Below are 57,671 nucleotides of genomic sequence, written 5' to 3' on the forward strand. Positions count from 1 at the left end.
ATGGTGTCTGATCTGAAATTCTTTACCGTTTCTACGGCAATTTTTCCTGCCGCTTCTTTCGGAAAACGATAGACGCCAGTGCTGATGTTGGGGAAAGCTATGGTTTTCACGCCCAGGCTTTCAGCCAGTTTGAGTGAATTTTTATAGCAGTTCTCTAGCAAGGAGAAGCACTTCTCTTCGTCTCCGTTCCAGACCGGCCCAACGGTATGAATGACATATTGCGCCGGAAGATTACCGGCTGTCGTTACCACCGCTTCTCCGGTATTGCATTTCCCCTGCCTGTTCCTGATTTCGATACATTCTTCCAGTATCTGCTTTCCGCCGGCCCGGTGAATCGCTCCGTCTACCCCGCCGCCGCCCAGCAAGGAAGAATTGGCCGCATTCACGATGGCATCTGCCTGTATTTTGGTGATGTCACCTTTAATAAATTCAATGTTCATAAAATCTGCTTTTTTTCCAGTTTTCAATAGTGACTATCCATTCCGGGATTGTGTTTTCCTCACAGCACAGAATGCTTACGCCTCCGGCCATGGCGCAGGTCGTATCCCGGTCGCCTAATGCAGAAACGGTATTCCAAAGACATTCTTCAAAATTGCTTCTGTACCGGGAAAGCATCCAGATAACCAGCGGCACCGTATCCTGGGCCGTCATCCCGGTTCCGTTTCCTAATGTTTTCACCAACAATTTTATACTGGGATTTCCGTCTAAATATAAGCATTTGTTCAGTTTGCTTTTCAGGTCGGAATCACTTAGTTCGTTTCGAATGTTTCGGATGAAATCCTGCTGATCCAATATTTCGATTCCCATTTTTTCCCTGACAGCAAAGGCGGCAGCCAGGGCAATGGCTTTTGTCCCTTCTATGGCTTCCCGGTTAGCGTGAGTCACTTCGCACGACCGCTCCGCATTTTCTTTGAGCCTGGCAAAATCATCATAAAAATAAGCCCCGATTACAGCAGCTCTCATGGCTCCGCCGTTTCCCATAGAACCCTGTCCTTCAAATTTGGCATAAGAAACTTCTTTCCAGTGCTCACCGCTTTTTACTTCTCTGAAATACCGGTGTATGGAAGGTCCGTATCCGCGGTTGGTGTCTAAATAATAATTTTTAGTAAACTCTCCCGCCAGAAAATCCTGGTCGATTTCCCCGAATTTCTCTAATGATCTGAACACGGCAATGGCCATGATCGTATCATCGGTGAAATCCAGATTACCTTCAGGAATAATCCTTTGATGAATATGGCTTTTCACAAAACTTTCCTTGCCAAAAAAACTTTCACCGAAAGCATCGCCGATGGATATTCCCGTCAGCGATTTCGAAGCAAGCGAGTGTTTATCTTCCATTATTTTAGCCTTAATTTATTATTCAGAACCTCATCATCAAATAACAGCGGTTTTTCTTCAGGCAACATCAGCTGATCCAAATCACCATTCAAAACAAACTGATGCTGTTCTTTCACAAATTCTGAAATATTTTCAATTAAAATGAGATCTTCTTTGGCAAACGATCGGATCAGTTCATTTTTCAAACCGATCTGGATCGCTCTTCTTTCCTGCTTTGCCCCAAAAGGATCATGATCCGGATCCCACTGCAGCCTGGCAGAAGATTCTTTAACCTTATCCTGCCATTCTTCCCTGGAAATGCCCAACTGGTCATTGTAGGAAGAATAGACGGCGTTTTCCAGATATTTTCTGAAAGCATCCATTTTCAGGTGAATGGCCAGCACGTATTCCTGTCCTTCTTTTGTCCCCCAGCCGTTCCGGTACATCATCCAGAGGAAGTTCGGCTTGATCCAGGTCATCCTTTCCAGGCTAAAAGGCCCTCCGAAATACTGATTCTTTACGGCAAATTCCCCGATGGCTTTTCGGTAAGACTGGTACACGATAATCTTTTCATCATCATATTGCGCCATAAGATGATGTCCTTCCTGCGGCCAGTCCTGTATTTGTTCTTTATAGTTTTTTAATTTGAGTTTCATGATATTTCTTCAAATGGCCTGATCATTTCCTCTTTTTTCGAGAGAATTGCGAAGACCACTCTTTTAAATTTATTTTTATATTTTCCCTGAAGGTGCTTTTTAAACAGCTCCGCTATCTCTTTTGGATCATTTTTAAACACACCGCATCCCCAGGCTCCTAAAATCAGGGTTTCATTTCCCTGATGTAATGCCAACGCCAGCATTTTCTCCGTTCTGACATCCATGGCTCCGAAAATTTCACCGGCTCTTTCCGGTTCCTGACGTTTTACCACTCCCGCGTTTACTGCCGGAGAGGTGATGAAATTGCACAAAACCGGCTTCCGCAACAACTCCCCTTTGTCCTTACGAAAGACCGGGACTTTCGGGCTGTAAATCATCATGTCGGTATAAAAACAGGATTCCATCTCCCGGTGGATTTTATAATAATCCCAGGCCTGGAGCAAACTTTCATGTAATCCCGAAGTTCTCGCCAGGCTCTCCTCCTGTGCTTCAGCTCCGTTGATGAAGCCGCCACCGGGGTTTTTAGCCGAGGCAAAATTCAGGCACATGATTTTTTCCTGGTCTTCCTCTTCCGCAAGCTGTAGAATGGCTTTCAGGGAACTGCATCTCCAGACTTCAAACCGGGTCTCAAAATATTTTTCAGGAACTTCTTTTTCAGTAAGTTCCGCAAGTGCTTCGGAAGAAAACAGAACGGTTCCTTTCGTAGAAGCTTCCAATTCGTTTTCGATGCTTATTTTTTCGTTGTTTCCGTTGATATAATATTTCCTGGCTAAGATTTCCAAGGTATCTTTTGCCATTCCTTTATTGGTCATGGTAAGTTTTTTAATGTTAATAATAAATTTTCAATGGCTGCATGCGCCGTTTCTTTGAAGTCTTTTCCGATAAAAACCTGAGTGACTTCAATTTTTCCGCTGATTGCCTGATTGAACGCTTCCAGCTCTTCCGCCGGAACCCAAAGCTCATTATGGTTTTTCGCCCCTACATTTCGGGAAGGGTATTTGTTAACCGTTTCTTCCAGCACTTCAAATCGGGTGACAAATCCCAAATAATTTCCGGCTTCATCGCGCGTATTCCATTTTTCTACAATTTCGGAAGCATAGTCTTCATTCAGCACAGGATAGAAAATCGGCTGCCATTCCAGTCTAGGAGGAAATGCCTTGTAATCGTTTTCAATGATTAAAAGCATTTCTTTTTCTCCGACCGGCCTGTATAAGGTTTGTGTTTTCATGGTTATTTTATATTAAATTTCGGCTCAAGCTATTGAATATTTTCTTTTTAAAATGGGCTAAAGCCCATTCCTATTGATAAAATGATTACAGTCTATTCAAGATCATAAACATACACTTCTATACCATTTTCCAGCAACGTACTTTGAATAATCGGTTCGACTTCTTTCCATTTTCCTCCTGCGAGACCACAGCCGATCCTTGGCATATGGATGCTTGCCTTTAATGACAAAGCTTCATCAACAAGTTTTTTCAGGCAGCTTTCAACTGCTTCATACCGGATCGGAGGTATTCCTTTTGAAGTGGTGACGGTTTTATGCTGACCGATCATATTGCATACCCAGAGATTTTCTTCTACCTGAACCATTTGGATTTCTCCCAGATTAAAATGAGTTCCTCTTTTATACCAGTCCCGGTAATTATCCTCAGGCTTCTTCCATCTTTTGGAAATAGCCAGAACAAATCCTTTTCCCCAGCCTCCAATATCGTTGCAGATATGGGCAATGATTTGAGTTCCTGCTGTTGACGGGTCTGTAGCGTCGCCTTTTATATATCTGATTTCTTTCATGATGTTATAATTTAATTCTTCCTAGGCTCACGCATTTTTCAATGTTTTTAAGCGTTCCGCTTTTTCTTGTTCGTCGGAGTTAAAATCAACAGCCAAAAAATGAGTGCAGTTTGAAATCCCGAAGTTATCTCTTTCAGCATCGGAAACAAATCCGCCTACCGTCTTCCATTTTGAAGCTTTATTCCTGAAAGTATTAACATAATATCTGGGCCGATCCTTCACATGAATAATGGCAACATTTTCAGTTTTATCCTTTAGATATTCCATCATCATGGTATCGGTTCCGGTAAAATCACCAATGATAAATTCGCATTCGGAAACTGGTGTTCCTGTCAGCGGATCAATATAAAACCGGTGAAAGTTTTCCCATGAGAGATTCCCATTTCCAAATACAAATATTTTTTTATTCATTATCGATTTACTTTATTCATTTATCTTTCTAAAATCCTTTGAATACGGAGAAAAAGATCGCCAAATTTCATCAAACTTGACGTTCAGTTTTCCGGGTTCAAAAGATTCGTCCAACTGATCGAGGCAGGTAACCACCAGATTTTTCCGGTGGGCAAGGCCGTAGCCTTCATCTACCTTTAAGGCATAATCCAGCAGCTGGTAATCCAGACCTCCGGTACGGAAGGCTCCCTGATAGTCATTGAACGTACAGGTTTCCTCTTCATTGTTCCGTAACGGAATCTCTTTTTCATTACTCATCCAGCCGTTTCCGTGACGGGTGCCATAGTTTCTTGTAACATAGAACATTTCGATATGATCGATTCCCAGTTGACTGCATACTTCGTAGGCATTTTTTGAAGTGGTATGGGCATAGGTCACATTCGGAAATATGCCGTGGTCCATATCCAGCAGGATTCCCTGGCTGCCTTCAAAAATCAGATGGTCAAAACTTTTCAGGTAGCCGTAGCCTTCGATATTCCATTCCATCTCATCGACAGCATGAAGAAAATCATCCAGTGCCTGCTGTATTTCTTCGCCTTCGGAAAAGCCGTAATACAAAGCGATGCCTTTCAGCTTTTCGATCAGCATCGGTCTCGGCGCGATCAGGTCGGCCGCAAACAGCCGGTAAGGGCTTTCATGCCTTTTCATCGTGGCACCGACTCCTTTTCCGCAGGTTCCGTGCTCCGTATTCCGTAGGTCTCTCCTGTTGTGAAGGACATCAAACGGCGTTGTTACTTTAGCCAGCGGATGGATATGAAGTCTGGTATTCCCGTTTTTGTCTTTCAGTTCCTTCCATTCATTATACATAAAAATAGGATGGATGGTGCAATGCTCGGTAAAATAGGACGGTAGTCCACGCAACGCCCCGCTGCAAAAGCTGGAATGGACATGCTTCCGGTCACCGATCATCACGGTGTGCGCCGCCTGCTGCCCTCCCGAAAAGCGGATGACCACGGCCTCCGGATCCCGGGCTGCGAGGAAATCGGTGGTGGTGCCTTTGCCTTCATCCCCGAATCCCAGTCCTATAACGATTTCTGCAGTTTTCATCTTAAAAATCTCTGAATCATTCCGCTCCATCCTTCCTGGTGTTCTTCTTCTGCATGCTGGCCGGCCTTACAGGTTTTGCAGACAATTTCCTTGATCACATACGGAACATCCCGGTAATCGGTAATCGATACACAATTTCTTCCCAGCAGGTCTTTCCATCCGCGGTCGGCCCGCATCGCATGGTCTGAGTGAAGGACATTGATGTGGTAGACTTCATATTTCTTTCTTGCCTCAGCCAGAAGTTCCTTATGGGTAAAAGTCTGCTGGCCGGCTCCCATAATCTCCCGGATCGCAGAGGCAGGAAGGGTTTTCAGGCAGGGCTCGTCACCCACGGTAAACAGCAATCCTCTCTGTCCTCTTTTTTCAAAAGCATCGGTGCGGGTATGGAAAGCGGCAAAATACCAGGCCAGCAGGTAACTTTCCCCGCCGTTTCCGCCGCCTCCGGATTCAATATAGGTTCTCGTAAGCCACATATCCAGCTCTTCGTCACCGGATTCAAATTGCCCCACCTGCAACGGATAATTGTCGCATTCGTGATCCCCGATTCCCATAAAGAGGAGTGCGGCATCCGGAACCCCACCCTGGATAATTCCGCCCATCAGCTTCGGAAGGCCTTCCTGGATCAGGTTATACGGAATATGGCCCATGCTTCCGGTAACATCCAGTCCTAAAATAATCGGAAATGATTCCGGGTGTACGGATGAATCCCGGGCTTCCCTGAAGAAGACGCCGTTCGGGTTCATTGATTCATGTGCTCTTCTTTCCGCGTTCTGAGTGAAAATTTCACCTGCACTTTTCGATGCATATCCCATCTTTCTTGCTCTGTCGAAACGAGCGTCCATGTCGTATCTTGTACTTCCCATAACGTAAATTTTAGTTAAAGACTGTTTTTATAGTTACCCGCTGCATTTCGGGCTTTAATGCAATACGGAAGTTAATTCTATCCGTTTATTGTTCTCTTGTGTACATAATGTCCGTCCTCAGCACATATTTCAGTCCGCTGATCAGCGTTTTCCCTTCGTGTCTTAACGGATGATGGAAAACCAGTGCGGAACCCTTTTTCGGAGCGACGGTGAACAACCCTTCAAATTCGGTTTCCCCACCTTCAAAATTATCATTCAGATAAATCAGGAAGGTGTAAAAACTTTTTTCGTTTTCATTCCTGATATAGCTTCCGTCGCGGTGCATTTTGAACCGTTGTCCGGCCGAATATTTGTAGATCCTGAACATTTCATTGAAGCCTGAAACTTTATAGGTTTCATGGATCTGAGGAAGAAATCGGGCGGCTCTTTGAAACAGGTTTTCAGCCAGTTCATTATCGAAAACCATCAGCCGGTCGTTGTTTCGGATGCCTTTGCTCATCACCTGCCTTCCCTGCATATTGATCTTTGCTTCTTCAAAAATTTTGTCTTTTGTCAGATCAATATAATGGTCGCATTCTTCATTCGTCAGGAAATTTTCGATCAGAAAGATTTCCGGATGCAGTATTGTCTTTTCCATAATATCAGGTGTTTGGTTTGTGTTTTTACTTTCTCAGTTCGTCCCGTACTTCCATCAAAGCAAATCCCAGGAGATTTTCACCGTTCCACTGCGATGGATTTAGGGCTTTGGAATTGGTTTCCGGCATTCCGATGCCCCAGATGGTATCGTAAGGGCTGGCTTCCACCAAAACTTTATCTTCCGTAGACAGCAAAAATTCTTTAAGTGCTTCATTTTGCGCAAACTTCAGCAGGTTTCCCTGTTTTACGATCTCATATTTATGCTCATCCCAAAACTGCAGATCAAAATTTTCGACTTTTCTTCCCAGTTTTTTAACCAGATTCGGAGTCTCAGACTGTATGATCTGTTCTAAAGTTTCGTCATCTTTAAACAAACTTGCCTTTCCGGCCATCATATAATGTTCAGCAGTCCTGTAGATGATGCCGTCTTCCTGAAACTCAGCAGGAAACCACTGGCTGAAACAGGCTTTGGTCACTTGCTCTTTTACCGTATGTCCCCAGAAAAACAGAAAATCCGGTTTTTCCTGATGATTAAATCTTTCAATGATATATTGTACGGTGTATTTCATTATTGCGTTATTTTTACACAAATTTAAAGGAATAGGGTTTTACTAACCAAATTAATTTGCGTTAATTTTACGCTAAAATAATTAATTGGTTGATTTTCAACGATAAAAATTTTCAATTTAAACACGAATGGCACAAATGTCTTTCACAAATGACGCGAATTATGATCTGTTTGATCAGGTTTAAATAAAATTCAAGCTTAATCTGGATTGTGCATCCGATAAGTTCCCGAGAGAATTAGAGTACTATTAAAAGATTACCTTCTTATTTGTTTACGCTGTATATAGCAGCAAACAAGAATTCATTGTGAAAATTCGTGTAAGTATTTGTGTTAAAAACTACTTCAGTTCAAAATAAAATCCCTGTTCTTCCAGTTCCCTGTATTTTTCCTGGTTGAAGGTAAACATCTTTCCGGGTCTGCCGCTGCCTTCTTTTTTGAAGTTGTCGGTTTCATTCAGCAGGCCGTAGCTCATGATTTTTTTCCGGAAGTTGCGTCGGTCGATTTCCTGCCCGACAATCGTTTTGTAGAGGTTTTCCAGTTCGGAGAAGGCAAATTCCTCATTCAGCAGATTGAAGCCGATGGGTTGGTACTGGATTTTGGTTCGGAGTCTTTTTAATGCCGTATCGATAATAGTCTGATGATCGAAAGCCAGTTCGGGAAGGCTGTTAATGCCGAACCATTGGGCATCGTCCGCATCGGAATCGGCAGCCAGCTCGTGGTAAGACGGGGTTTACCAGCCCCAGATAGGTTACGGAAACCACCCGGTTCCGCGGATCGCGGCCTACATTGCCGAAGGTATAAAGCTGTTCCAGAAAATCGGGCTTTATACCGGCTTCCTCGCAAAGTTCGCGCTTTACCGCATCATCCAGGTTTTCATCATCCAGAACGAGTCCGCCCGGAAGCGCCCATCCGCCCTTGAAAGGCTCGATATTCCGCTGGATCAGGAGCACCTGAAGGTCTTTTTTATCGAAATACCCAAAAACCACCGCATCCACAGCTACTTTGATATCCTGTAATTTCTTTGAACCTGCCATAAATTAAATTTGCGTTGTGAGTACACAAAGTTACGGTTTAGTTAACATAAAAAAAATAATCTGAGTCATAAACGAAAAAATCCGCAGAGATTACCTGCGGACTTCACTTTTATCTTCTGCCTTTTTATCGGCTCTTTTATTTAGTCATTCAGCTTCAATACAGCCATAAATGCCGATTGCGGTACTTCTACCCTTCCGATCTGCTTAACTCTAAATATTCATTCTTATCAATCTTTCCAAGTCTTCATCCTCATTAGCTTTAGAAGAAACTGGTCTAACTTGACAAGCATATTTTCTTTCAGAATTAAAATATTCAGTATTCTCAGAGATTCTAAAAAATCTTCCTTGTAAAAACCTAGTTCCTGTTAAAATATTTAGACTAGTATTTCCAGAATTAACAATTTCAACAGATAAACATCCACAATACCCTGGTTGAACTATTGTCGATATAGACAATCCCAATCTACTAAAAGAACTTCTCAGATTTAGAACAGCATATACATTTTTAGGTAGTTTTACATATTCTAGAGTTGAAAATAGTGTTGGCTGTGATGGATGGATTAAAAATTCCTCTCCTAATTTCCTTCTAGTTTCTGTATAACTACTTTTAATTGATCTAGTTATATTATTGTTTTTAGTTGTATCAATAAAGGCATTTCTTCCTTGATGTTGTGTTAAGAAATCGGTTCCAATTCTAAAATCAAAACTAATTTCACCAAATTGCTTTTCATCTAAAATTGGAGTAATAAATAATTCTCTATTTTTTAAAAGCTCTTTTAGTTCTTCTTTAACAATAAGACTCATAAATTAAAGATTTTTCCATTTTGACACTACTATGTAATTAGAAATCGACTTTTCAACTAGATTATTTATTATATTATATCTCTGTTTTTTTGGAACCTTATTAAGTGTATTTGTTTCAGAATTATTCCAGAAATCCCAACCAAGTTTAAAAACAGCATGTAATTCATTATCAGAATTAATTTGCTGCGGTATAAATTCATTAAAGTCAGAACTATCTGCGTCAAAAACTTTATGTCTAATTTCAATTTTTTGCTTTGACTGAGCAGCTAAAACTAAGTTAAACTCATCAATTAAACTTATTGTTTCCTCGTTCAGAAATTTGTCCACAAACTCTACTCTTTTTTTTGTTGCAGGATGTGTTTGAGAATCAGATGTACCTGCCGAAATATAGTTTAAAAATAAATTAGAAGCATCATTTATATATTGCGCAGCAAAAACATCAGCAAAATATTCCATAGTGTGATTATGTTCCTGAATTTCAATATTCGTATAATTAGGCTTAAAACCATTTTTTTTGAAAAATATATTTTGACTAATATTTAATTCAATATCAATAAAATGTCCTAGTTCATGATAGAGCACTACTATAGATAGATAATCTCGAGAAAGGACACGAGGTAAAACAATTTTTATTAATCTTTTTGAGATTTTTAGCTCATATAACTTTTCAATTGTATCATTCATTAATTTAAAAAATTCAACATTCTCACCCATAAAGTAAAAATCTAAATTTCTATTTGATAATGATGTTGCAATAATAAAATTATCATCCGAAATCCAATCATCTAAAACTTTCTCTAAACAAGATACGGTTTCAAAAGGAATTAGGTTTAAAGTACTATTATCTAAAAATTCTAATGCTCCAAATATATAATTTAAAATTTGATAATGGACTCCTTTTAAATTATCATCATAATTTTCTATATCAGCATTTTTAATTGCTTCAAACAAGAAATACAATTCTTCAAAATACTTTTCTTTTTTTTTATCAGAATAAATATTCGCTTTACTTTTCGAAAAAATACCTTCCAATTGCAACAATTGTAACTCAATTGCCTTAACAGTCATAACAGTAATTCTTATTTAGCAATTCTATTATCTCTCTGTAAACAGAATTACTAATTTCTTGGTTGATGCATGAAAGTTCATCCTGATAGTACATTAGCAATGATGTAATCAAAAAATAATGCTGTCTTTCGGCTGAATAAATGTCTTTTTTATTTGCTGAAATTAATGCAGCTTCTTTGATAGCAGTATCCACTTGCTCTTTATACTCAGTATCCCCATTAATGATGTCAGACAAGATATTTATATAAAAAGGAGCCTGGCTTTGTTTTGAGTCAATTTGTGCTAGATACATAATTCATTATTTTTATCAAAGTTAATAAAATAATTATACCAAAATTTATCTTGATTATCTTTTTTAGTCATTCAGCTTCAGTACAGCCATAAATGCCGACTGCGGGACTTCTACCCTTCCGATCTGCTTCATTTTCTTTTTTCCTTCTTTCTGCTTCTCCAAAAGCTTTCTTTTTCTGGAAATATCTCCACCGTAACATTTTGCGGTAACGTCTTTTCTCAGTGCTTTGATGGTTTCCCTGGCAATTACCTTGGTTCCCAAAGCGGCCTGAACAGCAATATCGAACTGCTGTCTCGGGATCAGCTCACGGAGCTTTTCACACATTTTCTTACCGATATGATAGGCATTGGAATCGTGAATCAAAGATGATAAGGCATCCACCATATCGCCGTTGATCAGGATATCCATTTTTACCAGCTTGGAAGCCCTGAATCCGATCGGATGGTAATCGAAGGAAGCATATCCTTTGGAAATTGATTTGAGACGGTCATAGAAATCAAAAACTACCTCAGCCAACGGCATATTGAATACCAGCTCCACTCTTTCAGAAGTCAGGTAACTTTGGTTTACAATTTCCCCTCTTTTTTCGATACATAAGGTCATTACCGGACCTACGAAATCGGATTTGGTGATGATGGAAGCTTTGATAAATGGTTCTTCTACCCTGTCCATGATCGACGGGTCCATCATTTCAGACGGGTTGTTGATCAGGATCGGCACTTCCGGTTCTTTTTTGGAGTACCCGAAATACGATACGTTCGGTACCGTAGTGATCACGTTCATGTTGAACTCACGGTCCAGACGTTCCTGAACGATTTCCATGTGAAGCATTCCCAGGAATCCGCAACGGAACCCGAAACCAAGTGCAGCTGAACTTTCCGGCTCAAAAACCAGGGAAGCATCATTCAGCCTTAATTTTTCAAGGGAGAATCTCAATTCTTCAAAATCCTCGGAATCGATCGGGTAAATCCCGGCAAATACCATCGGCTTAACTTCCTCAAACCCTTCAATCGGTCCGGCAGCCGGCTTATCGAATGAAGTGATGGTATCCCCTACTTTTACTTCACGGGCATCCTTGATTCCGGAAACCAGGTAACCTACGTCCCCGCACTCAACGGTTTTCTTAGGAACCTGCTTCAGCTTTAACGTTCCTACCTCATCAGCCCCGTATTCTTTTCCGGTTGCGAAAAATTTAATCTTTTCGTTTTTCGTAATGCTTCCGTTTACTACTTTGAAATACGCTTCAATTCCTCTGAAAGGGTTGTATACCGAGTCAAAGATCAAAGCCTGAAGCGGTGCATCCGGATCACCTACCGGTGCCGGAATTCTTTTTACGATCTGTTCCAGAAGGTCATGTACCCCTTCTCCGGTTTTTCCGGAAACCCTTAATACATCCTCATAATCACAACCGATTAGGTTCATGATCTCATCGGTTACCTCTTCAGGATTTGCTGAAGGAAGGTCAATCTTATTCAGGATTGGAATAATTGTCAGGTCATTTTCCAAAGCCAGATACAGGTTGCTGATGGTCTGTGCCTGGATGCTCTGGGCTGCGTCTACAATAAGAAGCGCTCCTTCACAGGCCGCAATGGAACGGGAAACTTCATAAGAAAAGTCCACGTGTCCCGGAGTGTCGATTAAGTTTAAGATATATTTTTCGCCGTTGAGCTCATAATCCATCTGGATGGCGTGGGATTTAATGGTAATCCCGCGTTCTTTCTCCAGATCCATGTCATCCAGCGTCTGGGACTGTAATTCTCTCTGGGAAACCGTATTGGTATATTCCAGAAGACGGTCTGCCAGAGTACTTTTACCATGGTCGATATGAGCGATTATGCAAAAATTTCGTATGTTTTTCATTTAAGAACTATGTAATTTGCAAAGATAATAAAATGCAGGATAATTTGTGATTCTTAATTTTATAAGCGAAAATTTAATCTTTGAAAACATATTCCCCTGTTAACGGATCTAAATAAATCTGAGTTTTAACCTTGCTCACAAATCCAATATTCTTTTTTCCGCTATCCGCCGCGGCGCCGATTAATGCACCGACCATCCCGCCCGTCATACCGCCAATCATCGCTCCATTCATACTCTGCTGAAATAAATCTGCCGGAATTGCTTCAAAATACCAGCCTTTTTCATTCTTGAAAACTTCTTTGTAACCGATCGGGATGGCTTTCAAAATTTTATTATCCTCAACTATACAGTAAATATCACTGATTTTTATATTGTAGGTCCCGTCATTTACTCCTTTAATATCGCCATCCTTATCTCTTCGATACGTTGCCGGCGTAGGTTTTTGCTGAACAAATGATTTGAAACTTAAATAAACTCCCGGTGTTAAACTTTCGGTTTTATAAACAGGGTATGTATTCTTTATGATGTTTTCATAATCTGCAAGCGACCCTTCATTGATGGGAATACCAACCGCAACGCTGTTGTAAGAAGTCAAAATTAATTGTTTAAAAAGCTGAGATATTTTATTGTTAATGGTATGCGCAACATTTACCCCTTCAACCGGGCTCGCTGAAATGATCCCATCCGTTCTGTTGATGAAAAAATACTTATCATTTCTTTTAAAAAATGTTGCAATACTTATTTTCGCTTTGGCAATTTCGGGAGATTTATTATCATTGAAAAAATACAGATCATTGATTAATAAAACAATATCATTCTTTCCTGAATCTTTATTGGATTCTGTAAATGCAGTTTCTATGGCATCTTTTGCAGTTTTTGGAAATGCAAACTGATAAGTGTCTCCTTTTGAGATAACGGTTCCCATCTCTTTTAAAGTTCTGCTATCAATAACTGTCAGCGATTTTGTCATTCCGCTTTTGTCTTTTATTTTGCCGATCTCGATTGTTTCGGTTGTTTGAGAAAAAGTAATTATCGACAAGGAAAGAAATACAAACTGCAATGCTTTTTTCATGGTTCTAAATTTTAGCAAAACTAATAATATCTTTAAAATTAAATGACTTTCACGAAAAAAACTATCAAACCCGCAGACATACTGAAGAAAATCTTATCTTTTCACATCATAAATCTACAGAAGCTCAAACTTATTTTAATTATGAAAAAAGTTCTTTTATTGCTTTTTATTATTCATTTTGCCTCATTTCACACTCAATGGATTGAAAAGGCACCGGAACATCCCGAAGAATTTGTCAATCCACTCATCGGGTCGCTGTCAAAGCCTTCACTTTCCAATGGGAACACCTATCCTGCGGTTGCCGTCCCTCACGGAATGAACCTGTGGACACCCCAGACCGGTAAAAACGGAAACGGCTGGCAATACACCTACGATGCCGACAAGATCCGCGGGATCAAGCAGACGCATCAGCCTTCACCCTGGATGAACGATTACGGAATGTTTTCCATTATGCCCGTAACCGGAAAAATGCGTTTCAATGAAGAGGAAAGAGCAAGCTGGTTCTCTCATAAATCAGAGGTTTCAAAACCTTATTATTACAGTGTTTACCTGGCTGATCATAATGTGACGGCGGAAATTACGCCTACGGAAAGGGCTGCACAGCTAAGGTTAACTTACCCTGATTCTGAAAATTCATGGATTGTGGTGGATGCCTTCGATAAAGGATCGAGCATCAAAATCATTCCTTCTGAGAAGAAAATCGTTGGTTATTCCACAAGATATTCGAGGGGAAAACTTGTCGGTTTCAAAAATTACTTTGTGATCTATGCCAATAAACCATTCGTAAAATATTCAGCCTGGAAGGACAAGGATTTTGTAAAAGATGTGCTTGAAATTACAGGCGACCACTGTGGAGCCATCATTGGTTTTGCCACGAAGAAGGGTGAAAAGGTAAATCTTAAAGTAGCTTCTTCGTTCATCAGTCCCGAACAGGCGGAACTGAATTTGCAGCGGGAACTGGATCAGGATTCGTTCGATGATACCTTCAGAAAAGCCAAGCAGGCCTGGAATGAAAAACTGAGAAAAGTAGAAGTTGCGGGAGGAACCATCGATCAGATGCGTACTTTCTACTCTTGCCTGTACAGGATGCTATGCTTTCCTCATAAGATGTACGAAATCAACAAAGAAGGAGAAATCGTTCATTACAGTCCGTATTCAGGGAAAACGGAAGCCGGCTACCGGTTTGCAGGGACCGGTTTCTGGGATACTTTCAGAGCCCTCTACCCTTTCCTGAACCTGGTCTATCCAAGTATAAACGTTGAAATGCAGAAAGGGTTGATTAACGATTACAAAGAAGGCGGCTGGCTTCCCGAATGGTCGAGTCCCTCCTATTCGGATATCATGATCGGCAACAATTCCGCTTCCGTGGTGGCCGATGCTTATCTGAAAGGCTTACGCGGTTATGATATTGAAACCCTTTACCAGGCTTTGCTTCATGGGGCTAATAACGAAGGTCCGCAGGCAACAGGAAGATTGGGCATTCAGTATTATAAAGAACTCGGCTATGTTCCCTATGATGTAAAAATCAATGAAAATGCAGCACGGACACTGGAATATGCTTATGATGATTTCGCCATTGCCCAACTGGGAAAAGCTTTGGGGAAACCGGAATCTGAATGGAAAGAATATTACCGCCGTTCCCAGAATTTCCAAAAAGTAATGGATCCCGAAACCAAACTGGCGCGCGGAAGAAACCGTGACGGAAGCTTCCAGGCTCCTTTTAATCCTTTTAAGTGGGGCGATGCCTTTACGGAAGGAAATTCTTGGCATTACACCTGGTCGGTATTCCAGGATATTGAAGGCCTGGCCAAGTTGATGGGCGGAAGGAAAGAATTTTCAAAAAAACTGGACCAGGTTTTCGAATTGCCTCCCGTTTTTGATAATTCGTATTACGGATCAACCATTCATGAGATCCAGGAAATGGTGAATGCGGATATGGGACAGTATGCCCACGGAAACCAGCCGGCACAGCATATCATTTACCTGTACAATTATTCCGGTGAACCGTGGAAAACGCAGTATTGGGTGCGGGAAACCATGAACCGCCTCTATCAGCCTACTCCGGACGGTTATTGCGGCGATGAGGACAACGGGCAAACCTCAGCATGGTATATTTTTTCAGCGCTGGGCTTTTATCCTGTTACTCCTGCAACGGATCAGTATGTTCTGGGTGCCCCTCTGTTTAAAAAAGCAACCGTTCATTTGGAAAACGGAAAGCATATAGAGATCAATGCTGCCCGCAATAATGATAGTAACCGGTTTGTACGGTCGATGGAATTCAACGGGAAAAAGTACACCAGAAACTGGTTCAGCCACCAGGAATTAATGAAAGGAGCTCAGCTCAACTTTGAAATGGCTTCCCAGCCGAATAAAGACCGGGGGACGGATGAGAAGGACTTTCCGTATTCCTATTCTAAGGATCAGAAATAACTAGCTTAAACTTGAGGTTGAAAGGCTGGAAGAAGGAAGCTGGATGCCGGAAGTTCCTTGTGTTAATAATACAATCAAAGATCATCATTATCAAATGAAATTATTTTTTACCTAAGCAAAAGGAAGTTTATTTGAATCTTTATTCAGAAACCTGACTTTTTGCTTTCTACTTTGATAACTAATAAATATAAGTGAAATATAACCTATTTATGCTAAATTAAAAAAAGAGAGACCGGCGCGTCTCTCTTCTTTATTTTAATTTCTATTTAAATCCTTCAGGCAAAATATATTGCCCCGTAAGCGGATCAAGGTAGACTTCCTGTTCCGGAACTCTGTTTCTTCTGCTTTGGGCTCCTGCATCTATTGCCACACCAATGACGCCACCGATCAAACCTCCGGCCATGACACCGATCATGGCACCATTGGATGATTCGGGAAAGAGTTCTGCTTTTTTCACCTCGATAAAAAGGCCTTTATCACTTTTTAAAATTTCAGCATAGCCTACAGGAATAATTTTATAGGCGACGCCATTCTGTACAAACGCATAGAAACGCCGGATAGCCGTTTTATCTTCTCCATTTACAGCTTTGGTCACGACTCCTTTATTATTGGTTTCCAACACGAAGCCTGGCTCAGGACGGTGGTTGAAAAAACTCTGATGGTCCTTATAAACTCCATCCTTCAATACATCAGCTTTCAGAATATCGAGTTTATCCGTAAGTACATCATTATACCGCGGAAGATCCTCTTCCGAAACACTTATTTCCCAGGCTTCCTTTTTATATGAATCTTCTAAAAAGTCTGAAATGATCATGGTGAATTTTCTCGCTAAGTTCTGAGCCACAAACGGATTAACCCGGGAGGATACGGTAGTTACCGTATCTTTTCTGTAGAGGAAATGGTATCCGTCTGCTTTTTTTATAAAGGTACTTGCCCTAAAATGAAGCTTCCCGACAGTCGATTTTTCTTTCTGCTCATCTGAAATTTTAAGATTTTCAAGCAGAAGAACCAGATCATTTTTTCCCTGCGTTGCCTTGGATTCTCCCACCCAATCCTGAATATCTTTCACCGCATCATGTGCGAATGCTACAGTCACTTCTTTGCTGTGATCCATAATGGTTCCGATATTTTTGTCAGAACGCTGATCAATCACGGTAAAAGTCCTGATGAAATTCTTATTGTCTTTAGGAGGTCTTGATAAATTGACGAGTTCTGTTTTCTGGGCAGACAAAAAGGCTGATAACAGCAAGAATATTGATAGTTTCTTCATTGTTTAATTTTATGATTGGCAGTCTTCAAACTTACGCAAATGTAAGCAATTGATAAAATGGGAAAGGAATATTTTTGAGCAGCCATGCTGTGAAGGACTCTTCTAATTAAAATTTAATTATTTAGGTTACTTAAAAACTGAAATGATTACTCATATTGAAGATCGTACTCTCCTGTCATCGGATCAATACAGATTTCCTGTTCCAGATATATGCTTTGTGGCTTTGGCTTTTCCATCAGGGCATCTGCAATTCCCCCGACCAGGCCGAACATCATCCCCAGTTTTAGATTGTATTGTGGCGGAAAGAGAGTTTCAGGCTTTGTCCGGAGATAAAATCCGTTTTCCTTTTTGTGCAGTTTCTGGAACCCGCTAAAGGTATTTTTATATGCCTCCCCGTTTTCGACATAAATAAATATTTTATGAGACGGTATTTTTTTCTTTTTACCATTCTCCGTTTTCACTGCCCTGTCTAATGTCCCACCTTCAAATCTTTCGAGGATATAATTTCCTTCTTCAGGCAATTGTTTGAAAAATGAATTATAATCAAGATAAATTCCGTCTTTTAATTGTTCATTGGTAAAGGCCAAGAAATGGTTTACGTAATTTTGATAATCAGATACGTCAGTAGGATTTAGATCATATTTCAATGGTTTTGCCTTAAAGGTTTTTTCAAAATATAAAGAGAGGATATGATGCAAATTTTTCACCATAACATCAGAGACATCTTTATGGCTGAACCTGAAAATAGTGTCTTTTTTATACAGGAAACGGTAGGTGTCCCCATCTTTTACAAAACTTTGTAAGGAAAAGTTCATCGTTCCGATATTTTTCTTTTCTCCTGTTTCTTTAACAGAAAATCTGAGATCATTGATAACAAAAACCAGATCCTGTTTACCGCCTTTCAGATTACTTTTCCGGTACCAGTCAGTAAGATCTTCAGTAATGCCGTTTTGAAAAGATACTTCTTTCATTAGTTTGTCTTCTCCGAAAGGCAGAATTCCGATTGTCTTGTCTTTTCTGTTATCAATAACCTGTAGGGTATTGTAGTCTCCTTCCCCATTATTCGGAATGTTTCCTTTAAGCTTTATAAATTCTTTATCCTGGGCAAAAGAAAAAACGGTAATAAAGAACGCTATAACCGATAAAAAATTTTTCATGATTATATAATTATTTTGTGAAAACATATCCTCCCGTTAAAGAATCGATATACACATCGGTTTCCAATGTAGACTTATACCCTATTCCAATCATAGCTCCATTGTTTGAACTGGATGCCGAATCAATAGCCGCACCGATTAATGCACCAACAAAACCACCGGCTATTCCTCCTACAAATGCACCTCCGGTTTTAACTTCCAGGAAAAGGTTCACTCGCGAAGAATGAATATAAAATCCTTTTTCATTTTTATGCATTTCATCGAAACCGACGGGTGTCAATTTATAAGCTTTTCCTCCTTCCACATAACCGTACATTTCAGAAAGGGAGACCTGCATGCCATTACGTATCAATCTCACTACTTTTCCTTTTTTATTTTTTTCCGTATTGTATTCAGGATTCGGTTCCTGATTGTAGAAGCTTTTAAAGTTCGGATACACCCCGTCTTTCAGTTCAAGATTATTGAATGCTCTGTAATTTTTTGCAAGATAAGCATCATAATTACTGATTTCATTTTCAGGAATATAAGAACTTGTAACATTTAAAAGGTAAGAAGTCCTGATGAAATCTGTAATGATATCCGAAATTCTGGGAACGAGGAACCGTTGCGGATGCGCCGTTATCTTCGGATTAGAGACCATTACATTATCGAAACGGTTGATGAAATAATAACGGCTGTTTCTTTTGAGGAAGCCTGAAATTCTGATTTTCACTTTTGCATAGGGAAAATCTTTATTTTCATCCTGCTCGTCATAGGCTTTCAGATCTTCTAAAATGATGACAATATCATTTGTTCCCACTTTTTTGTTATCGCTGACGAAACGGTTTTCAAGGTGGCTTTTAAGATCACTGTCTTCGAATCTGATTTCTACTTTTTCCTCTTTATCGGTAAGAGTTCCGATGGTTTTGTCGGGTCTTGCATCGATGAAGGTAAGCGAATGGGTTCGGGAATTTTTGTCTTTAAGATTTTGATCCAGCCTGATGAATTCCTGTTTCTGGGCAACCATTAAACCTGAGAATGTAAGCATAAGAATCAAAGCAATATTTTTCATGATCATAATTTGATGCAAAAATAGAAATTAGTTTAACATTAAACGACCCTCACAATAAATTGCAAGGGTCGTCCAACATTAAAAAAATAAACTATTATGGGTTTTGCCTCTGTCTTGGCAAATTGCCGCTGTTGTTTCCGTGAGGTTTCCTTTCATTCACCTTATCTCTCATCATTCCCTCGGATTGAAACAGCTTTAAGACCTTCTGGCAAGGAATGATCTGCTGCATCTTATCAGCATACTTCTTTCTGTTATCCAGCAGCCTCTGCCCTACTTCAAAGCTCTGCTGCAGTTTGGCTTTGGCTTCTTCATCCGACAAGGTCTCAGGATTGAAGTTGGAATTAAACTGGCTTTTGATCTGTTTCTGACTTTCCAGGTATTCGTTGTAGACATCCGTAAAGTCTTCTTTATCACTTGGATCGATATCCAGGTTTTCCATCACCATATTGTTCCTGAACTGGGTAAGAAGCTTTTTTCTTTCATCCGGCGAAAGATTATTTATTACTTCCTTTCTCTGCTTAGGGTCCATCCTCTTCCAGTCATAATCTGTTTTTTGGGCATTTAAGCCAAAACCATAAATCATAAAAAGGGTAAACAATATCTTTTTCATCTTCTTCTTTAATTATATAAATCCAGATATACGTCCTGTGTAGAATTGCTTGCCAATTCTGAGATTTCAGAATTTGAGAAGGAATCCAGATAGTCGTTCATCTGAGCTTCATCCTGTTTCGAAACGGTCTGTCCGGTTTTGGCTGCCGTTTGCTTATCAGTTTTTGCCTGAGGTTTATTCTGTGCTACAGACTTTTTATTTTTTTGGCTTTCGTTATTTTGATGATCATTTTCAACAGAAGTTAAATCCGATTTCAAAGTTTCATAAGCCTTTTCACTTTCCGTTTCCGGCTGTTGGTTTTGTACCGTGTAGGCTACCGCTACATTGGGATCATCCGCATTGCCGTCGTTATTGAAAACAAAAGTCGCTCCAAAAATCAAAGCCAGAGATGCTGCCGCTGCGTAAGCCCAGTTGATCTTGAAAATCGGCGCTTTTTTACGAGGAAATACCTTATTTATGACGTGATCCTGAATATCTTCAAATACGTTTTCAGAAACTGTATAAATATTCTTACGTTCCAGTTTTTCCAGGTCAAAATCATTTACTCCGCTCAATACTTTCGCCTGAATATTATCAAATAAATTATCAGGTGCCGTATAAATATTTTTGCGTTCTAATTTTTCTATATCGAACTCTTTCATTTCAGTTTCTCAAAAATTATCTTCGTAATTTTCCTTTATATACTCTTCTATCTTCTGTTTGGCATAATGATAATTCGTCTTTAGCGTACCTACGGACATATCCACGATTTTGGATATTTCCTCGTACGGCAGATCGTCATAATACCGCATCATAAATACCAGTTTCTGCTTTTCGGGCAGGCTTTGTATGGCTTTCTGAAGCAGGATCTGTATCTCTTCGGCATCACCGCCGGCATTATCTGCCACCAGGTTCTGCATATGGTATTCGGGGTCTTCATCGGTCTTCTGCATTCTTTTAAGCTTATTCACCTGCTGCAACGCTTCATTGGTTGCGATTCTATACAGCCAGGTATAGAGCTGGCTATCGTTTTTAAACTGGTGAAAATTCTGATAAGCTTTAATAAATGTTTCCTGCAAAGTGTCCTGAGCAAGATCTCCGTCCACAATAATTCTTCTTATGTGCCAATACAGTCTGCTTTGATAAGCATCCATCAAAGCACGCACTCCTTTTTCCTGAGTACGTGGATTTTGCATCAACGAAATAATTTCCGCGTCTTTAATCTTCATAAGATGCTTTCATTGTTTGGATTACAAAAATAGCTGAAAGTTAAAATACTTATTCAATTTTTAGTCCAATATACTATTTTTTTACAAAAGCAACATCCGGAATTTTAATAAACGGTATAGCAAGGTTTTGCATTTTCCCTTTTATAATCAATGTTATGTTAAATTCAACACTTTCAGCGACAACTGATTTCCGGAGAAATAAAATATTATCTTTGTTGTATGCAAACTGTAATTATCGGATCCGGAAATGTAGCTTATCATCTGGCAAAGGCATTGGTGGAAAATAAAATTCCGCCGGCCCAGATTTTCGGCAGGAATGAAAAAGAGCTGAAAGCAATTTCACAAGAACTAAATATTCCTTATTCAACTAAAAACTTAGTCGATTCGGATATTTATCTTATCTGTGTAAGTGATCATGCCGTAGAAGATGTTTCTGAACTCATTGCTAAAAAAGACAGCGTGGTAGCTCATACTTCGGGTTCGCTTCCTATTGATATTTTAAAAGGAGATTACAGAAAAGCTGTTTTCTATCCGTTGCAGACTTTTTCCAAATTAAAGAAGATTGAATATTCAAAAATTCCTTTTTTTATTGAAGCTGAAAATGAAGAAGACCGAAAGGTTTTGTTTGAGCTTGCTTCAGCAATTTCAGAAAATGTCATGGAAAGCACCTATGAAAAGAGAAAATATATCCACCTGACGGCAGTTTTTGCCTGTAATTTTGTAAACCATTTATTTTCTAGGGCAAAAGAAATTTCAGATTCCCAGGAAATTCCGTTTGATTATTTCCTGCCGTTAATTGATGAGACGGTCCGGAAAATTCATGAAATCGAACCTAAGTCTGCACAAACCGGGCCTGCCGTAAGAAACGACAGGAGAATCCTTGAACTGCATGAGAAGCTTCTGAAAGACGAAAGCCTGGCAATTTATAAAACAATGAATCATTCAATTCAGAAAATGTATGAGCTATAAAGAGAAATTAAAAGATATCAAAGCATTCGTATTCGATGTGGACGGCGTATTTACGGACGGCAGTGTGTACCTGATGCCCGGCGGAAATATGAGCAGGGTAATGAATGTCCTGGACGGCTATGCAGTGGTGAAAGCTTTAAAAAACAATTATCTGATCGGGGTGATTACGGGCGGCAATGATGAGATGGTAAAACACCGGATCAATTATCTCGGTATTGAAGATTATTATCCGAAATCACATGATAAGCTAGCCGATTTTGAAGATTTTAAATTAAAATATCATCTTACCAATGAAGAGATTTTAACGATGGGTGATGATATCCCGGATCTTCACATCCTGAGGGCATCGGCTATTTCAGCCTGTCCTGAAAATGCAGTTCCAGAGATCAAAGCGGTTTCCGATTATATTTCTCCCATCAAAGGCGGAAGTGGTGCCGTACGCGATGTCATCGAACAGGTGATGAAAGTGCAGGGGAAATGGCACGATGATAATACCCAATCTATTTAATATATTGAAGATGAGATTATTATTAGCCTCCCAGTCGCCCAGGCGAAAAGAATTATTGGCAAGCTTAGGTTTCGAATTTGAAGTGGTAAAAATCGACTGTGAGGAAATTGTCCCGGAACACATTGGTGTGGGGGAGTCCGCCGCTTATCTCTCTGAGCTGAAAGCATCGGCATTCCGCAAACTGGAAGGAGAGGAGGTATTACTTACCGCCGATACGGTTGTAGCAATTGATAACCAATTTCTCGGCAAACCGAAAGATGAGGAAGAGGCCAGACAGATGCTGAACCTTCTTTCAGGAAAGACCCACCAGGTGTATACAGGAATTACCATTAAAACGTTAGAAAAAACGTTTACGGAAACGGATGTTGCAGAAGTTGAATTTGATGAGCTTACGGAAGAAGAGATAGAGTATTACATCCGGAAATACCATCCTTTCGACAAAGCGGGAAGTTACGGGATCCAGGAGTGGCTCGGAATGGCAAAGATCAGGAGAATCAACGGCAGCTTTTATACCATTATGGGACTTCCTACCCATTTGGTTTACAAAATTTTGAAGGAAATATAACGGGTTTCCCCATAAAATTTTATTATTTTTACAAAATCATCAAAATGCTTATAATAAAAAGCAGATTAGAGAGTTATATTGAATAATGAAAAAGAATATTTTATTCCTTTTGGTATTGTGTATCGTTGTTTCCTGTGGCACGAAGGTGAAAAAACCGGAGCAGCGGTCTAAGTTCATGAAAGGATTTACTACCTACTACAACACTTTATTTAATGCAAAAGATGCCTTAGATACAGAGTTTGAAACACGGGACAAAGCCCATAAAGATAATTTTTATGCGCCTTATATTCCTATTCTTACCTACGAAGACCAGCCTTTGGGAAGCGATCTGGGACAGTCTACAGCCTTTGCGGAAAATTCGATGAAGATGGGTGAACTGAACCGCCCCGACCAAAATAACAGCCAGAGAGGCGGGCTTCCGGGAATGCCATCCGGAATGCCGGGTAACCCAATGTCGGGAGGACCGGGAATGCCATCAGGAGATCCGGGCCAGCCAGACCAGAAAGGCGCTTCAATTCTGGAAATTGCAGAAGCAAAAGCACTGAAAGCAATCAACAAATATTCGGTAATTAAAAACGGAGAAGAAAAGAACAAACAGATTTTTGATGCTTACATGATTCTCGCACAGGCAAGAATCTACAGAGGAAAATCGTTGGAAGCCCTGGATGCGTTGAATTATGTATTTACCCACATGAAAGATGATAAAAGGCTTCCTCTGGCAAGAATTTACCAGGGTCTGGCTTATGATCAGATCAAGAATTACCACAAAGCCCATGAGACTTTTGCTAAATTAAAGAGTGAAAAAATTGCCAAGCAATATGAAAAATTATTAAGCATTTACTATTCCGAATCTTTACTGGATGCCGGAAAAAAAGAAGATGCGGTGCGCGAGCTTGATAATGCATTTGAGCTTAACGATAACAGAAAACTGAAAAGCAGAATTGCCTATCTGCGAGGACAGGTACTTGAAAGCCTTAACCAGAATGACAAAGCCAGGGAAAGCTTTATGGCAGCCTATAAATATGCCAATGATTTTGAGTTTGAGGTAAAATCGCAAATCGAAATTGCCAAAACATTCAACGGAAACGGAGATTACAGCGGTGCCAGAAAATACCTTGAAGACATTAGCAAGAAAGGGACTTACGGATCCCGGAAAAACGAATTTTATTATGCTTTGGGCTTAATGGCAAACAAAGCCGGAAAAAAGGATGAAGCGCAGGAATATTTCAGAAAATCCCTGAAGGAAAAGGTTTCCGATGGCCAGGTGCGCGGTCTTACGTACTATGAAATAGGGAAGGGTTACCTCGATAAAAACGATTATATCGGTGCCGGAGCTTATTATGATTCCGCTTTGGCGGTAATGACCTACGAGCCTTCGAAAGTACTTCTGGCAGACCAGTCGGTTTACATCAAAAAGATTTCAAAAAATTATTATCTGATCAAGAAAAACGACAGTATTCTGAACCTGGCGAAGATGACCCCGGAGCAGAAAACTGATTTTTTCTCGAAATATATTGCTAAAATCAAGGCCAAAGAAGAGAAGGAAGAACTGGAAAGGAGACGGGCTGAAAGAAGCAAAGGTTTTGACACCGGTGATTACAGTGCCACCTCAATTTTTGCCAACAGCTCCAATTCTTTTGAGGATTTCGGAGTGGCGACAAAAGGGTTTTATTTCAGCAATACCGGTACGGTTTCTAAAGGAGCCCAAACCTTCAAACAGACCTGGGGCGATCGTGCCCTGATCGATAACTGGCGTTTTTCCAAAAAAATGACCACGCTTGATGATATGAAAAGCGATGCACTTGGTACAACGGCTGCACCGAACCCGAGACGTTTCGAACCCGCGTTTTATATCGAACAGATTCCTACCGACATGGCGAAGCTTGACCAGCTGAAAAAAGACCGGGATACCGCTTCTCTGGGTCTTGGGGTGATGTATCAGAATTATTTTACCAATACCCCTTTAGCAACAAAAACCCTGTACGACCTGGTAGACGTAAAACCTGAAGAAAAAGTAATGCTGCAGGCACTGTACGAGATTTTTGCCATGAATTATGAAAAGAATCCTCAGGCTGCCGACCGAGCCAAGCAGATCTTATTGAAAGATTATCCCTATACTTCGTATGCAGAGTTTGCGAGAAACCCGAAAAGTAATTCTTTCGTGAAATCTTCCGGAGATGTGGAAAGCCAGTATAAGCAGGCTTTTGCCTTGTATGAATCTGAAAAGTTCGGGGAAAGCAAGGATATTATCGATAAAACCATCCAACAGTACCCCAAGGATGCCCTCGTTCCTAAATTATACTTACTGAATGCCTTCAATTCAGGAAAGACAAGTGGGAAAGAAGTGATGATTCTTCAACTGGAGCAGATTGCCCTCAACTACGGTAAAACCCCGGAAGGAGAAAAAGCCAAAGAAATGCTCAATTACCTTAAAAGCGACCTGACCTTCCAGGCGACAGATAATAAGGGAAATGCGGTATCTCAAAACGCCGTTAATACCAATGCTCCTGAACAGCAGCTGCAGTTCAACGGAAAAGGTTCAAAAGGAATACCTCCGAAGCCGATGCAAGACCAGATGATGAACAACTCCACACCGATGCAGCCTGTAAACGGAAACAGCAACCGGAGAAGGTCAAACAATAATAACAATCAGCAGTTGCAGCCAACGAGTCAGATGCCTGCAAAACCACAATAAAAATAAAAGCGAAGATTATTCTTCGCTTTTATTTTTTTTCTTTACACCGTGGAAATCTTTGAGATAAAAGGGCTCAAAATAGGCCACATCCTCGAATTCTTTCCTTTGTATCTTTTCCAGTGTTCTCTTTACCAGATACTGAGCGGAAGGGTAGACCTCATCATTAAAGTCGGCATCCGGCAGCTGCAATATTTCTCTTGCTTTCATTGCGCCGTCTCCCACAAAAAGTATTTTTTTGTCTTTGTATTCTTCAAAAGAAGTTTCATCTAAAATTTTTGCTTCGGTTTCCGAAATCTCGTCTCCGTTTCTGCCGTCATATACTGCCGTATAGACCTCCATTCTCCTTGCATCGATCAAAGGGATAATATAATCGTAGTTCTGGCCTAAAAAGGGCTCCAGCATGCTTTCCATAGAATTAACGGCAATTAGCGGAACGTTTAGCCCGTAACAGAACCCTTTGGCTGATGATGCCCCGATTCGAAGACCCGTGTAAGAACCCGGCCCTTTCCCGAGAGAAACGGCTTCAATATCTTTCATTGAAATGCCGGCCCCTTCCAAGGCCCATTCTACAAAAATATGAAGGCTCTCCGATTGTTTGTAGTTTTCAGAAACCTCCTCTGTTACACACAGCATCTTTTCATCATCTGAAATGGCTACCGAGCAGTTTTTCGAAGAAGTTTCAAGATATAAGATTTTCATTTTTTTACAGGTAATGATTTAACAGTTCAGCAATTGTATCATCAACGGATTGCTTGGTCACTGCAAAGGTAAAGCATTATTTTGAGACTATTTTCTGTAAATGGTTCTTGGTTCTGCCTGCGCGGCAGGGTAGATCGTCATATCTGAAATACAGACATGCTTTGGGGCATTGATGCAGTACGCAATGGAATCTGCAATATCTTCAGCTTTTAAAGGTTCATATCCTGCGTAGACGGTTGCTGCTCTTTCACTGTCTCCTTTAAACCTTACCATGGAAAAATCTGTTTCCACTGCGCCCGGCTGAATGTTGGTTACTTTAATTCCGAATTCCGTCAGTTCGATTCTCATTCCCTCGGAAATTACGTCCACCGCTTTTTTGGTTGCACAATATACCACACCATTGGCATAGGTCTGCCTGGCTGCTACTGAACTAATATTTACGATATGTCCGGAATTTCTCTCTTTCATTCCCGGGATAACCATTTTCGAAACATAAAGCAAGCCTTTTACATTTCCGTCGATCATCGAATCCCAATCTTCTGTCTTTCCGGCAGAAAGAGGATCCAGCCCATGTGCATTTCCTGCATTATTAATCAGCACATCAATCTGCTTCCAGTTTTCCGGCAGAGAACCGATGGCTGCTTCGACTTCTCCCAGATTCCTGACATCAAACTTTAAACTAAATATTTCGGTTAATTTTGATAATTCTGACTGTACCGATTCCAGTACTTCCGTTCTTCTTCCGCAGATGATAATCCGGTGTCCCTGTTTTGCCAGCAGCTCAGCGGTTGATTTTCCTATTCCGGAAGTTGCTCCGGTTATTAATATTGTTTTCATTTATTTATTCGATTATATTCTTCTTTGTAATTTTTTTCATGACAGCGGTGTAGATCCAGAATTCAACCCAAGGGATAATCATCAGGATGATCCATATGATCACGAGACCTTCCGCAATTGTTTTAAACTGCGTCTTCAAAACCATGAGGAACAGGTTCTGTATTTTTTCAACAATGGAGTTTTCAATATCCTCCGAGTTAAGCACTAGCAGCTTTTTCATGATTGTATCAAATTCATGATAGGAGAGGTCTCCGGTCATTTTCGTATTCGGGACGGCATAGAGAATGCCATATAAAACCATTGAATTGATCTGATCTCCATACTGTGCGGCGAGCCAAGAAGCGATCCTGTTTTTCGGCTGATCCAACAGCTTATATTTTGTGTTATATGCCTGGACAATATCTTCTATTCTGATTTTCACATTTTTATTATTCCGGTTTACTTCGGAAACTACCGATCTTACTCCTTCAATAAATTCAATTCTTTCACGAGGATCCGTAAAAACAGAACCCATACTTGAGTGGTATACCTGTGAGGATATCGCGTAGCTGTCTTTTTTCAATGCTTCGTAAGAACCCCAGAAGAGACCTACCTTTAATGAAAAAATGATGTTAATCATAAAAATGGCCGGAATATAAAGCTTTACCAGCCAGTTGTAGTATTTCTGCTTACGGGAAAATGCTTTATATTTTCTCATGAACAGCGTTAAAAGCACACTTATGAGCAGACCCGTAACCAAACAGCCTGAGCAATAAGTAATGATGGTAAGCGGATAATTTTTAATGATGTAAAGGATGGCGGTATAAATGCTGTCCCAATCTAAATTTTTCATACTCAGTACTCAGTTGGCATCAAATGCTTCAAAAGCATCGGTTATATGGTTGATGATCATATTTTTTTCTTTATCTGGAAGAACAGAAATGATGTCGAACCTTACTTCCTGATCTCTGTTGAATTCTTCCATGAAATGATTGGCAGCAGTAACCAGCAGCTTTATTTTGGTTTTGGTCACTGCTTCCTGAGGCAGCATAAAAGCATCGGTGGAACGGGCTTTTACTTCAATAATAACAGTTAAATTGTCTTTTTCGGCAATAATATCGATTTCTGCTTTCTGATACCGGAAATTCCGTACCAGAATGGTATACCCGTTTTTCTGTAAATGGGTAACTGCTAAGTCTTCTGCTGTTTTACCTAAATCGTTGTGATCTGCCATTATATCATTTAAAATTTAATACTTTAAATTATGACTAATCCTCTTGTTGAATTAATTTTTCATAGCTTTCCGACAGCCATTCTGTAATTTCTTTATGAAATTTTTTAAACAATAATTCCTGTGCAGTTTTCAAAAATTCGGCATTAAAAATATAAGGGCTTACATTAATCCAATATTTTTTTCCTCTTAAATAGAAGTCATAACTTTCCTGCCTTACATCCGAAGGAGTATACTGTTTCTTTTGCTCTTCTGATAATGCGGGGTAAAATGTTTTAAGTTCAAATTCCGGATATGAAATCAATTCTTCTAAAATATTCTTAAGTTTTAAGGGCAAATTTCCTTTCAGAAGATTTTCCCGTCTCATTGACCTTCCGTATTCTTCGGTGAATTTAACATTTGTGTCGGGCTTTTTATACCAGAAAATTGTTGTTTCGAAATTAAAAATATTACTTATTTTAAGATTAATTCTTTTAATTTCATCACTCAAACCGGGACTGAAATGATACTCGACAATTAAATTTTCCATATTAAAACTCAATCTTAACCTTGTCTTTAACCTTCATATTTATATTCCCGCCAATAATCAATGGCCGGTTGTCTTTAATATGCCCATTCGGAAAACCGAAAACCGCCGGGAAATCATATGTTGAAATCCGTTCCGAAATCAGCTGGTACGCAAAATCATCAAAGCTTTCCTCGTATTGCTTATTTTCTTTTTCATCACCCATATTCGTCATTCCCCCGATAATCAAACCTGAGATTTTTGTAAAGACACCAGCCAATTCCAGGCTCATGATCATCCGGTCGAGTGCATAGAAGTTTTCGCCTATATCTTCAATAAAGAGAATCTTATCTTTGAAATCAAAAGAATATTTGGTGCCCAGCAACGCGTAGATAAGAGCTAGATTTCCCCCAACCAATTCTCCCTTGACAGAGCCCGATTTATTATTTTGATGTGGTTTTAGATTGTATTCCGGCAGGCTGCCGTTTAGAATATCAAAAATAAGGTCATAACTTTCCTCTGTTACTCCGAAGCTTGACGTTTTGACGGTTTGTCCGTGAATCGATGCGAAATCTTTCTTCAGCAGATAACTCTGGATGACGGTATTATCGGAATATCCGATATACCATTTGGGATTTTTAATAAAACCCTTAAGATTTAGGCCATTAAGCAAATGCTGACACCCATATCCACCTCTGGAAGCCCAGACAGCGGAAATTTCACTGTCATTCAGTGCCCAGTTCATATCTTTCAATCTTTCCTGTTCAGTGCCCGCATAATTATAGCCATTCGAAAATTTCGTATAAAGATTTTCTCCTAGAACCGGTTCATAGCCTCTGTTCCGGATCATTTCGATCCCTTTTTCGAGTTGAGAAGGATCTACGGATCCTGCCGGCGAAATTATCGCTATTTTATCCCCTTTTTCAAGGCTTTCAGGAAAGATAATATCTGTCATTTGGTGCGTTGGTATTTGATTTCGGTTTTTTCCGCTTCTTCCAGTCTTTTATCAAACTGATTGAATTTTTTAAAACTCTGCAAAAAGATAAAAAAGCTGAATATGATCAGGATTCCTCCCACGATTCTCCTGATTCTATTGGCCAGGCTTTGGGTCAGTTTATCGTGGAACTGCTTGGCCAGAAATATTTTAGCGAGATCTATAAAAAGGTATGTCCCGATAACAATGCCGATGTATAAAATAAAATTGCCGGTATCCGGATACTGATTTCTTACGGAAATCACCGTTACCAGCCAGAAAAGAATGACGCCGACATTGAGGAGATTAAAGAAAAAACCATTAATAAAAGTCTTGAAGTAATTCTGGTTCATAAATTTTTCCTCGCCGGGAATATGCATCTTGGTTTTCGTGACCATCATCACAATCCCGTAAACGAGGATCAGGATGGCCGTAATCCGGTAAAAACCGGGATGCTTATCGATCAGCGTTACAATATCCGCACTGGCATAGTAGGCTGCCAGAATGCAGAGCAGGTCTGCAGAAATGACACCCAGATCCAATGCCAAAGCATGCCTCGGGCCTCTGGAAAAGCTGGTTTCTATCAGAAGGAAAAAGATTGGCCCTATAAAAACCAGACTCAGCATGAATCCCAATACGATGGCAGATAATATAAGTTCGAACATTCAGTGGTGTTTTTCGATGAAAAAATTCATGTATTTATACAAATTTAAACTTTATGTTTTAAAAAGCAAACAGGAAATTGAATTTGGTTCGCTGGTAACGAAACTTATATCCGCTGAAATCACAGAACTCACAGAATCAAATTGTTTATCTTAAAAAGTATCTGTATTAAAACAAAAAAAACCGCAATTGCTTGCAGTTTTCTATATTATAAATCTTTTTGATTTAATCAACAATCTTGAAATCCAGCTGTTTGGCGATCAGATTGGCTTTCACCACTTTAATCTGAACATTGTCTCCGAGCTGATACCTTTTACCATGTCTCGATCCATACACCGCATGGGTTTTTGCATCGTAGGTATAGGAATCATCCATCAAATCCCGTAATTTGATCAGTCCTTCGGCACCGTTCTCAGGGATCTCTACCCAGAAACCGAATTCTGCAACTCCGGAAATCACCCCGTTGAACGTCTCTCCCAGATGTTTTTCCATGAATTTCACCTGCATGTATTTAATGGAATCCCTTTCCGCATCGGCAGCCAGTCTTTCCATGGAACTGCAGTGCTTTGCTTTTTCCTCCAGTTCGGCTTTATTCGGGGACTTTCCGCCATCCAGATAATGCTGAAGCAACCGGTGGGCAATCAGATCGGGATAACGGCGGATCGGAGAGGTAAAGTGGCTGTAATAGTCGAAACCAAGACCGTAGTGGCCAATCGGTTCGGTAGAATAGACCGCTTTGCTCATACTTCTCATGGCGAGCGTTTCAATCATATTTTCTTCGCCTTTGCCTTTCACGTCATGCAGTAATTTATTTAAAGATTCCGCTACTTTTTTGGTATTGGCAAGATCCATTTTATATCCGAAAGTGGAAACAAAATCTCTTAAAGATTCCAGTTTTGCCGGATCCGGATCATCGTGAATCCTGTAAATAAAAGTGTTTTGGGAAATTTCGCCTCTTTTGTTCAGCGAAACGAATTCAGATACTTTTTTATTGGCCAGCAACATAAATTCTTCGATCAGGTGATTGGAATCTTTGCTGATCTTAAAGTATACCCCAATCGGTTCGTTGTTTTCATCAAGATTGAAACGCACTTCGCTTCGGTCAAACGTAATCGCTCCATCTTTAATCCTTTTCTGACGCATGATTTTCGCCAATCCGTCAAGAACAAGAATTTCTTCCTTGAAATCACCGTCTTTCCCTTCAATTCTTTCCTGAGCTTCTTCATAGGTGAATCTCCGGTCGGAATGGATTACCGTTCTTCCAAACCACTGTTTTTTAATTTCCGCTTTATCATTAAGCTCAAAAACAGCAGAAAAGGTAAATTTATCTTCATGTGGACGAAGTGAGCACACATCATTACTCAATACCTCCGGAAGCATCGGCACTACACGATCTACCAGATAGACAGAGGTAGCACGCTGATACGCTTCATCATCAAGCATGGTTCCCGGAACTACGTAATGGGAAACGTCTGCGATGTGAACGCCGACTTCCCAGTTCCCATTCTCCAGTTTTCTGATGGATAAAGCGTCATCAAAGTCTTTTGCATCTTTCGGGTCGATGGTAAAGGTCGTAATTCCCCGCATATCCCAACGTTTGGCCACTTCATCCTCATTGATGCTTCTGTCGATCTTATCGGCATCCCTTTCCACTTCTTCAGGGAATTCATAAGGCAATCCGTATTCTGCAAGAATCGAGTGGATCTCTGTTTCATGTTCTCCCGGAGCACCTAAAACCTGTATGATTTCTCCTTCAGGATTTTTATCACCCGGTCGCCATTCCGTCATCTTTACGATTACCTTATCACCGTCCTGGGCCCCTCCGAATTTACCTTTCGGAATAAAAATATCGGTATTGATGGTCTTTTTATCGCAAACCACAAATCCGAAATCTTTATGAGGAACCATCTGCAAGGTCCCGACAAATTCCGTCCTGGTTCTTTCCAGGACTTCCAGTACCGAACCTTCCAGCTTCTTTCCTTTATAGGTATAAGTGACAATTAAAACCTTGTCACCCTGTAATGCGTCTTTCACGTTTTTGGAATGGATAAAGATATCATCTTCCAATCCTTCTACGTTCACATAAGCATTTCCGGACTGGTTGAAATCGATGATTCCCGATAACGTCCCTTTAATATTAAGGTTGATGATATACTTTCCTTTTTCGCTTTCCTTGATTCTTCCGTCAGCCTGCAGCCTGTGCAGAGACTGAATTACCAATTCGCGCTGTCTAGGGTTCTTATAATCGATTCCGTCTGCAATCTGTTTGTAGTTGTAGACTTTCGTGGAATTCTCATTCATAAATCTAAGGATCAGCTTGCCGATCTCTCTTAATTTATGGTCGTTTTTCTGACTTATATATTTTCTTTTTTTTGCCATTTATTATAATTTTTATTCGGTCATCTGTAAATGACCATTTTCTTCTTCTGATGAAATCACTCTCTATTAATTTATAAAAAAACATTTCTACAAAGGAATCGGAGAGTAGAAGCTGTTTCTTATTCATCTATAGAATTGCGACATCAATTTTCCTTCCAATTCTGCTATAACGGAAGTTTTAGGTTTGTATAAATGTAATACAAATATGGAGAAGAATGATAAAACCTGGGATGGAAATATAATTTTATTATATCTTCAGGTCTGAATGGAAATAACAGGCGGTAAACCTGTCGGACGTTGCAAATATACAAAATAAAAAATAAAATAAGGCTTGCAATATGATTTACAAGCCTTTATCTATTTAGCAAAATGCAATTTTATCAACTCTTTTCTGGTGTCTGCCTCCTTCAAAGTCTGTAGAAAGGAATTTATCGGCAATTTCCATGGCCAGTTCCTTTGAAATAAACCTTGCAGGAATGGAAATCATATTCGCGTCGTTATGCTGTCTCGCCAGTACCGCAATTTCCGGCAGCCAGCAAAGCGCGCATCGGATCTTCTGATGTTTGTTGGCCGTGATCTGTACACCGTTTCCGCTTCCGCAGATTAAAATTCCCAGCTCATTCTCTCCGTTCTCAACGGATGTTGCCGCAGGATGAACAAAGTCCGGATAATCCACACTGTCTGTGGAAAACGTTCCAAAATCCTGAATTTCAAATCTTTCTGAAAGATAGTTCTTCACAATCTCTTTATATTCATAGCCTGCATGGTCTGCAGCGATTGCTATTTTCCGTTTCATAATTTTTGTATTAAGCCTTTTTTTAGATTTATTCACACAAATTTAAGTATAATGTGGATAAGTCTTAAATTTTTTGGGAATTAATTGTGAAATAGGTTGTGAGTAAATGTTGAAAAAAGAAGCAAAATAAATCTTTCGTAACATTGGAAAATTTTGTAATGAAGATTGGCATCATAAAATCCAAGATATTTTTTCACAAAGTTTTCTGGAGAAACTCCCGTGGTTTTCCATAGTTACTTTATTCATATTTCATTTTGGGGAAAATTACTCACAATTATGGATAACTATTTTAAATTACCTATTTACAATACTTTACAATGTAGATAAATTGTGAATTACGTTACGATTTAATATGAAAAAGTATTTCATTGAAATTTATCCCCGAAACTAACAATACTCAACAACAGTACCCATTTATTTTTTTTAAGAGAAAAGAAAATATGTTGATTGATGAATGTTGAGGCTGCGGGAAACTTTTTGAAAACTTTTGAGAGGCGGTCTCGTTCTGAAAATTTTAAAATCTTACATTTGTGAAACGAAAATCGAAAGAAGCGATGAATCGGCCTGGCCGGAAATTTTTAGCAAGTTTTCCCGGGAACCGGTCCGTTTGTCCGAAAAATATAAAATGTACATATGAAAACAATCAATGATTTCAATTTCAACGGCAAGAAGGCTCTTGTAAGAGTTGATTTTAATGTTCCGCAGGACGACCAGCTGAAGGTTACAGACAATACAAGAATTGTAGCCGTAAAGCCTACCGTGGAAAAAATTCTGAAAGACGGCGGATCCGTAATTTTAATGGCTCACCTGGGAAGACCGAAAGGAGAAGCAAAGGATGAGTTTTCGCTTAAGCATATTGTTGATGAAGTTTCCAGTGTATTGGGAAAAGAAGTTAAGTTTGTAGAGGAATCTGTAGGAGAAAATGCTCAACAGGCAGCTGCTGACCTTCAGCCCGGAGAAGTTCTTTTGCTGGAAAACCTACGTTTTCACAATGAGGAAGAAAAAGGGGATGAAGCATTTGCCGAAAAATTATCGAAGCTGGCTGATGCTTATGTAAACGACGCATTCGGTACTGCACACCGGGCCCATGCTTCCACCGCGGTTATTGCTAAATTCTTTCCTTCAACTAAATTCTTCGGTTTATTAATGGCTAAAGAGCTTCAGGCAATCGATAAAGTACTGAAGAGCGGTGAAAAGCCTGTAACGGCTATTTTAGGAGGTTCAAAGGTTTCAACTAAAATTACCATTATAGAAAATATACTTCCGGCAGTTGATAATCTGATCATCGGAGGCGGAATGGCATTTACTTTCATCAAAGCATTGGGAGGAAAGATCGGAACTTCATTGGTGGAAGAAGATAAACTTCCTCTGGCTCTTGAAATTTTAGGAAAAGCGAAAGAGCACAATGTAAAAGTATATCTTCCTTTAGATACTATCGTCGCCGAGAGTTTCAGTAACGATGCAGAAAGAAAGGAAGCGGATATTTATGCTATTCCTGAAGGATGGATGGGGATGGATGCCGGTCCGAAATCAAGAGATCAGTTCAATGATGTATTGTTGAACTCGAGAACGATTCTTTGGAATGGTCCGATCGGTGTTTTCGAAATGTCCAACTTTTCTGCGGGAACGGTTGCTTTAGGAGACAGCATTGCCGAAGCTACCAAGCAGGGAGCTTTTTCTTTAGTAGGAGGGGGAGACAGTGTGGCTTTCGTTAAGCAGTTCGGATATGATGATAAAGTAAGTTATGTTTCTACCGGAGGCGGAGCGATGCTTGAAAGTCTGGAAGGATTGGAACTTCCTGGAGTTGCTGCAATCAACCAATAAAAAAATATTTTTATAAATAATAGTCCGTTGAAATTTCAGCGGACTTTTTATTTGAGCTTACATTAAGTTTCTGATTTTTTGAATTTGAAAATAGTGTAGGGTTTGTTTTTTCAAATTTCATTTATTGCAACCTTGATTCGTTTGTAAATTGAAAGATGGCAAGATTGATTTATGTATAAAGTCTTGGCATATCCAATTCTTCTTTATAAAAATTTTTATTTCTTATTTGTTTTTGGTTAATTTTTAATTCTCTGTCACAGTTTCCATTTTCTTTTTCCATTTTTTAAAATTTGTTTAGGGGGGTGTGGCTGGATTATTATAAGAATTCATGATTGCTTTATATTTCGTCAATTTTAACAACCTTTATTTTTATATCCATTTTTTATCTGCTTTTTGATACTTACTAACTTGTTACTAACAATTTTGAGAAACACAGAATGAAATTTTTAACGATCACAAAGTTTTACGAAAAATTTCAAAATCTATAAGTGGAGTAGGGGAGGAGATAAAAATAAAAATCCAGGATTTTTCCCGGATTTAAGTTTTTTGAGGCTCAAATAGTGAAAATTTGACCTTCAGAAATGCCTCAAAAATCGATTTTCTATTTTTTTTCGATAATGTATATCAAACTTGAAAATTCGTTGGAAAAAAGCGCTTTTATGTTAGAAATCGTTCCATAGATTACCGCTTTTACCCAAAAAAGAGATGATTTTTTATATTTTTCGCTTAGCATGGAGATGTAATAGGAATCCAGAACCAACGGTTTGATTTTTCTCAGTTTCCAGTTTGGCTTTTTGGCAATCAGGTTTTCCATACCGTTTTTAGAAAAATGAAAAATATGCCTTGGTACATCGTAAGCAGCCCAATACTCCTTATAATGTTTCGCATCGTAAGAAGTAGGATTGGGAACGGCAATTATCAGCAGTCCTTTTTCCTTTAATTTACTGCTGAAGATTTCCAGCATTTCATCCTGATTTTCGATATGCTCAAAAACATGCCATAAGGTGATCGCATCAAGGGTTCCATTTTCGACCGTTTGAATATTGTCTAAAATCCTGGCTTTTGAAATTTTTTGTTGTGCTGCATTTCGGGCATCGGCATCCGGTTCAAATCCGAATGTTTCAAAATCATTCTCGATATATTTTACAAATTCTCCTGCACCGCACCCGTAATCCAATACTTTAGATCCTTTTTTAATCCGATCCAGCAGAATGGTCTTCTTGTACTGTAGATTAAATGACTGTAAAAATTTATAAAGCTTTTCCTTTAAGCTTCCTGAATCCTGATGGTGGGAAATATAATCTTCACTTTCATAGTATCTGGAAATATCCGATGGAATAGGGGAGGTCCTGAAAACACCTCTTGTATCCGTTTCTTTGATTTCAAATATTTCCTGAGAAAGAAAATGATCTTTTATTTTCATTTGATTTTCTTTTCTTTTATATTAAAAAATTAAGATATCCAGAGCTTATCAGAAGCTCATAAATACCTTAATTTTCGTTTTAAATTTCTAAATGTTTCACGTGAAACATTTTTATTTTAACGTCCTAAATAGACCAGTAAAACATTAATATCTGCCGGCGACGCTCCGCTAATTCTTCCAGCCTGTGCGATGGTCTTTGGTCTTACTTTAGACATTTTCTGTTTCGCTTCTGCAGAAAGGCTGGAGATCTTGGAATAATCAAAATCTTCCGGAATTTTAATATTTTCCAAACGGTTTAGCTTCGCTACATTTTCTTTTTCCTTTTCAATATAGCCTCTGTATTTAATATTTACTTCAGCCTGTTCCCTCACTTCTTCATCATAAGCAGAAGAAACCTCATTAATAAAATCGATTCCATCCAGCTTTTCCAATGTCATATTTGGTCTTGTAAGAATCTGTGCAGCACGGTAAGCTTGATCTACGGGGCTGCTTTCAATGGTTTCCAGGATTGGGTTAATTATTCCCGGCTTTAAAGAAGTTTCCCGTAAAAAGATCTCAAGTTCTTCACTTTTAGCTACTTTCTCGTGTACTCTTTTCAGCCTGTCTTCTTTTGCTAATCCCAGATCATATGCTTTCTGCGTTAATCTGATATCAGCATTGTCCTGTCTCAGAAGAAGCCTGTATTCTGCTCTGGAAGTAAACATCCGGTATGGTTCTTCCGTACCTTTTGTAATCAGGTCATCAATTAAGACACCGATATATGCTTCGTCTCGATTCAGAATAAATTCTTCTTTTTCCTTTACTTTGTTATGGGCATTGATTCCCGCAATCAGACCTTGTCCGGCTGCTTCCTCATATCCTGTAGTCCCGTTGATCTGACCTGCAAAATACAAATTGTCGATCAGTTTTGTTTCCAAGGTATGCTTTAATTGGGTAGGAGGGAAGTAGTCATATTCAATCGCATAGCCCGGACGGAAAACCTTTACATTTTCAAATCCCGGAATATGTTTCATGGCTTTGATCTGGACATCTTCCGGCAAAGAAGAGCTGAATCCGTTTACATAGATTTCAACGGTTTTCCACCCTTCCGGTTCTACGAAAAGCTGGTGTCTGTTTCTTTCTGCGAAACGGTTGATTTTATCTTCAATACTCGGGCAATATCTAGGTCCTAAACTTTGAATGGTCCCGTTGAACATTGGGCTCCTGTCGAAACCTTCCCGCAAAATATCGTGCACCGTTTCATTAGTGTAGACGATATGGCAGCTTAATTGTTTGGTTAATTTAGGAGTATCCAGATAACTGAACTTCTGGGGATTTTCATCACCTTTCTGTTCTTCCATTTTAGAATAGTCCAGGCTTCTTCCATCTACTCTCGGTGGAGTACCGGTCTTCATTCTTCCGGCCTCAAAACCCAGAGAAACCAATTGTTCGGTAATTCCGAAAGCTCTCGGTTCACCCATTCGTCCACCGCCTAATTGTTTATCACCAACGTGGATCAGACCATTCAGGAAAGTTCCATTGGTAAGAACTACGGAACGTCCTTTGATCTCAATTCCTAACGAAGTAACAACGCCTGTTACTTTATTATTTTCAACGATCAGCTGTTTTACCATGTCCTGAAAGAAATCAAGATTCGGTGTATTTTCCAATGCCAGCCGCCATTCTTCAGCAAAGAACATTCTGTCATTTTGCGTTCTTGGCGACCACATGGCCGGTCCTTTGGAAAGGTTCAGCATTTTAAACTGGATGGCAGATTTATCTGCTACAATTCCTGAATATCCTCCCATCGCATCGATTTCCCGTACGATCTGTCCTTTCGCAATTCCTCCCATCGCAGGGTTACAGCTCATCTGCCCGATTGTCTGCATGTTCATGGTAATAAGCAGCGTTTTCGACCCTAAGTTTGCCGCCGCCGCTGCCGCTTCACATCCTGCATGGCCTGCGCCGACTACGATTACATCATATATTTCTGAAACCATTTTTATTGCTTGTTTTAAGCCTTATATTTTACTTTTTTTTACAAATGTTTCACGTGAAACATTATCGTTTTTTACAGTCTTGAATCGCCTGTATTGCGGTCTTATCTAGCCCCGATCGCAGCATTTGTCTGAGCTCGTTTTCTTTTTCAGAAAGAAAACAGCGAGTGCGGAGAGCGGGATAAAGCTCCTGAAAAGTAAGCTTATCTGTATTTGGCTAAATAATGATCTTCTTTTCCACGCATCTGTTTTTCCTCGGCCTCTGTTTTGTCCTTATATCCGCAAAGATGGAGAATGCCGTGAGCCAATACTCTTCTCAGTTCTTCTTCATAGTTTTTGGATAGGGTAGAAGCATTATCGGAAATGCGCTGCAAAGATACGAAAATCTCCCCGCTTATTGTCCTGCCTTTTACATAGTCAAATGTAATGATATCAGTATAGTAATCATGCTGAAGATAATCCTGGTTTACTTTCAGCAAATAGTCGTCGTCGCAGAAAATGTAGTTGATTTCACCCAGCTTTTTTTCTTCTGAAAGAATGATGTCTTCCAGCCATGCGGTATAATCCGTATTTACAGATTCCAGTAAATTTTCGTAAAAAAATTGTATCATTGTAATTAAAACCAGTGTCCTAAAATAACACTGAATATGCCTTTTTGATTGTTTTTAAGAGAGTGACTGAAGTTCACTTTGATCTGTCCGAAAGGAGATTTGTATCCAGCCGTAATTCCCAGGGAACTATAATTAAGTTTTACCGTGTCTTCAAAAGATATATCATTTGAAAGATTGGCAAAAGAAAAGTTTCCGCTCAAAAAATAGTTTTTATTGAATTTAAACTGAAGATCATTTGAAATTAAAATCACGTTGTTGGTGCTCAGCTGTGCAAAATAGAATCCGGAGAAGCTTCTGAAATTAATGATATTCTGTTCGAATATTCCGCCCAGCCTGTATTTATAAAATTCAGGCAGATTCTCTCCTAAGGTGATTCCGCCATAAAGATTCAGTCTGTAAGCAAACTGTTTAGACAAGGGAATGTTTATCCTGATATCCGCCTTGATCTGAACCAGTCTTCTCTCTACTTCAGATTTTAGCAGATCGATTACTTTTCCTTCCGCATTAATGTAAATCCCGCGGGTAGGGAAGTCCCTGTCATTTTGAGTATCGCTTTTCAGAAATACGTAAGGATTCAGGAAACGGCTGTATCTTTTGTTGTCGCCATTGAATTCCGCTTCGAAATAATCGTGGCTGATTCCGCCGCCGACTGCAAATTTATCTTTCCATATCGATTGGATGTACGCTTCGTTTCTGAGCCATTCCCATTTATCGAATTCATTGTTGCTGGTGTCCCTGAGGCTAAAGCTCATCCCGGAAGAATAGATTCCGAAACCTGGAATATATCCGTTATCGATAAAATAATTTAAATAATATCGTGGTTTGTCTCCTACGATGACATCGAGGGAGAGATTGGAATTCCTAAATAAAAGACGCTTTGCTGAGTAATTGATAAGAAGTCCGGTTTTAAAAATTTCATCGTAATGCAGCCCGAATTTAAGGAAATGCCTGGCTTCATCTTCCGTAACATAAAGCTTAAGATAATTGGCCCTGCTGTCGGAAATAATATCGTAGTTGATGAATTTGTAGTTATTCGTTGCAACAAGCTTATCTATTCGTTTATTGATGCTGCCGTAGGTCTGCATGGAGGGAAGGCGTAATCCCATTTTTCCGAGAACATAGTTTTTGCCATAGATTCTGTTTCCTTCGATGGCAATGCTGTCGATCTTGTAAACATTGGAGTAAATAGGGCTCATTTGCTGTCTGATCCGGTCGAAAGGACGCTTCGGGAGCTCATCCAGAATATCGGCGTATTTCATACCTTCTGCGTAGCCGCTGTCCAGGATCTTTTTCTTGTCATCGTAGCTTGTGGCAGTCATGCCCTGGAGGTTCGGCTTGATATTAATATCGGTATACTTATACTGTCGTTCCGTATCTTTTTTTATCCCGAAATCAATTACCTGGTTCAGGATGGCAATGATGCTGTTCAGATCTTCTCTTTTAGAAAGGTCCTGATTCAGGTCTACCCCGATTACGATATCAATCCCTTTATCCTTTAAAGGTTTTGAAGGGTAGTTTACCGTCATGGCTCCGTCGATATAAATACTGTCATTGATTTTTACCGGATCCATGAGCGACGGAAAAGCAGAACTCGCCATAATGGACTGCACCAGATCTCCCTTTTCAAAAATCTGCATATTTCCGCTTTCCAGATTGGTGGCTACACACATGAAAGGAATCGGCAATTTTGAAAAGTCATCGATGTTCGAAACATTTTTAAAAAGTTCTTTTAACAGGTATACGTTTTTCTGCCCGGAACTAATCGAGGAGGGAAGGGTGATCTTCCCGTCTTTCAGCGGGATGGATAAAAGGTATTTGTCTACCGATTTATTGAAGAAAGTGGTTTCCTGTCGTTTTGCTTTTGGATCTGTGATGAGCGAATAGAAATCCGTATCCATAACAATCTTTTCAATCTCTTTTCCGGAATACCCGGAAGCGTACAGACCTCCGACGATGGCCCCCATGCTGGTTCCGGCAATATAATCTACCTTTACTCCTAAAGAATCCAGCACTTTAAGAACGCCTACATGAGAAAATCCTTTAGCTCCTCCGCCGGCAAGCGAAAGTCCGATTCTTGGGTTTTTCGGAATCACCAGGTCTTTTCTTACTTGAGACTGGATCAGAAGCAATTGAAATGCAAATAAAATAATCAGGAGCTTTCTCATAGGCTTAAGGTTTAATCTTTCACATAAATCCTTTTCACACGGGGCGAAATGGAGGTTAGAACTTCATAGGTTATTGTTTGGCAGTAGGCTGCGAATTCTTTTAAGGTTGGCTTGGCATTGAATACCGTTACGGCATCGCCTTCTTTTACATGAGGAATATGGTCTACATTGATCATCATCATATCCATACAGATGCTTCCGACGATGGGGGCAAGGGTTTTATTAATTCCTACGCTTCCCACCTGGTTTCCGATCAGTCTTGGAATCCCGTCTGCATATCCGACGGGGATGGTAGCAATTTTTGTCTGATGATCTGTTTTGAAACGGCGGCTGTATCCAATTGATTCTCCGCTTTGCACCACGGATATCTGCGAGATCACGGTTTTGAAGCTCACTACAGGGCGCAGCTGTTTTTGTATTTCACTATTTGGTGATTCTCCCAGCATCCCGATTCCGATTCTTACCATATCATATTGATGATCGGTATAAGAAGTAATTCCTGAAGAGTTCAGGATATGGCGGATAGGTTTGTAGCCCAACTTTTCTATAATATACGATGAATTTTTTTCAAACGTTTTTAACTGATTCAGTGTAAATTCTTTTTCTCCCGGCATATCAGAAGACGAAAGATGGCTGAAAATACTCTGAACCTTAACGTTCATTGCACTTAAAGTCCGGCTCAGCTGGTCGAGCTCATCTTCTTTAAAGCCAAGGCGGTGCATTCCCGTTTCCAGTTTGATGTGGATGGGATATTTTTTATCATAACCGGATTTCTGAACGGCATTATAGAACAATTCCAGTACACGGAAACTATAAATTTCCGGTTCCAGGTTATAGGCAATTACCGTCTCATAGCTGTGCTGTTCCGGGTTCATTACAACAATGGGTATGGTAATCCCTTTTTTACGAAGCTCAACGCCTTCATCTACAAAAGCAACCCCTAAATAATCAATGTGGTGATGCTGCAAAAACTCGGAGATCTCGTAACTTCCCAACCCGTAAGCATTTGCTTTTACCATTGCCATCATCTTGGTAGAAGGTTTCAGCAGAGATTTATGGTAATTGATGTTGTGAAGAATCGAATTCAGGTTGATTTCCAGCACCGTGTCATGTTTTCTAAGCTCAAGAATATCCTTTATTCTTTCAATTTCAAATTTTCTCGCTCCTTTTAATAAGATAAGCTGATTTTCCAGCTCATTAAGGTGTTTGCTGTCAATGAGTTCCTGGGTATTAATGAAAGTGAAAGTTTTAGATTTAAATAATTCACTGAATTTTGATATTTCATCTCCTATGAGAAAAACAGAATCGAACCGCTGTTCGTTCACCAGTTCAGAAACTTCTTCATACAGTTCTTTTGAATTGAAATTCACGCCTACAATGTCCGTCAGCACCAGAGATTTTTTCGGCTTGTTGTATTCGTTAAGAAATTGCAGAGCGGTTTTCAGTGAATCAAGATCAAGATTAAAGGAATCGTTAATAATGATATTGCCTCTGACTCCTTCAATCGCTTCAAGCCTCATTTCAACGGCTTTCAGAGCGTTGATTTTTTCAACGATCTTTTGATTTGGGATGTCCAGCTCCTTTAAGACCGTGATCAGCGCCAGAGCATTGGTTAATGTCGCTTCGTCTCTCTGATGGACAGGAAACGAAATCTCTTCATCGAAATATTGTACGACAACGTCTTCATTTTTCTGAAGGTTGTTTTTATAGCGCACCTCGTTGTTTTCTTTAAAACCGTAACCAATCAGTTTTTTTCCGGAATATAGTTCTTTTATCTTTTTATCGACTATAGAATTATCTCCGTTATAAATAATCACTTCAGAATTTCTGAACAGTTTGATTTTTTCGTCAATCAGTTCTTCTTCCGAGCTGAAGTTGGCCAGGTGGGCCGTACCGATATGGGTAAGCAAACCGATCTGTGGATGGAAAACAGATTCCAGTGTTTCCATTTCTTCCGGCTGGGAAATCCCGACTTCAAAAATTCCCAGCTCATGCGGAAGATTTATCTGAAGAAGTGAAAGCGGAAGACCGATCTGCGAATTGAAACTTTTGGGGCTTTTAACGGTAGAAAATTCATTCCACAGACATTGGTACAGCCACTCTTTTAAAATGGTTTTCCCATTGCTGCCCGTAATCCCTATTGATTTTAAATGAGCGTTTTCGAAATGATATTTGGCTAATTTCTGAAGAAACTTCACTGAGTTCCCGACGATAATCCAGGTAATATTTTCAAACTGCGGATACTGGTGTTCGGAAATAATGATATTGATGCCTCTGTCAATAGCTGCTTCAATAAATTTCTCGCCGGAATTCTTAGCCGTATTAATAGCAATAAAAGCCGTGTTTTTGGTAGAATAAATAATCCTGCTGTCAAAAGCGATGTTTCGGATTACCAGACTTCCATTCCCTACAATTTTTGCATCGGTGATTTCTGCGATTTGATTTACACTATAGTCCATCAACTCTTTTTGGTGATTAAATTATAATTATGCTCGGGATTTCGGAAATTATTGATCATATGAAGCAGATTGATCTGATGTTCGGTAATTTCATAAATAATAGAGTTATGTTTTGTAACCAGTAATCTATGAAAGTCTGTCCCTTCATATTTTTGATGGATTAAATTTTCATTTTCAAGTAGGGCAATCTTTTTTTCTAATATTTCATAAAAATCTTCGACAACCTTGAAACCCCAGTTTTCTATTAGAAAATCCTCGAGATTTTCTAAATCAGATTTGGCTCTATTTGTCCAGAAGATATTCATTCTTCTTCCTTGCAAGTCTTTCTTTTGCCTCATTCATTACCTCAGTGTGTTCATGAATTCTACCTTTTTTCGCATCTTCAATGCCTTCTTGAATTGCTTTTAGGATATCATCCTTTGAATGTTCTTCCGGCTCAATAATCTCCGCGATCTTCAGCAGCTCTTCCGGGAGGAATTTTTTTTCCTTCATCTTCCGGAAAAAAGTAGGTTCGGAAATTCCGCTCTTTTCAATAATGTATTTCATTTTGAAAGGAGATTTTTTCAGAATCTCATCAATGGAATTGCTGATCTTTATATAATTTTTGATTTCCAATATCATTTTCCGATAGTTTTTACTATTAAATTTTAAACAAAAATACGAATAAATTTGATATTTATCAGTGTTTGTCTAAAACTTCATCTACAAAAACCCTTCTGCTCACTGCTTCGTAAGCTTCTGTTTCTCCGAGTTCTACAAGATCTTTTCCTTCGGAGGTTCTCATGGAATAATTGGCAAGGTTCCCAGTCCTTCGGCAGATGGCGTGAACCTTCGTCACGTATTCTGCAGTAGCCATCAGGTTGGGCATCGGTCCGAAAGGTCTTCCGAGGAAATCCATATCGAGGCCGGCAATCACTACCCGGATGCCGCTGTTGGCAAGCTGGTTGGCAATGTATACAATACTTTCATCAAAAAACTGGGCTTCATCGATCCCTACGACATGGCAGTTGGAAGCCAGCAGCAGTATTTCGCTAGGGTTTTCTACGGAGGTGCTGCGGATCTTGTTCTGATTGTGGGAAACAACATCTTCGTCCGAATATCTCGTATCCAGTTTCGGCTTAAAAATTTCCACATTCTGCCCCGCCATTTCGGCCCTTCTCAGCCTCCTGATCAGCTCTTCGGTTTTTCCGGAAAACATTGAGCCACAAATTACTTCCATCCAACCGCTTTGTTTGGAATGATTAATTGTATTTTCTAAAAACATTTGTTAAATTAGCAGTATATTTTTAAGATCAAAAGTAAGCAATTTTAACAAGATTCCTCTATGCAGAATATCCAAGATTTAAAGGAAAAGATTTTTTTTGAATCCAAGAATATCATTGGTATTCTGGACAAAATAAGCCATGTAGACGAGCTTTCGTCCAAGCTGGATCTTGTGGAAGAGCTGGCCGAAAGAATTTCTTTCCTTCGTTTGCTGGAAAAAAATATCGCCTACTTCGGAAATGAAAATTTTTCGCAGGTTGCGCAAAATCCGAAAAAATTTTACACATCCGATGAAAATGATGACCTCACGGAAGAAGAAGCGATTTTCAATAACGAACTGAATGAAATAAATGAGGAAAGATCCGGGAATTATTCAGACCAGGTTAGTGAAGAAGAGGCGATTTTCAATAATCAGTTAAATGAAATTGTAGAAGGCGAACTTCACGAAACTTTAGTTAATTTTGCAGAGGAAAATTCAGCGGCCGATATTCCGGAAATACTGAATGAGAATGCAGATGTTTTCAACAGCCAGCTGGATGAAATTGATGAAAATGAAAGCGCGGATAACAGCGGCAGCCCATTGAATTTTGTGGATGAAGAGAGAATCCTGGCTGATGCTGAGCCTGAAGGTGATGATGACATTCAGCAAGAGACATTCAGTGATGAGAAAACCGAAGAAGAAGCTGTTTTCAATAACCAGCTGAATGAAATCGATGGGTTTGAAAATCAAATTTCGGATACCGACGGGGAAATTACAAACTCTTTTGAGGAAGAGGAAAGGATCCTGAATAACTTTGAATCTTCTACAGCAGCTGAAAAGGAAAAACAATCTGCTGAAGAAACCAGTGAACCGTTTGTTTCGTCCGACAGGATGATGGAACAGGGCGAAATGGCCACCGATACTTCCAATGTAGAAAATGTCCTGAATGACATCAAGAATGAGGCTGCAGAAGATGAAAAACAGGAAGAAGCGAAAGCGGTTTTATCCGAAATTAACGACAGGAGGAAAATCGTAGAAATCGAAACGCCGGTTTCCGAAGAAAAAGAAAAAAGGAAATCTGATGAAAGCTTTGAAAATCTTGAAACGTACAATGCTTATAATCAAGATAAAAAAATAAAACTGGCCAATATCAGAGGCCTGAAAGCCGTACAGTCGCTTTTCGATGATGATCATCTGGAAAGAGAGCTACCGGCAGAAAAACCTGCTCCTGCAGATAAAAAAGAAGATTTGGGGAGCATTTTAAAAACCAATATTCCGACCGACTTTATGGAAGCGGAAAAGAAGAAACCGGAGTTTAAGCTGGATCTGAATGACAGGATTGCGTTTTCCAAAACCTTATTCGGAGGAAGCCAGTCTGAACTGAATGAAGTGGTGGCTAATCTCAACAGCTTCAAAACTTTGGAAGAGGCCAAAGAATATCTGAGCGACCTCTATTATTCCAAAAAATGGAGTAAGGTGGATGAATATGCCCAAAGGCTTTGGATATTGGTAGAAAATAAATTTTTATAAACTGAATTTTGAGCGGAATCTTATATTTTGTTCCTACACCGGTCGGGAACCTGGAAGATATGACCTTCAGAGCGGTAAACATACTGAAAGAGGTTGATTACATTTTATGCGAAGACACCAGAACTTCCGGAATTCTTCTGAAGCATTTCGAGATTTCGAAGCCTTTGAAATCTTATCACCTGCATAATGAGCATCAGGCAACCGATAAGGTAATTACAGATCTTAAAAACGGTCAGAATATAGCCATTATCACCGATGCGGGTACCCCCGGAATCTCAGATCCCGGTTATTTGCTGGCTAAAGCGGGTGCGGACCACCATATTGAAATGATCTGTCTTCCCGGAGCAACAGCTTTTGTTCCTGCGCTCGTTGTTTCCGGACTGCCGAACAACGAATTTCTTTTTGCAGGATTTCTCCCTCAGAAAAAAGGCCGCCAGACCAGGCTGAAGCAGCTTGCTGAGGAAAAAAAGACCATTGTTTTATACGAAAGTCCGCACAAGATCAATACAACACTCGAGCAGATCAGGGAATTCTTCGGTGAAGACACCAAAGCGAGCCTGAGCCGCGAAATTTCCAAAAAATTCGAGGAAACCAAGCGCGGAACCATTCTTGAACTTATTGAGTTTTCAAAAAGTAAAACCTTAAAGGGCGAAATCGTTCTCATTGTAAATAATTCCATTTAATTGAAAAAATTAATTTTCGTCCTGTTCTCGTCGGTTTGCCTTGGACAGACGGATCAGTATAAGCAAATCCTTTTAACCAAAAAGCTGGGTAAAGAGGTCCGTTCCTATTCAAAAGGCTACGGCATGTTTACGGATACGAGAACCGGGAAGACCGGGATTGTAGATTCTATCGGCAATATTACTTTTGATTATCCCTTTAAAAGCGAGATTTCCCATTTATGGAAAAACCGGTTTGTCTTACGGGCCAAATCCGGAAAATCCAACGGAAAGACGGCTATTATTGATGCCAATGGGAAGGAAATTATTCCGATGGATATATTTAAATTCAGGACGTGGGAAAATAAGGACCGCCTGATTTATAGTAAGCAGGGAAAAGACTGCGTCTATGATTTCAACGGAAATCAGATCATTCCGTTTTCAGAAAAGATCGTGTTCGGAAGCGAGAACAGGTTCTTTGTGAAAAATGACGGAGTATGGAAAATTTATGATCTCAACGGAAAAAAAATTTCGGACAGGGAATTTACAGAAGATCTGCGCTTTTATAAAGGCAGGACTTATCTTTCCAAAGGAGAGAAATCGGGTGAAGTTATTGATAACAACGGGACTACGATCAGCACAATTTCCAGCCATAATGTAGACAATATCAATGCTTTTCCTTATCTCATTACCCTGGATGCTTCTACAGAAAAATACGGAATTATTGATGAAAAGGAAAAAGTAGTTGCTGATGAAATCTATGAACAGGCTTTTGTAGGAAGAGAATATATCTACCTTACGAAAGATGATAAAGTAAGCATATTTTCGAAGAAGGAAGGGAAGCTGTATGATCTTGATTACCATTATGTAAACCCTATTTTTAATGGTCTTTTCAAAACCTCCCAGGATCAGAAAAATCCTAAAACTGCCGTTGTAAAGCTGAACGGAGAAGTTGTTTTCCCGAAAGAATATGACAGGGTGGAAGGGCTTACCATTTCCGGCGAAAAATACCTGTACCTGAGAAAGGACGATGAAGAACAAATTTTAAATAAAGATTTAAAAAATATCCTGAACGGAGAGTACGGAATTGAAAAAATATTCCCGAATACCCTTATTCTGAACAAAGACAATAGCTATTATACTTTTACACCGAAAACGGGACTTTATAAAGAACTGAAACAGCTGAAAGAGGTTAGGGAATCTGAACTTTATCCCGCACTTATCGGACAAAATACTGATAATTTTTACGGCGTAATGGATGAAAACGGCAACGAAATCGTTCCTTTTGCATACGATGACATCACGACTTTCCTGGGCGCTAATGAATTTATCGTTAAAAAAGACGGCAAATTTGGAGTAACCAACCATGAAAATGAGCCGCTGACGGAAGTGAAATATGATCAGTTCCTCAATGAGAAAAAAGGAATAAGACTTACAAGAGGTAAAGAAACTGAATTTATCTACTTCACGGAACAGAAGGACCGGAATTCTATCGATTAGGCAATCATAATCATTTTATGACAAAAAACAACTGAAAAATTTCGCTAAAAGAGTGATTTAAAATGCAATGAATAACATTTTGTAATATCTTTGCGCACTGTTTTATTTCAGTAAAGCTAAATAATGTATCTTCGCGCAAATTTCAAGGAGCGAGTAAGTTATAAAGAAAATAATTGTCATACATATGAAACTATTAGAAGGAAAAGTAGCGCTAATAACGGGAGCTACACGAGGAATCGGTAAAGGAATTGCTGAAATGTACGCTCAACAAGGGGCAAAAGTAGCATTCACCTATGCCGGCTCTGTAGACAAAGCTAGGGAATTAGAAGCAGCTTTAAGTTCTGTAACTCAAATTAAAGGGTACCAGTCGGATGCATCGGATTTTGATGCTGCACAAACTTTGGTGGATGAAGTAATCGCCGAGTTTGGTAAAATCGATATTCTGATTAACAACGCAGGAATTACCAAAGACAACCTGTTGTTGAGAATGTCTAAAGAAGACTGGGACAAAGTAATCAATGTAAACCTGGATTCCGTATTTAACCTTACTAAGGCGGTAATTAAGCCGATGATGAAGGCCAAAGCAGGATCTATTATCAATATGACATCGGTAGTTGGGATCAGCGGAAATGCAGGACAGGCCAATTATGCCGCTTCGAAAGCAGGAGTGATCGGTTTTACAAAATCGGTAGCTTTGGAATTAGGTTCTAGAAATATCCGTTGCAACGCTATTGCGCCGGGATTCATCCAGACTGAAATGACGGATGCTTTGGATGACAAGGCTAAAGAAAAATGGAATGAATCGATCCCGATGAAAAAACTTGGCCATACCCAGGATGTAGCCAATGCGTGTGTATTTTTAGGAAGCGAAATGTCTTCTTACGTGACCGGGCAGACGCTGAACGTAGACGGAGGTTTATTAACATAAGAATCTTTAAGAGTAAAATATAAATGAAAATCCGTCGTACTGACGGATTTTCTGTTTTAAAGGTATCAAATATTTCAGGCTGAACCGTTCAACGTTTTATTCAGTTGCTACTCTTTAAATATCTGGTTTTCCTGTTCCTGAACCCGGATAAATGTTGTTCTTTTAGAAAGCTGTTTCAGGGTAGATGCGCCTACATAAGTACAGGTCGAACGCACTCCGCCGAGAATGTCTTTTACCGTTTCGGAAACCGGACCTTTGTACGGGACACGTACGGTTTTCCCTTCAGAGGCACGGTATTCTGCCACACCTCCCGAATGTTTATCCATTGCCGTTTTCGAACTCATTCCGTAAAACAACCGGTATCTTTTGCCATTTTCTTCTACAATTTCGCCACCGCTTTCATCGTGGCCAGCAAACATTCCGCCCAGCATTACGAAATCGGCTCCGCCACCGAAAGCTTTAGCCACATCTCCGGGCACTTTACAGCCGCCGTCTGCGATAATATGGCCGCCAAGTCCGTGCGCGGCATCCGCACATTCGATAATGGCAGAAAGCTGAGGATAGCCCACGCCGGTTTTTATACGGGTGGTACAAACGGAACCCGGACCGATTCCAACTTTAATGATGTCTGCACCTACTAAAAGCAGCTCTTCCACCATTTCTCCAGTCACCACATTTCCGGCCATAATAATTTTATCCGGGAAATTTGCCCTTGCCTTCTTCACAAACTCCACAAAATGCTCGGAATAGCCATTGGCTACGTCGATACAGAGAAACTCGATTTTTGGGTGGTTGTTGAGGATTCTTTTTAATTTTTCTTCATCTGCCTTTCCGGTTCCGGTGCTTAGAGCAATATACTGATGAATATTTTCCGGCTGGCTGTCCAGAAATTCCGTCCATTCTTCCACGGAATAATGTTTATGAACGGCGGTAATGATCTTCTCTTTTGCCAGCTCCAGCGCCATTTCGAAAGTTCCGACCGTATCCATATTGGCGGCAATCAGGGGAATGCCTTTCCATTTTTTTTGGGTATGCTTAAAGGTAAATTCTCTTTCCAGATCCACTTCCGAACGGGATTTCAGCGTAGAACGCTTCGGGCGGAACATCACATCCTTAAATCCCAGTTTAATATCATATTCTATTCTCATAATTTGGAAAATTATTTTACTTAAATGTATGAAAAAAAGTCAATAGATTCCCTTTTTAAGGGTTTTATAAACAGTACAAATTATTTTTCCTCTTCCGGATCTGAATGACAAACCGGATTAAAATACGATTTCATTGGCTGCTTTCATAAAAACCGGTATTTTTGAAACCATGGATTTTCCTGTTACTTTTCATCTATTCGGTAAAACGGTTCTCGCGCATCCGCTTTTTGAAGCTTTGGGGATGTTTGTCGGGATGCGGTATTATTTTTATTTAAAAAGAAAATCGAAGGAAAAAACCTCGTTCAATACTTCGGCGGCTGTTCTTATCGGAGCGACGGCCGGGGCTTTATTCGGTTCCAAGCTCATCGGAAACCTGGAAAACCCATACAGGCTTTTGGAACATTTCGATTTCCCATCACTCTGGACCAGCAATACGATTGTCGGAGGGTTGGCTTTCGGCTTGCTGGGAGTAGAGCTGGCCAAGAAAGTAGTCGGTCACAAGGAAAGCACCGGCGACCTGATTGTTTTTCCATTAATCCTGGCCATGATCATCGGAAGGATTGGCTGCTTTCTTACCGGGATCTATGAAGAGACGTATGGAGTACCAACCGATTCCGTTTTCGGGATGTATCTGGGAGATCAGTACCGCAGACATCCGGTAGCCTTGTATGAAATTGCTTTTCTCATTGTTTTATGGATGGTTTTAAAAGTTATTCAGCGAAAAAACAGATCTCCTTCAGGGTTTATTTTTCAGATCTTTATGTTGGCTTATTTCACCTTCAGGCTGATGCTGGATTTCATTAAGCCAAGACTGGAAATCATCGGGAATGTAGGAACTATTCAAATCGTATGTATTTGCGTAATTATTTATTACATTTATAAAATAAAAAACACGGTTCATCTTTATCACCATAAAAATCAAAACCTATGAAAATTCTGACACTTTTGGAAGTTGGCAATCTCGGAGGCCTAGTCCTGATGATTATTCTCATCATTCTGTTTGCTGCTTCCGTTTTTTCTCTGATTGTTACGGTTATTGTTAAAGTCATTTACGAATCAAAAGACAACCGGAAATTTTCCAGGAAACAGTTTATTCAGACGATGCTGATTTGCCTGCTATTCTGTGGATTGGTGAGCGGATTTATTTGTGGAGGAGGAATTTAAAATAAAATTATGCCGGTAAGAAATTATACGTACTACGATTACACGATCAGCCTGTGCCCCGAATGCCTGAAAAGGGTAGGTGCTAAAATTATTATTGAGGATGAAGCAGTCTTTATGACCAAAAGATGCCCTGATCACGGATTTTTCAAAACCAAAATCGCTTCGGACGTCCATTACTACAAGAACATCAGAAATTACAATAAAGCTTCGGAAATGCCGGTGCATTTCGGGACAGAAGTAGAATATGGCTGCCCTTACGATTGCGGCCTGTGTGTGGATCATGAGCAGCACAGTTGTCTTTCCATCGTTGAGGTGACGGACCGCTGCAATCTGACCTGCCCGACCTGCTACGCCATGTCCTCTCCGCACTACGGAAGCCACCGCACCCTGGAAGAAATCGAAGCGATGTTTGATATCATTGTTAAAAATGAAGGAGAGCCCGATGTCGTCCAGATCAGCGGAGGAGAGCCGACCATTCATCCCGAGTTCTTTAAAATCATGGATATTGCCAAATCGAAGCCCATCAAACATTTAATGCTGAATACCAACGGCGTGAGAATTGCGAACGATCCGGGATTTGCCGAGAAGCTGGCAACCTACGCACCGGAATTTGAGATTTATCTTCAGTTTGATTCGTTTAAACCGGAAGTATTGCAGGATTTCAGGGGAAAAGACCTTGCTGACGTCCGGATGAAAGCTCTTGAGAAATTAAATGCTTTGAATCTTTCGACAACACTCGTTATCGTATTGCAGAAAGATAAAAATATTGATGAAATCGGGCAGATTATCGAGTTTGCTTTAAAACAGAAATGCGTCCGCGGGATTACCTTCCAGCCGGTGGAAATTGCCGGGAGAAACCGTGACGATTCTTCAAACGAAAAAATTACGTTAACAGAAGTAAGACAGGAAATCTTAAACCAGTTTCCGCTGCTGAATTCAGATGATATTATTCCGGTTCCGTGTAATCCTGACGCTCTGGCGATGGGATATATCTTAAAGCTGGAAGGAGAAACCATTCCTTTAACCCGATACATCAATCCTGCTGATCTGCTGAACAATGAAACCCGGAATACCATCGTCTACGAACAGGATACCGGATTGCAGATGCAGCTGCTGGATATTTTCAGTACAGGGATTTCCGTGGATAAAGTACAGCCTAAAGTCAACCAGCTATTGTGCTGTCTTCCTGAGGTTTCCGCGCCCAATCTGGATTATGATAACCTGTTCAGGATCATCATTATGAACTTTATGGATGCCCATGATTTTGACGTACGGGCAGTAAAGAAATCCTGCGTTCATATCGTAAATAAAGATTTAAAGCTTATTCCTTTTGAAACAATGAATCTTTTTTACCGGGATGATAAAAGCAAATATCTGGAAGAATTAAGAAGAGAGGATAAAGTGCTGTTTTGATTTAGCACTTTTTCTCATAGTTCAAGACAAGAAAATGGTCTAAAAAGAAAAGAGGCGAAAAATTTTCACCTCTTTATTTTTTATTTAATCAAATTTCATCACCTCGTTCAGCGTATTCATGTATTCATACGCAGTAAGGTCAAACTTTACCGGAACAATAGAGATATATCCGTTGGCAAGAGCTGTTTCGTCGGCATCTTCGGATTCATCCATGTTATTGAAATAACCGGTCAGCCAGTAATATTTTTTACCGTGAGGATTTACCCTTTCATCAAAACTCTCTTCCCATTTGGCATGTGCCTGCTTGCAGACTTTTACCCCTTTGATTTCTTCTTTTGCAAGCTTCGGGATATTTACGTTTAAAACAATCCCTTTAGGCATCGGATTCTCCAGGGTTCTTTTAACGATATTCTGAATGTATTCTTTAGCTTGTGTAAAATCGGCTTCCCAGCTGAAATCCAAAAGCGAAAAGCCAATGGCCGGAAGATTTTCTACTCCTGCTTCCACTGCGGCAGACATCGTCCCCGAATAGATAACATTAATGGATGAATTCGCTCCGTGATTGATTCCGGAAACTACAATGTCCGGTCTTCTCGGCAGAATTTTATCAAGTGCCATTTTTACGCAGTCCACCGGTGTTCCGCTGCAGGAAAAATCGGTCTGTGGACCTTCCAGATGAACTTCTTCATAGCTTAAAGTAGAATTGATGGTAATGGCATGGCCTTTACCGCTTTGTGGAGAATTGGGCGCTACCACCACGACATCTCCGATTTCGTTCATAAAACTGACAAGATTTCTGATACCCGGTGCTGTAATTCCGTCGTCATTAGTTACCAGAATAAGAGGTCTTTCCATATACATTTTTAATTTTAACAAATATACTATAAAAGCTTTTCTTTAAAACCTTTGTATTTAAATATTATCTGAATATTCCATCGGTTTATTTAATCATTAATGATCAGCTATAATTGGATACTCGGCTAAAATTTTTACAGTTTACATTCATTTTATTATCTAAAATTTCAGTCAAAGAGACTGCAATCATAACTTTCTAAATTTATCATTTATTCTTTTTATTCTGAATTTTAACAGTCTGAATTTATGAAAACCTTCGTATTAATAAAATCTCTTAAAAGTAATTGTTAATTGCAAATAAGGTATTAAATTTGATAGTTTGTAACGGGACGTAAAAAAGTACGACCTATCAAAGAACTTTTTTAAATTTAATAAAAATACATTACAGATTTATGTGGAAAAATTTTAAGCTGAATAAATTTTTACTCCTAATTCCATTAACAAGTCTAATGTTTTGTTTCAACTCGCCTAAAAATGATGACGAAAAGATGCAGACGATAATGGTGAGCGTAAAAAATACACTTTCTTATTTACATTACAGCCCAAAACCGATTAACGATGCTTATTCCAAAGATGTGTACAAGCATTATTTCGAATTGGTAGATCCGGGCAAAAGATACTTTATTCAGTCGGATATGGATGAGTTCGGTAAGCATGAAACCAAACTGGACGATTATATCAACCAGGGAGACCTTACGTTCTATAAACTGACGATCGACAGATTGTATCAGCGTGTGGATGAAATCGATAAAATCACCCAAGATATTTTCAGCAAGCCGATCAACCTTGAAGAGGACGAAACGCTTATTTTGGAGCCGAAAGCTAAAAAAGTTCCGGCTAACAAACAAGAGCAGTACAATGAATGGAAGAAGTTCATCAAGTACAACATCCTTCAGGAAATTGAATCGATGAACAGCAAGGAAGAAGCTCAGAAAGAGAAGAAAGACTCCGTTCAGAAATACAACCTGAAAGATACTATTAAATATCAGCCGCTTGCTGCGGACCAGAAGCTTAAAAAAGCAACGGACGAGGTGAAAGATCTTGTAAAAGAGACTTTTACAAGATTTAAGAAGAGAAAGAAAATGGATTGGTTTACCGTGTACATGAACGCTTATACGGAAGTTTTTGATCCGCACACCAACTATTATTCTCCGAAAGACAAAGAAGATTTTGATACCAATTTTACCGGAAAAGTAATCGGAATCGGTGCCATCATCCAGGAGAAAAAAGGAAACCTTTATTTAGGGGCTCTTACCATCGGTGCGCCGGCATGGAAATCCAAGCAGCTTTCTGAAGGCGATAAGATTTTGAAAGTAAAATCCAAGCCGAAGGAAGATGCTGTGAATGTTGTGGGAATGCTTTCCGACGAAGCGGTACGGTTGATCAGAGGAGAGAAAGGTACACCGGTAACCCTTACGGTTCAGAAGAAAGACGGAACGATAAAAGATGTGACCATGATCCGTGAAGAAGTAGCCATTGAAGATACATTTGCGAGAAGTATTGTGGTAAACTCTCCGAACGGAAAGAAATACGGATTCATTAACTTACCAAGCTTCAATGCCGATTTTGAAAACCCGAACGGCAGAAATGCTTCTGATGATATTAAAAATGAAATCGTAAAGCTGAAAGCACAGGGAATTCAGGGAATTGTTCTGGATCTTAGAAACAATGGAGGAGGATCTTTAACGGAAGTAGGAGATATTATGGGACTGTTTATGCAGGCCGGACCTTATGTTCAGGTGAAAGACGGAAACGGGAAAATTCAGACCTTAAAGAATAAAAACGAAACGCCGATCTGGACAGGTCCGTTGGTGATCATGCAGAACGAATTGTCGGCATCTGCATCGGAAATTTTAGCTGGTGTTATGCAAGATTACGGCAGAGCAATGATCATTGGTTCGCCTCAGTCTTTCGGAAAAGGTACGGTTCAAACGTTTGTAGATCTTAACAGGTTTCTGAATACGGAAGATGATTTCGGATCTTTAAAGCTGACCATTCAGAAATTCTACAGAATAACCGGAGAATCTACGCAGAGAAAAGGGATTGTATCTGACATCCAGATGAAAGACTTCTTCACCTATGCTGAAATAGGAGAGCGATATGACGAATATGCCCTTGCCTGGGATAAAATTCCTTCCACCAACTTCCAGAAACTGAATTATTTCAATATTCAGGCGTTAGAAAAAGCCAGCAACGACAGAATGGCGAAGAATGCGAAGTACCAGCTTCTACTGGAATCGGCGCAATGGAGAGAGCAGCTGGATAAAGAAGAGACGATTACTCTGAACATCAACAAGTTTAACGAATTGATGAAACAGAGAAAAGCGCAGATCGAAAAATTCAAATCGCTGACGAAATTTGAGAACGGACTTCAGTTTACCCTTTACCAAAACGAAATCGAAAGGGAGAAAAAGGACGAAGCCTTCAAGAAGAAATCCGAGATCTGGATTAAAAATCTTAAAAAAGACCTTTACCTTCAGGAAGCGATGAACATTATTGCAGACATGAGTGTAAAATCATAAAATAAAAAAAACCGCTGATGAAAGTCAGCGGTTTTTTTATTGAAAGATGCCGTTACTTTATCTCTACGCATCCCACTCGTCCTCCGGCATTTCCCGTTGGCTGAGTGTGAAAATCGTCGGCTGCCGCATGAATAATCAGGCCTTTTCCGATGATGTTTTTAGAAGCATCCGTACATCCTAAGCACCATTTATCGGTTTTGAAGGTCAGCATGGCATTTCCGCTCTGGTCGGCGGTAAGGTTTCCGATATCGCCCATGTGGAAGTG

Annotated in this window: 56 protein-coding genes and 1 pseudogene (2 of these 57 only partly in view); 14 read left to right on the forward strand and 43 right to left on the reverse strand. The window is 39.8% G+C overall.

Features of this window, described 5'->3' with window-relative positions; all coding sequences use genetic code 11:
• The 17 genes and pseudogenes from QE422_RS01930 to QE422_RS02010 all read right to left on the reverse strand — a co-directional run.
• Positions 1-440, reverse strand: the 5' portion of a protein-coding gene (locus QE422_RS01930; protein ID WP_307454740.1) for an O-acetyl-ADP-ribose deacetylase. Its footprint begins 64 nt before the window's first position; the window shows 440 of its 504 coding nt (coding positions 1-440); it begins with the start codon at positions 438-440; the stop codon falls past the left edge of the window.
• A complete protein-coding gene (locus QE422_RS01935) occupies positions 430-1,338 on the reverse strand; it encodes an ADP-ribosylglycohydrolase family protein (RefSeq protein WP_307454742.1) in 909 nt (302 codons plus the stop codon). The genes QE422_RS01930 and QE422_RS01935 overlap by 11 nt, the downstream gene beginning before the upstream one ends.
• Positions 1,338-1,973, reverse strand: a complete 636-nt coding sequence (locus QE422_RS01940; RefSeq protein ID WP_307454744.1) for a DUF4291 domain-containing protein — start codon at positions 1,971-1,973, stop codon at positions 1,338-1,340. The genes QE422_RS01935 and QE422_RS01940 overlap by 1 nt, the downstream gene beginning before the upstream one ends.
• On the reverse strand, positions 1,970-2,785 hold the full coding sequence (locus tag QE422_RS01945; protein WP_307454745.1) for a TIGR02452 family protein: 816 nt from the start codon (positions 2,783-2,785) through the stop codon (positions 1,970-1,972). Before QE422_RS01945 ends, QE422_RS01940 begins: the two co-directional genes overlap by 4 nt.
• Positions 2,782-3,201 (reverse strand): ADP-ribosylation/crystallin J1, encoded by a 420-nt coding sequence (locus tag QE422_RS01950; RefSeq protein ID WP_307454747.1) that lies wholly within the window; start codon positions 3,199-3,201, stop codon positions 2,782-2,784. The genes QE422_RS01945 and QE422_RS01950 overlap by 4 nt, the downstream gene beginning before the upstream one ends.
• Before the next feature lie 92 nt (positions 3,202-3,293).
• A complete protein-coding gene (locus QE422_RS01955; protein WP_307454749.1) occupies positions 3,294-3,767 on the reverse strand; it encodes a macro domain-containing protein in 474 nt (157 codons plus the stop codon).
• A 27-nt stretch (positions 3,768-3,794) separates the two neighbouring features.
• Positions 3,795-4,178 carry a hypothetical protein gene (locus QE422_RS01960; protein WP_307454750.1) on the reverse strand — a complete coding sequence of 128 codons (384 nt, stop codon included), beginning with the start codon at positions 4,176-4,178 and terminating at the stop codon, positions 3,795-3,797.
• 12 nt (positions 4,179-4,190) lie between these two features.
• Positions 4,191-5,264, reverse strand: a complete 1,074-nt coding sequence (locus tag QE422_RS01965) for an adenylosuccinate synthetase (protein WP_307454752.1) — start codon at positions 5,262-5,264, stop codon at positions 4,191-4,193.
• Positions 5,261-6,127: a hypothetical protein gene (locus tag QE422_RS01970; RefSeq protein WP_307454754.1), complete on the reverse strand. Its 867-nt coding sequence runs from the start codon at positions 6,125-6,127 to the stop codon at positions 5,261-5,263. The genes QE422_RS01965 and QE422_RS01970 overlap by 4 nt, the downstream gene beginning before the upstream one ends.
• A gap of 85 nt (positions 6,128-6,212) precedes the next feature.
• Complete coding sequence (locus QE422_RS01975; protein WP_307454756.1) at positions 6,213-6,764, reverse strand: 2OG-Fe(II) oxygenase; 552 nt, start codon at positions 6,762-6,764, stop codon at positions 6,213-6,215.
• Positions 6,765-6,789: 25 nt separating this feature from the next.
• Positions 6,790-7,332 (reverse strand): NADAR family protein, encoded by a 543-nt coding sequence (locus tag QE422_RS01980; RefSeq protein ID WP_307454757.1) that lies wholly within the window; start codon positions 7,330-7,332, stop codon positions 6,790-6,792.
• Positions 7,333-7,668: 336 nt separating this feature from the next.
• A pseudogene (locus QE422_RS01985) lies at positions 7,669-8,365 on the reverse strand (NUDIX domain-containing protein).
• A gap of 210 nt (positions 8,366-8,575) precedes the next feature.
• A complete protein-coding gene (dcd, locus tag QE422_RS01990; RefSeq protein WP_307454759.1) occupies positions 8,576-9,169 on the reverse strand; it encodes a dCTP deaminase in 594 nt (197 codons plus the stop codon).
• Positions 9,170-9,172: 3 nt separating this feature from the next.
• Positions 9,173-10,237 carry a hypothetical protein gene (locus QE422_RS01995; protein WP_307454761.1) on the reverse strand — a complete coding sequence of 355 codons (1,065 nt, stop codon included), beginning with the start codon at positions 10,235-10,237 and terminating at the stop codon, positions 9,173-9,175.
• Positions 10,227-10,529: a hypothetical protein gene (locus tag QE422_RS02000; RefSeq protein WP_307454763.1), complete on the reverse strand. Its 303-nt coding sequence runs from the start codon at positions 10,527-10,529 to the stop codon at positions 10,227-10,229. The genes QE422_RS01995 and QE422_RS02000 overlap by 11 nt, the downstream gene beginning before the upstream one ends.
• Before the next feature lie 63 nt (positions 10,530-10,592).
• Entirely contained in the window at positions 10,593-12,389 is a 1,797-nt protein-coding gene (gene lepA, locus QE422_RS02005; protein ID WP_294249722.1) for a translation elongation factor 4, read from the reverse strand.
• A gap of 73 nt (positions 12,390-12,462) precedes the next feature.
• A complete protein-coding gene (locus QE422_RS02010; protein ID WP_307454766.1) occupies positions 12,463-13,461 on the reverse strand; it encodes a hypothetical protein in 999 nt (332 codons plus the stop codon).
• Between the two features lie 141 nt (positions 13,462-13,602).
• On the opposite strand from QE422_RS02010, the gene QE422_RS02015 reads away from it, so the two are divergent.
• Positions 13,603-15,891 carry a GH92 family glycosyl hydrolase gene (locus QE422_RS02015; protein ID WP_307454768.1) on the forward strand — a complete coding sequence of 763 codons (2,289 nt, stop codon included), beginning with the start codon at positions 13,603-13,605 and terminating at the stop codon, positions 15,889-15,891.
• A gap of 262 nt (positions 15,892-16,153) precedes the next feature.
• On the opposite strand, the gene QE422_RS02020 is transcribed toward QE422_RS02015, so the two are convergent.
• The 6 genes from QE422_RS02020 to QE422_RS02045 form a co-directional block, all read right to left on the reverse strand.
• Positions 16,154-17,161, reverse strand: a complete 1,008-nt coding sequence (locus QE422_RS02020; RefSeq protein ID WP_307454769.1) for a hypothetical protein — start codon at positions 17,159-17,161, stop codon at positions 16,154-16,156.
• A 146-nt stretch (positions 17,162-17,307) separates the two neighbouring features.
• Positions 17,308-18,318 carry a hypothetical protein gene (locus tag QE422_RS02025; RefSeq protein WP_307454771.1) on the reverse strand — a complete coding sequence of 337 codons (1,011 nt, stop codon included), beginning with the start codon at positions 18,316-18,318 and terminating at the stop codon, positions 17,308-17,310.
• 10 nt (positions 18,319-18,328) lie between these two features.
• Positions 18,329-19,369 carry a hypothetical protein gene (locus tag QE422_RS02030; RefSeq protein ID WP_307454773.1) on the reverse strand — a complete coding sequence of 347 codons (1,041 nt, stop codon included), beginning with the start codon at positions 19,367-19,369 and terminating at the stop codon, positions 18,329-18,331.
• A 94-nt stretch (positions 19,370-19,463) separates the two neighbouring features.
• Positions 19,464-19,979: a hypothetical protein gene (locus tag QE422_RS02035; protein ID WP_307454775.1), complete on the reverse strand. Its 516-nt coding sequence runs from the start codon at positions 19,977-19,979 to the stop codon at positions 19,464-19,466.
• Between the two features lie 8 nt (positions 19,980-19,987).
• Positions 19,988-20,620 carry a hypothetical protein gene (locus QE422_RS02040; protein WP_307454777.1) on the reverse strand — a complete coding sequence of 211 codons (633 nt, stop codon included), beginning with the start codon at positions 20,618-20,620 and terminating at the stop codon, positions 19,988-19,990.
• 9 nt (positions 20,621-20,629) lie between these two features.
• A complete protein-coding gene (locus QE422_RS02045) occupies positions 20,630-21,187 on the reverse strand; it encodes an RNA polymerase sigma factor (protein WP_307454779.1) in 558 nt (185 codons plus the stop codon).
• Positions 21,188-21,406: 219 nt separating this feature from the next.
• Between QE422_RS02045 and QE422_RS02050 the strand changes: the two genes are divergently transcribed.
• From QE422_RS02050 to QE422_RS02065, 4 genes are all read left to right on the forward strand, one after another.
• Positions 21,407-22,156, forward strand: a complete 750-nt coding sequence (locus tag QE422_RS02050; RefSeq protein ID WP_307454781.1) for a Rossmann-like and DUF2520 domain-containing protein — start codon at positions 21,407-21,409, stop codon at positions 22,154-22,156.
• Positions 22,146-22,664 (forward strand): HAD family hydrolase, encoded by a 519-nt coding sequence (locus QE422_RS02055; RefSeq protein WP_307454783.1) that lies wholly within the window; start codon positions 22,146-22,148, stop codon positions 22,662-22,664. Before QE422_RS02050 ends, QE422_RS02055 begins: the two co-directional genes overlap by 11 nt.
• Positions 22,665-22,674: 10 nt before the next feature.
• Positions 22,675-23,229, forward strand: a complete 555-nt coding sequence (locus QE422_RS02060; protein WP_307454785.1) for a nucleoside triphosphate pyrophosphatase — start codon at positions 22,675-22,677, stop codon at positions 23,227-23,229.
• 85 nt (positions 23,230-23,314) lie between these two features.
• Complete coding sequence (locus QE422_RS02065; RefSeq protein ID WP_307454786.1) at positions 23,315-25,924, forward strand: lipopolysaccharide assembly protein LapB; 2,610 nt, start codon at positions 23,315-23,317, stop codon at positions 25,922-25,924.
• Positions 25,925-25,939: 15 nt separating this feature from the next.
• Here QE422_RS02065 and tsaB read toward each other — a convergent pair whose 3' ends face one another.
• The 9 genes from tsaB to rpiB form a co-directional block, all read right to left on the reverse strand.
• Positions 25,940-26,623, reverse strand: a complete 684-nt coding sequence (gene tsaB, locus QE422_RS02070; protein ID WP_307454787.1) for a tRNA (adenosine(37)-N6)-threonylcarbamoyltransferase complex dimerization subunit type 1 TsaB — start codon at positions 26,621-26,623, stop codon at positions 25,940-25,942.
• Positions 26,624-26,710: 87 nt separating this feature from the next.
• The gene (locus QE422_RS02075) at positions 26,711-27,460 is read right to left on the reverse strand and encodes an SDR family NAD(P)-dependent oxidoreductase (protein WP_307454788.1); all 750 of its coding nucleotides are present in this window, start codon (positions 27,458-27,460) and stop codon (positions 26,711-26,713) included.
• Positions 27,461-27,464: 4 nt separating this feature from the next.
• Positions 27,465-28,292, reverse strand: coding sequence for a hypothetical protein (locus tag QE422_RS02080; protein ID WP_307454789.1), 828 nt, complete (start codon positions 28,290-28,292; stop codon positions 27,465-27,467).
• 9 nt (positions 28,293-28,301) lie between these two features.
• Positions 28,302-28,673, reverse strand: coding sequence for a YraN family protein (locus QE422_RS02085; RefSeq protein WP_307454790.1), 372 nt, complete (start codon positions 28,671-28,673; stop codon positions 28,302-28,304).
• A 34-nt stretch (positions 28,674-28,707) separates the two neighbouring features.
• Positions 28,708-29,199, reverse strand: coding sequence for a hypothetical protein (locus tag QE422_RS02090; RefSeq protein WP_307454791.1), 492 nt, complete (start codon positions 29,197-29,199; stop codon positions 28,708-28,710).
• A gap of 1 nt (position 29,200) precedes the next feature.
• Entirely contained in the window at positions 29,201-30,130 is a 930-nt protein-coding gene (locus QE422_RS02095; RefSeq protein WP_307454792.1) for an LD-carboxypeptidase, read from the reverse strand.
• Positions 30,127-30,813: a LysE family translocator gene (locus tag QE422_RS02100; RefSeq protein WP_307454793.1), complete on the reverse strand. Its 687-nt coding sequence runs from the start codon at positions 30,811-30,813 to the stop codon at positions 30,127-30,129. The genes QE422_RS02095 and QE422_RS02100 overlap by 4 nt, the downstream gene beginning before the upstream one ends.
• A 223-nt stretch (positions 30,814-31,036) precedes the next feature.
• Positions 31,037-33,190 (reverse strand): ribonuclease R, encoded by a 2,154-nt coding sequence (rnr, locus tag QE422_RS02105; protein ID WP_307454794.1) that lies wholly within the window; start codon positions 33,188-33,190, stop codon positions 31,037-31,039.
• A 361-nt stretch (positions 33,191-33,551) separates the two neighbouring features.
• A complete protein-coding gene (gene rpiB / locus QE422_RS02110) occupies positions 33,552-33,986 on the reverse strand; it encodes a ribose 5-phosphate isomerase B (protein WP_307454795.1) in 435 nt (144 codons plus the stop codon).
• A 633-nt stretch (positions 33,987-34,619) separates the two neighbouring features.
• Between rpiB and pgk the strand changes: the two genes are divergently transcribed.
• A complete protein-coding gene (gene pgk / locus QE422_RS02115) occupies positions 34,620-35,810 on the forward strand; it encodes a phosphoglycerate kinase (RefSeq protein ID WP_307454797.1) in 1,191 nt (396 codons plus the stop codon).
• 601 nt (positions 35,811-36,411) lie between these two features.
• Here the strand turns inward: pgk and QE422_RS02120 are convergent.
• From QE422_RS02120 to QE422_RS02150, 8 genes are all read right to left on the reverse strand, one after another.
• Positions 36,412-37,233, reverse strand: coding sequence for a class I SAM-dependent methyltransferase (locus QE422_RS02120; RefSeq protein WP_307454798.1), 822 nt, complete (start codon positions 37,231-37,233; stop codon positions 36,412-36,414).
• A 116-nt stretch (positions 37,234-37,349) separates the two neighbouring features.
• Positions 37,350-39,212, reverse strand: a complete 1,863-nt coding sequence (gene mnmG, locus QE422_RS02125) for a tRNA uridine-5-carboxymethylaminomethyl(34) synthesis enzyme MnmG (RefSeq protein ID WP_307454799.1) — start codon at positions 39,210-39,212, stop codon at positions 37,350-37,352.
• A gap of 200 nt (positions 39,213-39,412) precedes the next feature.
• Positions 39,413-39,820: an rRNA maturation RNase YbeY gene (ybeY, locus tag QE422_RS02130; protein WP_307454800.1), complete on the reverse strand. Its 408-nt coding sequence runs from the start codon at positions 39,818-39,820 to the stop codon at positions 39,413-39,415.
• A gap of 5 nt (positions 39,821-39,825) precedes the next feature.
• The gene (locus tag QE422_RS02135; RefSeq protein ID WP_307454801.1) at positions 39,826-41,985 is read right to left on the reverse strand and encodes a patatin-like phospholipase family protein; all 2,160 of its coding nucleotides are present in this window, start codon (positions 41,983-41,985) and stop codon (positions 39,826-39,828) included.
• Between the two features lie 11 nt (positions 41,986-41,996).
• Positions 41,997-44,444 carry a bifunctional UDP-N-acetylmuramoyl-tripeptide:D-alanyl-D-alanine ligase/alanine racemase gene (locus tag QE422_RS02140; RefSeq protein WP_307454802.1) on the reverse strand — a complete coding sequence of 816 codons (2,448 nt, stop codon included), beginning with the start codon at positions 44,442-44,444 and terminating at the stop codon, positions 41,997-41,999.
• Entirely contained in the window at positions 44,444-44,782 is a 339-nt protein-coding gene (locus QE422_RS19995; RefSeq protein ID WP_373463322.1) for a type II toxin-antitoxin system RelE/ParE family toxin, read from the reverse strand. The genes QE422_RS02140 and QE422_RS19995 overlap by 1 nt, the downstream gene beginning before the upstream one ends.
• On the reverse strand, positions 44,727-45,065 hold the full coding sequence (locus tag QE422_RS02145; protein WP_307454803.1) for a hypothetical protein: 339 nt from the start codon (positions 45,063-45,065) through the stop codon (positions 44,727-44,729). The genes QE422_RS19995 and QE422_RS02145 overlap by 56 nt, the downstream gene beginning before the upstream one ends.
• A 58-nt stretch (positions 45,066-45,123) precedes the next feature.
• Positions 45,124-45,708, reverse strand: coding sequence for a thymidine kinase (locus tag QE422_RS02150; protein ID WP_307454804.1), 585 nt, complete (start codon positions 45,706-45,708; stop codon positions 45,124-45,126).
• Positions 45,709-45,768: 60 nt separating this feature from the next.
• Between QE422_RS02150 and QE422_RS02155 the strand changes: the two genes are divergently transcribed.
• From QE422_RS02155 to fabG, 4 genes are all read left to right on the forward strand, one after another.
• Positions 45,769-47,217 carry a hypothetical protein gene (locus QE422_RS02155; RefSeq protein ID WP_307454805.1) on the forward strand — a complete coding sequence of 483 codons (1,449 nt, stop codon included), beginning with the start codon at positions 45,769-45,771 and terminating at the stop codon, positions 47,215-47,217.
• Positions 47,218-47,225: 8 nt separating this feature from the next.
• A complete protein-coding gene (rsmI, locus tag QE422_RS02160; RefSeq protein ID WP_307454806.1) occupies positions 47,226-47,900 on the forward strand; it encodes a 16S rRNA (cytidine(1402)-2'-O)-methyltransferase in 675 nt (224 codons plus the stop codon).
• The gene (locus QE422_RS02165) at positions 47,901-49,376 is read left to right on the forward strand and encodes a WG repeat-containing protein (RefSeq protein WP_307454807.1); all 1,476 of its coding nucleotides are present in this window, start codon (positions 47,901-47,903) and stop codon (positions 49,374-49,376) included. It abuts the gene before it with no gap.
• Between the two features lie 184 nt (positions 49,377-49,560).
• Positions 49,561-50,304 carry a 3-oxoacyl-[acyl-carrier-protein] reductase gene (gene fabG, locus QE422_RS02170; RefSeq protein WP_307454808.1) on the forward strand — a complete coding sequence of 248 codons (744 nt, stop codon included), beginning with the start codon at positions 49,561-49,563 and terminating at the stop codon, positions 50,302-50,304.
• Between the two features lie 107 nt (positions 50,305-50,411).
• On the opposite strand, the gene QE422_RS02175 is transcribed toward fabG, so the two are convergent.
• Positions 50,412-51,452, reverse strand: coding sequence for a GMP reductase (locus tag QE422_RS02175; protein ID WP_307454809.1), 1,041 nt, complete (start codon positions 51,450-51,452; stop codon positions 50,412-50,414).
• A 133-nt stretch (positions 51,453-51,585) separates the two neighbouring features.
• On the opposite strand from QE422_RS02175, the gene QE422_RS02180 reads away from it, so the two are divergent.
• From QE422_RS02180 to QE422_RS02190, 3 genes are read left to right on the forward strand one after another with little or no spacing between them, the layout of a single operon-like run.
• The gene (locus QE422_RS02180; protein WP_307454810.1) at positions 51,586-52,383 is read left to right on the forward strand and encodes a prolipoprotein diacylglyceryl transferase; all 798 of its coding nucleotides are present in this window, start codon (positions 51,586-51,588) and stop codon (positions 52,381-52,383) included.
• A complete protein-coding gene (locus tag QE422_RS02185; protein WP_307454811.1) occupies positions 52,380-52,616 on the forward strand; it encodes a hypothetical protein in 237 nt (78 codons plus the stop codon). Before QE422_RS02180 ends, QE422_RS02185 begins: the two co-directional genes overlap by 4 nt.
• A gap of 9 nt (positions 52,617-52,625) precedes the next feature.
• The gene (locus tag QE422_RS02190) at positions 52,626-54,029 is read left to right on the forward strand and encodes a radical SAM protein (protein WP_307454812.1); all 1,404 of its coding nucleotides are present in this window, start codon (positions 52,626-52,628) and stop codon (positions 54,027-54,029) included.
• An 84-nt stretch (positions 54,030-54,113) separates the two neighbouring features.
• Here the strand turns inward: QE422_RS02190 and surE are convergent, their stop codons facing one another.
• Positions 54,114-54,884: a 5'/3'-nucleotidase SurE gene (gene surE / locus QE422_RS02195; protein ID WP_307454813.1), complete on the reverse strand. Its 771-nt coding sequence runs from the start codon at positions 54,882-54,884 to the stop codon at positions 54,114-54,116.
• A gap of 392 nt (positions 54,885-55,276) precedes the next feature.
• Here surE and QE422_RS02200 point away from each other — a divergent pair, with 392 nt between their 5' ends.
• On the forward strand, positions 55,277-57,406 hold the full coding sequence (locus QE422_RS02200) for a carboxy terminal-processing peptidase (RefSeq protein ID WP_307454814.1): 2,130 nt from the start codon (positions 55,277-55,279) through the stop codon (positions 57,404-57,406).
• A 52-nt stretch (positions 57,407-57,458) separates the two neighbouring features.
• Here QE422_RS02200 and QE422_RS02205 read toward each other — a convergent pair whose 3' ends face one another.
• A protein-coding gene (locus QE422_RS02205; protein ID WP_307454816.1) for a superoxide dismutase family protein crosses the window boundary here: on the reverse strand, positions 57,459-57,671 show its 3' end. It continues 291 nt past the right edge of the window; 213 of the gene's 504 nt are visible here — the last part of the coding sequence; the start codon falls outside the window, past its right edge — the gene reads right to left on this strand; the stop codon is at positions 57,459-57,461.

Origin of the sequence: Chryseobacterium sp. SORGH_AS_0447, assembly GCF_030818695.1 — a bacterium.
Taxonomy (GTDB): domain Bacteria; phylum Bacteroidota; class Bacteroidia; order Flavobacteriales; family Weeksellaceae; genus Chryseobacterium.

Coding starts and splice junctions, on each gene's coding strand:
- lepA (WP_294249722.1), bottom strand. CDS start 12,389: ATGAAAAACATACGAAATTTTTGCATAATCGCTCATATCGACCATGGT.
- QE422_RS01945 (WP_307454745.1), bottom strand. CDS start 2,785: ATGACCAATAAAGGAATGGCAAAAGATACCTTGGAAATCTTAGCCAGG.
- QE422_RS01980 (WP_307454757.1), bottom strand. CDS start 7,332: ATGAAATACACCGTACAATATATCATTGAAAGATTTAATCATCAGGAA.
- QE422_RS02010 (WP_307454766.1), bottom strand. CDS start 13,461: ATGAAAAAAGCATTGCAGTTTGTATTTCTTTCCTTGTCGATAATTACT.
- QE422_RS01955 (WP_307454749.1), bottom strand. CDS start 3,767: ATGAAAGAAATCAGATATATAAAAGGCGACGCTACAGACCCGTCAACA.
- QE422_RS01975 (WP_307454756.1), bottom strand. CDS start 6,764: ATGGAAAAGACAATACTGCATCCGGAAATCTTTCTGATCGAAAATTTC.
- QE422_RS02035 (WP_307454775.1), bottom strand. CDS start 19,979: ATGAAAAAGATATTGTTTACCCTTTTTATGATTTATGGTTTTGGCTTA.
- QE422_RS02045 (WP_307454779.1), bottom strand. CDS start 21,187: ATGAAGATTAAAGACGCGGAAATTATTTCGTTGATGCAAAATCCACGT.
- pgk (WP_307454797.1), top strand. CDS start 34,620: ATGAAAACAATCAATGATTTCAATTTCAACGGCAAGAAGGCTCTTGTA.
- QE422_RS02185 (WP_307454811.1), top strand. CDS start 52,380: ATGAAAATTCTGACACTTTTGGAAGTTGGCAATCTCGGAGGCCTAGTC.
- QE422_RS01960 (WP_307454750.1), bottom strand. CDS start 4,178: ATGAATAAAAAAATATTTGTATTTGGAAATGGGAATCTCTCATGGGAA.
- QE422_RS02200 (WP_307454814.1), top strand. CDS start 55,277: ATGTGGAAAAATTTTAAGCTGAATAAATTTTTACTCCTAATTCCATTA.
- QE422_RS02140 (WP_307454802.1), bottom strand. CDS start 44,444: ATGGACTATAGTGTAAATCAAATCGCAGAAATCACCGATGCAAAAATT.
- QE422_RS02190 (WP_307454812.1), top strand. CDS start 52,626: ATGCCGGTAAGAAATTATACGTACTACGATTACACGATCAGCCTGTGC.
- QE422_RS02145 (WP_307454803.1), bottom strand. CDS start 45,065: ATGATATTGGAAATCAAAAATTATATAAAGATCAGCAATTCCATTGAT.
- QE422_RS02015 (WP_307454768.1), top strand. CDS start 13,603: ATGAAAAAAGTTCTTTTATTGCTTTTTATTATTCATTTTGCCTCATTT.
- ybeY (WP_307454800.1), bottom strand. CDS start 39,820: ATGATACAATTTTTTTACGAAAATTTACTGGAATCTGTAAATACGGAT.
- fabG (WP_307454808.1), top strand. CDS start 49,561: ATGAAACTATTAGAAGGAAAAGTAGCGCTAATAACGGGAGCTACACGA.
- QE422_RS02075 (WP_307454788.1), bottom strand. CDS start 27,460: ATGAAAACAATATTAATAACCGGAGCAACTTCCGGAATAGGAAAATCA.
- tsaB (WP_307454787.1), bottom strand. CDS start 26,623: ATGAAAATCTTATATCTTGAAACTTCTTCGAAAAACTGCTCGGTAGCC.
- QE422_RS02080 (WP_307454789.1), bottom strand. CDS start 28,292: ATGAAAAATTTAGATTGGGACAGCATTTATACCGCCATCCTTTACATC.
- rpiB (WP_307454795.1), bottom strand. CDS start 33,986: ATGAAACGGAAAATAGCAATCGCTGCAGACCATGCAGGCTATGAATAT.
- QE422_RS02030 (WP_307454773.1), bottom strand. CDS start 19,369: ATGAAAAATATTGCTTTGATTCTTATGCTTACATTCTCAGGTTTAATG.
- QE422_RS01970 (WP_307454754.1), bottom strand. CDS start 6,127: ATGGGAAGTACAAGATACGACATGGACGCTCGTTTCGACAGAGCAAGA.
- QE422_RS02040 (WP_307454777.1), bottom strand. CDS start 20,620: ATGAAAGAGTTCGATATAGAAAAATTAGAACGCAAAAATATTTATACG.
- dcd (WP_307454759.1), bottom strand. CDS start 9,169: ATGAGTCTTATTGTTAAAGAAGAACTAAAAGAGCTTTTAAAAAATAGA.
- QE422_RS02085 (WP_307454790.1), bottom strand. CDS start 28,673: ATGGCAGATCACAACGATTTAGGTAAAACAGCAGAAGACTTAGCAGTT.
- QE422_RS02025 (WP_307454771.1), bottom strand. CDS start 18,318: ATGAAAAATTTTTTATCGGTTATAGCGTTCTTTATTACCGTTTTTTCT.
- QE422_RS02095 (WP_307454792.1), bottom strand. CDS start 30,130: ATGACAGATATTATCTTTCCTGAAAGCCTTGAAAAAGGGGATAAAATA.
- QE422_RS02050 (WP_307454781.1), top strand. CDS start 21,407: ATGCAAACTGTAATTATCGGATCCGGAAATGTAGCTTATCATCTGGCA.
- QE422_RS02065 (WP_307454786.1), top strand. CDS start 23,315: ATGAAAAAGAATATTTTATTCCTTTTGGTATTGTGTATCGTTGTTTCC.
- QE422_RS02120 (WP_307454798.1), bottom strand. CDS start 37,233: ATGAAAATAAAAGATCATTTTCTTTCTCAGGAAATATTTGAAATCAAA.
- QE422_RS02150 (WP_307454804.1), bottom strand. CDS start 45,708: ATGTTTTTAGAAAATACAATTAATCATTCCAAACAAAGCGGTTGGATG.
- QE422_RS02155 (WP_307454805.1), top strand. CDS start 45,769: ATGCAGAATATCCAAGATTTAAAGGAAAAGATTTTTTTTGAATCCAAG.
- QE422_RS02090 (WP_307454791.1), bottom strand. CDS start 29,199: ATGGAAAATTTAATTGTCGAGTATCATTTCAGTCCCGGTTTGAGTGAT.
- QE422_RS02175 (WP_307454809.1), bottom strand. CDS start 51,452: ATGAGAATAGAATATGATATTAAACTGGGATTTAAGGATGTGATGTTC.
- QE422_RS02020 (WP_307454769.1), bottom strand. CDS start 17,161: ATGAAGAAACTATCAATATTCTTGCTGTTATCAGCCTTTTTGTCTGCC.
- QE422_RS02100 (WP_307454793.1), bottom strand. CDS start 30,813: ATGTTCGAACTTATATTATCTGCCATCGTATTGGGATTCATGCTGAGT.
- QE422_RS01950 (WP_307454747.1), bottom strand. CDS start 3,201: ATGAAAACACAAACCTTATACAGGCCGGTCGGAGAAAAAGAAATGCTT.
- rnr (WP_307454794.1), bottom strand. CDS start 33,190: ATGGCAAAAAAAAGAAAATATATAAGTCAGAAAAACGACCATAAATTA.
- surE (WP_307454813.1), bottom strand. CDS start 54,884: ATGGAAAGACCTCTTATTCTGGTAACTAATGACGACGGAATTACAGCA.
- QE422_RS02055 (WP_307454783.1), top strand. CDS start 22,146: ATGAGCTATAAAGAGAAATTAAAAGATATCAAAGCATTCGTATTCGAT.
- QE422_RS01965 (WP_307454752.1), bottom strand. CDS start 5,264: ATGAAAACTGCAGAAATCGTTATAGGACTGGGATTCGGGGATGAAGGC.
- QE422_RS02000 (WP_307454763.1), bottom strand. CDS start 10,529: ATGTATCTAGCACAAATTGACTCAAAACAAAGCCAGGCTCCTTTTTAT.
- QE422_RS02060 (WP_307454785.1), top strand. CDS start 22,675: ATGAGATTATTATTAGCCTCCCAGTCGCCCAGGCGAAAAGAATTATTG.
- QE422_RS01935 (WP_307454742.1), bottom strand. CDS start 1,338: ATGGAAGATAAACACTCGCTTGCTTCGAAATCGCTGACGGGAATATCC.
- QE422_RS01995 (WP_307454761.1), bottom strand. CDS start 10,237: ATGACTGTTAAGGCAATTGAGTTACAATTGTTGCAATTGGAAGGTATT.
- QE422_RS01940 (WP_307454744.1), bottom strand. CDS start 1,973: ATGAAACTCAAATTAAAAAACTATAAAGAACAAATACAGGACTGGCCG.
- QE422_RS02135 (WP_307454801.1), bottom strand. CDS start 41,985: ATGAGAAAGCTCCTGATTATTTTATTTGCATTTCAATTGCTTCTGATC.
- QE422_RS19995 (WP_373463322.1), bottom strand. CDS start 44,782: ATGAGGCAAAAGAAAGACTTGCAAGGAAGAAGAATGAATATCTTCTGG.
- mnmG (WP_307454799.1), bottom strand. CDS start 39,212: ATGGTTTCAGAAATATATGATGTAATCGTAGTCGGCGCAGGCCATGCA.